Annotated in this window: 64 protein-coding genes and 1 tRNA gene (1 of these 65 running past the window's edge); 43 read left to right on the forward strand and 22 right to left on the reverse strand. The window is 64.1% G+C overall.

The annotated features are described in order from the left end of the window. Positions 1-47: the 5' portion of a hypothetical protein gene (locus CH285_RS03275; RefSeq protein WP_094644494.1), read on the reverse strand. It extends 964 nt beyond the left edge of the window; the window shows 47 of its 1,011 coding nt (coding positions 1-47); it begins with the start codon at positions 45-47; its stop codon lies off the left edge, out of view. A 7-nt stretch (positions 48-54) separates the two neighbouring features. Beyond that, positions 55-573 (reverse strand): hypothetical protein, encoded by a 519-nt coding sequence (locus CH285_RS03280; RefSeq protein ID WP_094644495.1) that lies wholly within the window; start codon positions 571-573, stop codon positions 55-57. 300 nt (positions 574-873) lie between these two features. On the opposite strand from CH285_RS03280, the gene CH285_RS03285 reads away from it, so the two are divergent. From CH285_RS03285 to CH285_RS03325, 9 genes are all read left to right on the forward strand, one after another. Beyond that, on the forward strand, positions 874-2,097 hold the full coding sequence (locus CH285_RS03285) for an acyl-CoA dehydrogenase family protein (RefSeq protein ID WP_094644496.1): 1,224 nt from the start codon (positions 874-876) through the stop codon (positions 2,095-2,097). Between the two features lie 107 nt (positions 2,098-2,204). Continuing rightward, positions 2,205-3,329 (forward strand): dimethylsulfone monooxygenase SfnG, encoded by a 1,125-nt coding sequence (sfnG, locus tag CH285_RS03290; protein WP_027496019.1) that lies wholly within the window; start codon positions 2,205-2,207, stop codon positions 3,327-3,329. A gap of 93 nt (positions 3,330-3,422) precedes the next feature. Further along, a complete protein-coding gene (locus CH285_RS03295; protein ID WP_094644497.1) occupies positions 3,423-4,640 on the forward strand; it encodes a DUF5336 domain-containing protein in 1,218 nt (405 codons plus the stop codon). Between the two features lie 72 nt (positions 4,641-4,712). Beyond that, a complete protein-coding gene (locus CH285_RS03300) occupies positions 4,713-6,182 on the forward strand; it encodes a cell division protein PerM (RefSeq protein WP_176458416.1) in 1,470 nt (489 codons plus the stop codon). A gap of 79 nt (positions 6,183-6,261) precedes the next feature. Beyond that, a complete protein-coding gene (gene purN, locus CH285_RS03305; protein WP_032371247.1) occupies positions 6,262-6,876 on the forward strand; it encodes a phosphoribosylglycinamide formyltransferase in 615 nt (204 codons plus the stop codon). Continuing rightward, positions 6,873-8,429, forward strand: a complete 1,557-nt coding sequence (gene purH / locus CH285_RS03310) for a bifunctional phosphoribosylaminoimidazolecarboxamide formyltransferase/IMP cyclohydrolase (RefSeq protein ID WP_094644499.1) — start codon at positions 6,873-6,875, stop codon at positions 8,427-8,429. The genes purN and purH overlap by 4 nt, the downstream gene beginning before the upstream one ends. Before the next feature lie 148 nt (positions 8,430-8,577). Beyond that, positions 8,578-9,447 (forward strand): endonuclease domain-containing protein, encoded by an 870-nt coding sequence (locus CH285_RS03315; RefSeq protein WP_094644500.1) that lies wholly within the window; start codon positions 8,578-8,580, stop codon positions 9,445-9,447. A 116-nt stretch (positions 9,448-9,563) separates the two neighbouring features. Beyond that, complete coding sequence (locus CH285_RS03320; RefSeq protein ID WP_027496024.1) at positions 9,564-10,949, forward strand: sigma 54-interacting transcriptional regulator; 1,386 nt, start codon at positions 9,564-9,566, stop codon at positions 10,947-10,949. Continuing rightward, a complete protein-coding gene (locus tag CH285_RS03325; protein ID WP_094644501.1) occupies positions 10,949-12,895 on the forward strand; it encodes a vWA domain-containing protein in 1,947 nt (648 codons plus the stop codon). Before CH285_RS03320 ends, CH285_RS03325 begins: the two co-directional genes overlap by 1 nt. Here the strand turns inward: CH285_RS03325 and CH285_RS03330 are convergent, their stop codons facing one another. The 7 genes from CH285_RS03330 to rpmB all read right to left on the reverse strand — a co-directional run bounded on the left by CH285_RS03330 (position 12,896) and on the right by rpmB (position 15,994). Continuing rightward, entirely contained in the window at positions 12,896-13,468 is a 573-nt protein-coding gene (locus CH285_RS03330) for a DUF1707 SHOCT-like domain-containing protein (protein ID WP_032407587.1), read from the reverse strand. It lies immediately after the preceding gene. A 25-nt stretch (positions 13,469-13,493) separates the two neighbouring features. Continuing rightward, positions 13,494-13,958: a hypothetical protein gene (locus CH285_RS03335; protein WP_027496026.1), complete on the reverse strand. Its 465-nt coding sequence runs from the start codon at positions 13,956-13,958 to the stop codon at positions 13,494-13,496. A gap of 46 nt (positions 13,959-14,004) precedes the next feature. Beyond that, entirely contained in the window at positions 14,005-14,931 is a 927-nt protein-coding gene (locus CH285_RS03340; RefSeq protein ID WP_032365917.1) for an AEC family transporter, read from the reverse strand. 81 nt (positions 14,932-15,012) lie between these two features. Next, entirely contained in the window at positions 15,013-15,267 is a 255-nt protein-coding gene (rpsR, locus tag CH285_RS03345; RefSeq protein WP_008719028.1) for a 30S ribosomal protein S18, read from the reverse strand. A 14-nt stretch (positions 15,268-15,281) separates the two neighbouring features. Further along, positions 15,282-15,587 (reverse strand): 30S ribosomal protein S14, encoded by a 306-nt coding sequence (rpsN, locus tag CH285_RS03350; RefSeq protein ID WP_094644502.1) that lies wholly within the window; start codon positions 15,585-15,587, stop codon positions 15,282-15,284. Positions 15,588-15,590: 3 nt separating this feature from the next. Then, the gene (gene rpmG, locus CH285_RS03355; protein ID WP_170944568.1) at positions 15,591-15,761 is read right to left on the reverse strand and encodes a 50S ribosomal protein L33; all 171 of its coding nucleotides are present in this window, start codon (positions 15,759-15,761) and stop codon (positions 15,591-15,593) included. Further along, complete coding sequence (rpmB, locus tag CH285_RS03360) at positions 15,758-15,994, reverse strand: 50S ribosomal protein L28 (protein WP_032365915.1); 237 nt, start codon at positions 15,992-15,994, stop codon at positions 15,758-15,760. The genes rpmG and rpmB overlap by 4 nt, the downstream gene beginning before the upstream one ends. 137 nt (positions 15,995-16,131) lie before the next feature. On the opposite strand from rpmB, the gene mrf reads away from it, so the two are divergent. The 5 genes from mrf to CH285_RS03385 all read left to right on the forward strand — a co-directional run bounded on the left by mrf (position 16,132) and on the right by CH285_RS03385 (position 20,427). Then, positions 16,132-17,364 (forward strand): ribosome hibernation factor-recruiting GTPase MRF, encoded by a 1,233-nt coding sequence (gene mrf / locus CH285_RS03365; protein ID WP_094644610.1) that lies wholly within the window; start codon positions 16,132-16,134, stop codon positions 17,362-17,364. Next, the gene (locus CH285_RS03370; RefSeq protein WP_032365913.1) at positions 17,361-17,621 is read left to right on the forward strand and encodes a type B 50S ribosomal protein L31; all 261 of its coding nucleotides are present in this window, start codon (positions 17,361-17,363) and stop codon (positions 17,619-17,621) included. The genes mrf and CH285_RS03370 overlap by 4 nt, the downstream gene beginning before the upstream one ends. Before the next feature lie 3 nt (positions 17,622-17,624). Next, a complete protein-coding gene (gene rpmF, locus CH285_RS03375; RefSeq protein WP_027496033.1) occupies positions 17,625-17,792 on the forward strand; it encodes a 50S ribosomal protein L32 in 168 nt (55 codons plus the stop codon). A 77-nt stretch (positions 17,793-17,869) separates the two neighbouring features. Next, a complete protein-coding gene (locus tag CH285_RS03380; RefSeq protein ID WP_032371240.1) occupies positions 17,870-18,934 on the forward strand; it encodes a VIT1/CCC1 transporter family protein in 1,065 nt (354 codons plus the stop codon). A 311-nt stretch (positions 18,935-19,245) separates the two neighbouring features. Continuing rightward, positions 19,246-20,427, forward strand: a complete 1,182-nt coding sequence (locus tag CH285_RS03385) for an RtcB family protein (protein WP_032381731.1) — start codon at positions 19,246-19,248, stop codon at positions 20,425-20,427. A gap of 93 nt (positions 20,428-20,520) precedes the next feature. On the opposite strand, the gene CH285_RS03390 is transcribed toward CH285_RS03385, so the two are convergent. After that, on the reverse strand, positions 20,521-20,817 hold the full coding sequence (locus tag CH285_RS03390; RefSeq protein WP_032399837.1) for a hypothetical protein: 297 nt from the start codon (positions 20,815-20,817) through the stop codon (positions 20,521-20,523). A gap of 445 nt (positions 20,818-21,262) precedes the next feature. On the opposite strand from CH285_RS03390, the gene CH285_RS03395 reads away from it, so the two are divergent. Further along, complete coding sequence (locus CH285_RS03395; RefSeq protein WP_094644503.1) at positions 21,263-22,981, forward strand: metallophosphoesterase; 1,719 nt, start codon at positions 21,263-21,265, stop codon at positions 22,979-22,981. Between the two features lie 64 nt (positions 22,982-23,045). Here CH285_RS03395 and CH285_RS03400 read toward each other — a convergent pair whose 3' ends face one another. Next, positions 23,046-24,062, reverse strand: coding sequence for a magnesium and cobalt transport protein CorA (locus tag CH285_RS03400; RefSeq protein WP_094644504.1), 1,017 nt, complete (start codon positions 24,060-24,062; stop codon positions 23,046-23,048). Between the two features lie 78 nt (positions 24,063-24,140). Here CH285_RS03400 and CH285_RS03405 point away from each other — a divergent pair, with 78 nt between their 5' ends. Next, positions 24,141-24,569, forward strand: a complete 429-nt coding sequence (locus CH285_RS03405) for a VOC family protein (RefSeq protein WP_094644505.1) — start codon at positions 24,141-24,143, stop codon at positions 24,567-24,569. Here the strand turns inward: CH285_RS03405 and CH285_RS03410 are convergent. Next, positions 24,566-24,847 (reverse strand): PASTA domain-containing protein, encoded by a 282-nt coding sequence (locus CH285_RS03410; protein ID WP_032371235.1) that lies wholly within the window; start codon positions 24,845-24,847, stop codon positions 24,566-24,568. The genes CH285_RS03405 and CH285_RS03410 overlap by 4 nt on opposite strands. A gap of 114 nt (positions 24,848-24,961) precedes the next feature. On the opposite strand from CH285_RS03410, the gene CH285_RS03415 reads away from it, so the two are divergent. The 7 genes from CH285_RS03415 to CH285_RS03450 all read left to right on the forward strand — a co-directional run bounded on the left by CH285_RS03415 (position 24,962) and on the right by CH285_RS03450 (position 32,133). Next, positions 24,962-25,576: a trimeric intracellular cation channel family protein gene (locus CH285_RS03415; protein ID WP_094644506.1), complete on the forward strand. Its 615-nt coding sequence runs from the start codon at positions 24,962-24,964 to the stop codon at positions 25,574-25,576. A 76-nt stretch (positions 25,577-25,652) separates the two neighbouring features. Next, a complete protein-coding gene (locus CH285_RS03420; protein WP_027496041.1) occupies positions 25,653-26,339 on the forward strand; it encodes a response regulator transcription factor in 687 nt (228 codons plus the stop codon). A gap of 56 nt (positions 26,340-26,395) precedes the next feature. Further along, positions 26,396-27,790 carry a HAMP domain-containing sensor histidine kinase gene (locus tag CH285_RS03425; RefSeq protein ID WP_094666207.1) on the forward strand — a complete coding sequence of 465 codons (1,395 nt, stop codon included), beginning with the start codon at positions 26,396-26,398 and terminating at the stop codon, positions 27,788-27,790. 100 nt (positions 27,791-27,890) lie between these two features. Further along, positions 27,891-29,414 carry a trypsin-like peptidase domain-containing protein gene (locus CH285_RS03430; RefSeq protein ID WP_094644507.1) on the forward strand — a complete coding sequence of 508 codons (1,524 nt, stop codon included), beginning with the start codon at positions 27,891-27,893 and terminating at the stop codon, positions 29,412-29,414. Between the two features lie 89 nt (positions 29,415-29,503). Continuing rightward, on the forward strand, positions 29,504-30,001 hold the full coding sequence (locus CH285_RS03435) for a MogA/MoaB family molybdenum cofactor biosynthesis protein (RefSeq protein ID WP_197077495.1): 498 nt from the start codon (positions 29,504-29,506) through the stop codon (positions 29,999-30,001). 764 nt (positions 30,002-30,765) lie between these two features. Continuing rightward, positions 30,766-31,563 (forward strand): MspA family porin, encoded by a 798-nt coding sequence (locus CH285_RS03445; protein ID WP_094644508.1) that lies wholly within the window; start codon positions 30,766-30,768, stop codon positions 31,561-31,563. A 120-nt stretch (positions 31,564-31,683) separates the two neighbouring features. Beyond that, entirely contained in the window at positions 31,684-32,133 is a 450-nt protein-coding gene (locus CH285_RS03450) for a hypothetical protein (RefSeq protein WP_032385680.1), read from the forward strand. A gap of 109 nt (positions 32,134-32,242) precedes the next feature. Here the strand turns inward: CH285_RS03450 and mscL are convergent, their stop codons facing one another. The 4 genes from mscL to CH285_RS03470 all read right to left on the reverse strand — a co-directional run bounded on the left by mscL (position 32,243) and on the right by CH285_RS03470 (position 34,650). Further along, on the reverse strand, positions 32,243-32,719 hold the full coding sequence (mscL, locus tag CH285_RS03455; RefSeq protein ID WP_094644509.1) for a large conductance mechanosensitive channel protein MscL: 477 nt from the start codon (positions 32,717-32,719) through the stop codon (positions 32,243-32,245). 94 nt (positions 32,720-32,813) lie between these two features. Then, positions 32,814-33,476, reverse strand: coding sequence for an RcpC/CpaB family pilus assembly protein (locus CH285_RS03460; protein ID WP_094644510.1), 663 nt, complete (start codon positions 33,474-33,476; stop codon positions 32,814-32,816). A gap of 89 nt (positions 33,477-33,565) precedes the next feature. Further along, entirely contained in the window at positions 33,566-33,910 is a 345-nt protein-coding gene (locus CH285_RS03465; protein ID WP_032385834.1) for an FmdB family zinc ribbon protein, read from the reverse strand. 143 nt (positions 33,911-34,053) lie between these two features. Beyond that, positions 34,054-34,650: a 5-formyltetrahydrofolate cyclo-ligase gene (locus CH285_RS03470; protein ID WP_052060763.1), complete on the reverse strand. Its 597-nt coding sequence runs from the start codon at positions 34,648-34,650 to the stop codon at positions 34,054-34,056. A 106-nt stretch (positions 34,651-34,756) separates the two neighbouring features. On the opposite strand from CH285_RS03470, the gene CH285_RS03475 reads away from it, so the two are divergent. The 5 genes from CH285_RS03475 to CH285_RS03495 all read left to right on the forward strand — a co-directional run bounded on the left by CH285_RS03475 (position 34,757) and on the right by CH285_RS03495 (position 38,839). Then, positions 34,757-35,710 (forward strand): UTP--glucose-1-phosphate uridylyltransferase, encoded by a 954-nt coding sequence (locus CH285_RS03475; RefSeq protein WP_027496052.1) that lies wholly within the window; start codon positions 34,757-34,759, stop codon positions 35,708-35,710. Positions 35,711-35,743: 33 nt separating this feature from the next. Beyond that, the gene (gene glp, locus CH285_RS03480) at positions 35,744-37,003 is read left to right on the forward strand and encodes a molybdotransferase-like divisome protein Glp (RefSeq protein WP_027496053.1); all 1,260 of its coding nucleotides are present in this window, start codon (positions 35,744-35,746) and stop codon (positions 37,001-37,003) included. A gap of 37 nt (positions 37,004-37,040) precedes the next feature. After that, positions 37,041-37,688, forward strand: a complete 648-nt coding sequence (locus tag CH285_RS03485; RefSeq protein ID WP_032364078.1) for a GNAT family N-acetyltransferase — start codon at positions 37,041-37,043, stop codon at positions 37,686-37,688. Positions 37,689-37,837: 149 nt separating this feature from the next. After that, positions 37,838-38,710 carry a divisome protein SepX/GlpR gene (gene sepX / locus CH285_RS03490; RefSeq protein WP_032371228.1) on the forward strand — a complete coding sequence of 291 codons (873 nt, stop codon included), beginning with the start codon at positions 37,838-37,840 and terminating at the stop codon, positions 38,708-38,710. Between the two features lie 56 nt (positions 38,711-38,766). Continuing rightward, positions 38,767-38,839: transfer RNA gene (locus tag CH285_RS03495), tRNA-Ala, on the forward strand. A gap of 49 nt (positions 38,840-38,888) precedes the next feature. On the opposite strand, the gene CH285_RS03500 is transcribed toward CH285_RS03495, so the two are convergent. Beyond that, positions 38,889-39,437: a hypothetical protein gene (locus CH285_RS03500; protein ID WP_094644511.1), complete on the reverse strand. Its 549-nt coding sequence runs from the start codon at positions 39,435-39,437 to the stop codon at positions 38,889-38,891. An 82-nt stretch (positions 39,438-39,519) separates the two neighbouring features. Here CH285_RS03500 and CH285_RS03505 point away from each other — a divergent pair, with 82 nt between their 5' ends. The 10 genes from CH285_RS03505 to CH285_RS03545 all read left to right on the forward strand — a co-directional run bounded on the left by CH285_RS03505 (position 39,520) and on the right by CH285_RS03545 (position 47,627). Beyond that, positions 39,520-40,653 (forward strand): hypothetical protein, encoded by a 1,134-nt coding sequence (locus CH285_RS03505; protein WP_176458415.1) that lies wholly within the window; start codon positions 39,520-39,522, stop codon positions 40,651-40,653. A 262-nt stretch (positions 40,654-40,915) separates the two neighbouring features. Continuing rightward, the gene (locus tag CH285_RS03510; RefSeq protein ID WP_094644512.1) at positions 40,916-41,758 is read left to right on the forward strand and encodes a glycosyltransferase family 2 protein; all 843 of its coding nucleotides are present in this window, start codon (positions 40,916-40,918) and stop codon (positions 41,756-41,758) included. Between the two features lie 89 nt (positions 41,759-41,847). Beyond that, positions 41,848-42,375, forward strand: coding sequence for an acyltransferase (locus CH285_RS03515; protein ID WP_230591532.1), 528 nt, complete (start codon positions 41,848-41,850; stop codon positions 42,373-42,375). A 167-nt stretch (positions 42,376-42,542) separates the two neighbouring features. After that, positions 42,543-43,427 carry a glycosyltransferase family 2 protein gene (locus tag CH285_RS03520; protein WP_158514243.1) on the forward strand — a complete coding sequence of 295 codons (885 nt, stop codon included), beginning with the start codon at positions 42,543-42,545 and terminating at the stop codon, positions 43,425-43,427. Positions 43,428-43,649: 222 nt separating this feature from the next. Next, complete coding sequence (locus CH285_RS03525) at positions 43,650-44,522, forward strand: SGNH/GDSL hydrolase family protein (protein WP_176458414.1); 873 nt, start codon at positions 43,650-43,652, stop codon at positions 44,520-44,522. A 163-nt stretch (positions 44,523-44,685) separates the two neighbouring features. Then, complete coding sequence (locus tag CH285_RS03530) at positions 44,686-45,138, forward strand: GyrI-like domain-containing protein (protein ID WP_027496057.1); 453 nt, start codon at positions 44,686-44,688, stop codon at positions 45,136-45,138. 116 nt (positions 45,139-45,254) lie between these two features. After that, positions 45,255-45,572, forward strand: a complete 318-nt coding sequence (locus tag CH285_RS03535; RefSeq protein WP_230597453.1) for a GyrI-like domain-containing protein — start codon at positions 45,255-45,257, stop codon at positions 45,570-45,572. 190 nt (positions 45,573-45,762) lie between these two features. Beyond that, on the forward strand, positions 45,763-46,437 hold the full coding sequence (locus tag CH285_RS03540; protein WP_027496059.1) for a ScbR family autoregulator-binding transcription factor: 675 nt from the start codon (positions 45,763-45,765) through the stop codon (positions 46,435-46,437). Positions 46,438-46,494: 57 nt separating this feature from the next. Continuing rightward, positions 46,495-46,650: a hypothetical protein gene (locus CH285_RS27730; protein WP_167329154.1), complete on the forward strand. Its 156-nt coding sequence runs from the start codon at positions 46,495-46,497 to the stop codon at positions 46,648-46,650. 74 nt (positions 46,651-46,724) lie between these two features. Beyond that, positions 46,725-47,627, forward strand: a complete 903-nt coding sequence (locus CH285_RS03545; RefSeq protein ID WP_094644612.1) for an SDR family oxidoreductase — start codon at positions 46,725-46,727, stop codon at positions 47,625-47,627. Here the strand turns inward: CH285_RS03545 and soxR are convergent. Next, on the reverse strand, positions 47,543-48,043 hold the full coding sequence (gene soxR, locus CH285_RS03550; RefSeq protein WP_094644514.1) for a redox-sensitive transcriptional activator SoxR: 501 nt from the start codon (positions 48,041-48,043) through the stop codon (positions 47,543-47,545). The genes CH285_RS03545 and soxR overlap by 85 nt on opposite strands. A gap of 64 nt (positions 48,044-48,107) precedes the next feature. On the opposite strand from soxR, the gene CH285_RS03555 reads away from it, so the two are divergent. Beyond that, a complete protein-coding gene (locus CH285_RS03555; RefSeq protein ID WP_027496061.1) occupies positions 48,108-49,346 on the forward strand; it encodes an arginine deiminase in 1,239 nt (412 codons plus the stop codon). A 13-nt stretch (positions 49,347-49,359) separates the two neighbouring features. Here CH285_RS03555 and arsC read toward each other — a convergent pair whose 3' ends face one another. Beyond that, entirely contained in the window at positions 49,360-49,707 is a 348-nt protein-coding gene (gene arsC, locus CH285_RS03560) for an arsenate reductase (glutaredoxin) (RefSeq protein ID WP_094644515.1), read from the reverse strand. A gap of 63 nt (positions 49,708-49,770) precedes the next feature. Here arsC and CH285_RS03565 point away from each other — a divergent pair, with 63 nt between their 5' ends. From CH285_RS03565 to CH285_RS03575, 3 genes are all read left to right on the forward strand, one after another. Beyond that, positions 49,771-50,439, forward strand: coding sequence for an SDR family oxidoreductase (locus CH285_RS03565; RefSeq protein ID WP_094644516.1), 669 nt, complete (start codon positions 49,771-49,773; stop codon positions 50,437-50,439). Between the two features lie 7 nt (positions 50,440-50,446). Continuing rightward, positions 50,447-50,815: a GntR family transcriptional regulator gene (locus CH285_RS03570; protein ID WP_027496064.1), complete on the forward strand. Its 369-nt coding sequence runs from the start codon at positions 50,447-50,449 to the stop codon at positions 50,813-50,815. A gap of 69 nt (positions 50,816-50,884) precedes the next feature. Continuing rightward, entirely contained in the window at positions 50,885-51,307 is a 423-nt protein-coding gene (locus CH285_RS03575; protein WP_027496065.1) for a DoxX family protein, read from the forward strand. Positions 51,308-51,331: 24 nt separating this feature from the next. Here CH285_RS03575 and CH285_RS03580 read toward each other — a convergent pair whose 3' ends face one another. Further along, a complete protein-coding gene (locus tag CH285_RS03580) occupies positions 51,332-52,843 on the reverse strand; it encodes a dolichyl-phosphate-mannose--protein mannosyltransferase (protein WP_094644613.1) in 1,512 nt (503 codons plus the stop codon). A 107-nt stretch (positions 52,844-52,950) separates the two neighbouring features. On the opposite strand from CH285_RS03580, the gene rsmI reads away from it, so the two are divergent. Next, positions 52,951-53,775 (forward strand): 16S rRNA (cytidine(1402)-2'-O)-methyltransferase, encoded by an 825-nt coding sequence (gene rsmI, locus CH285_RS03585; RefSeq protein ID WP_027496067.1) that lies wholly within the window; start codon positions 52,951-52,953, stop codon positions 53,773-53,775. Positions 53,776-53,778: 3 nt separating this feature from the next. Here the strand turns inward: rsmI and CH285_RS03590 are convergent, their stop codons facing one another. After that, positions 53,779-54,207: an SRPBCC family protein gene (locus CH285_RS03590; RefSeq protein WP_027496068.1), complete on the reverse strand. Its 429-nt coding sequence runs from the start codon at positions 54,205-54,207 to the stop codon at positions 53,779-53,781. A 14-nt stretch (positions 54,208-54,221) separates the two neighbouring features. Continuing rightward, positions 54,222-55,241 carry an alpha/beta hydrolase gene (locus tag CH285_RS03595; RefSeq protein WP_256984105.1) on the reverse strand — a complete coding sequence of 340 codons (1,020 nt, stop codon included), beginning with the start codon at positions 55,239-55,241 and terminating at the stop codon, positions 54,222-54,224. Positions 55,242-55,265 lie beyond the last annotated feature (24 nt).

Here is a 55,265-nt window from a genome sequence, read left to right on the forward strand (position 1 = left end):
ATCAGCGCGGTCAGGACTCCGGCCGCCAATCCCCGATGAAGTGACATGTACAGATCAGGCGACCGAATGCGTGACAACGCCCGTGTACGTACCGGCCACGACGTCGCTGGGCAGTGCGACGGAGACGGTACCGGTCCAGGTGGCGGTGTTCGCTCCGACGACCGCTGTCGCGACCACGACAGGCTTGGTGGAGTCGATGGTCTGAGGAACCAGTACTCCGGCCACCGTCGAGACGCCGGTGCGCGCAGGCAGGAGCGGTGCCGAGTAGGTTACTGCGGTCGCAGGGATGGACGCGGGGTCCGGCGCGGGCTTGTCGAACGCGGTGCTGATCGCCGACGCAGTCCAGCCGTTGATTCCGAGTCGCTGGTCGGACACGGCGACCGGGGTGATTCCTCCGCTCGCTGTATTGCCGGTGACGGTCAGCGCCTGGGATGTCGGGGCTGTGATGGTGAGTGCACCGCCCGCGACAACGAAGGTCACGTTGGTGGGGACGGCGTTGGAGACGGCGGGCGTGATGACGGCAGCGGCGAGGGCACTGGCAACGGCAACGGTGGCGAAGAGGGACTTGCGCATGAGGGGCGTCCTAGGGGAGTGCGAGTGTTGCGACCCGCCGGTTTGTGATGTGTACAACACTAATCGTCAATTGGTGCGACACGTTACAAATCGGCCTTATCTGTCACGGAGATTTTTTGGCGGTCCGTAACAGGGCGGCGGCCTGTCTTATCGGGTGCACGGTTTTCGACTCGGCTGGCATGTTCGACTGGCAATCTTCTTCCTGTGATCGCCGACAGCTGAGAGATACCAGAGTGTTTCTCAGAATCACGCTGAGTCGAACTGTGGTCATCGCTTCGACGCGGGACTTCACTGTGCGTCATGACAACTACCGAAAATCGTGCACTTACCAAGGACTGGCCCGACGCTCCCACCACTGCTGCCGGATGGATTTCCCGCGCAGGTGAAGTAGCGCAGCTGCTCGCTGTCGACGCCGTTGCCCGCGACAAGGGCCGCGAGCTTCCGTCCGCAGAGGTTCAGTTGCTCAAGGACGCCGGGCTCGTCACGCTGCTCGGTCCCGTCGAGCACGGTGGCGGCGGCCAGGATTGGCCCACGGCCTACCAGGTGATTCGCACTGTCTCGAAGGCCGACGGCTCGATCGGTCAGCTGCTGGGCTACCACCTTCTCTGGTTCTGGGCCGCGCGTCTGGTCGGTACCCCCGAGCAGATCGAGGCCGTCGAAGCCGACGCCACGAAGAACAAGTGGTTCTTCGGCGGTGCCGTCAATCCGCGGGATAACGACGTGTCGGTGACCGACGAGGGCGAGACCATCGTGTTCGACGGTTCCAAGACGTTCTCCACCGGCAGCCGTGTCTCGGACGTGACCGTGCTCGAGGGTGCGCTCGAGGGCAGCACCGATCACGTGTTCGCAATCGTGCCGTCGAACATCGAGGGTCTGTCCTTCCACGACGACTGGGACAACATCGGCCAGCGTCAGACCGAAAGTGGCAGCGTCACGATCGACAAGGTTCGCGTCGACTGGGCAAGTGCAGCGGGGTTCGTGGACAAAGTGTTTCAGCCACGCGTCTACAACACCCTCAACGTGCCGACCATTCAGTTGGTGTTCGTCAACTTCTACCTCGGAATCGCGAGGGGTGCTCTCGAGGAAGCCGCGTCGTACACCAAGGACAAGACTCGCGCGTGGCTGCACAGCACGGTGGACAAGGCCGTCGACGAGCCGTACATCATCGACATCTACGGCGATCTGACTGCCAAACTGTGGGCCGTCGAAGCGCTGGCCGACGCAGTGGCGTTGGAAGGCCAGAAGATTCACGACAACGCGTGGAACGTCACCGCCGAGGAGCGCGGTGACCACGAGGTCCGGGTGGCCGCAGTCAAGGCTCGCGCCACCGACGTCTCGCTCGAGATCACCTCGACCGTGTTCGAGGCCCTCGGTGCCCGCGCCACGGCCAGCAAGTACGGGTTCGACCGCTTCTGGCGCAACGTCCGAACCCACACGCTGCACGATCCGGTTGCCTACAAGCGACGCGAAGTCGGCCGCTGGGTGCTCACCGGGGAGCTGCCCGAGCCCACCTGGTACTCGTAGTCCCGACATCTCCGGCCCCGATCCGACCCCCGATTTCCGATGAATGTGCCATCCACGCCATCTGAGTGCGTGGATGGCGCATTCATCCGACAAAGGATGACGCACACATGAGCACCGAAAAGATCGCCGACGCAATCAAGTTCGCGTACTGGGTTCCCAATGTTTCGGGTGGCCTGGTCACCAGCACCATCGAGCAACGGACCAGTTGGGACTACGAGTACAACAAGAAGCTGGCGCAGACCGCCGAGAACAACGGCTTCGAGTACGCGCTCAGTCAGGTCCGTTACGAGGCGAGCTACGGGGCCGAGTTCCAGCACGAGTCGACGAGTTTCTCGCTCGCGTTGCTGTTGGCCACCGAACGTCTGAAAGTCATTGCCGCCGTGCATCCCGGGCTCTGGCAGCCTGCCGTGTTGGCCAAGCTCGGAGCGACGGCAGACCACCTCTCGAACGGCCGTTTTGCGGTCAACGTCGTCAGTGGCTGGTTCAAGGACGAGTTCACCCACCTCGGTGAGCCGTGGCTCGAGCACGACGAAAGATACCGTCGCAGTGCCGAATTCCTGCAGGTACTGCGCAAGATCTGGACCGAGGACGACGTGGACTTCCGGGGCGATTTCTATCGGATCCACGATTTCACGCTGAAGCCCAAGCCGCTCAACACCCCGGAACGGCCCAATCCTGAACTCTTCCAGGGTGGTAACTCCTCCGCCGCGCAGGAGAATGCCGGCCGGTACTCGGATTGGTACTTCAGCAACGGCAAGGATTTCGACGGCGTCACCGAGCAGCTCGACAACCTGCGTCGGGTCGCGCGCGATCACCGACGTGAGGTCAAGTTCGGGCTCAACGGCTTCATCATCGCGCGAGACAGCGAGAAGGAAGCGCGAGATACGTTGCGAGAGATCATCGACAAGGCCAACAAGCCTGCCGTCGAGGGTTTCAGAGGTGCGGTGCAGCAGGCGGGCAATTCGACGGCCGACAAGAAGGGGATGTGGGCCGACTCGACGTTCGAGGACCTCGTTCAGTACAACGACGGGTTCAAGACGCAGTTGATCGGCACCCCGGAGCAGGTTGCCGAACGCATCGTCGCCTACCGACGCCTCGGCGTCGACCTCGTTCTCGGTGGCTTCCTGCACTTTCAGGAGGAAATCGAATACTTCGGAGCGAAGGTGCTGCCGCTGGTGCGGGAGCTCGAAGCGGCCGAATCGAACGACCACGAGTTGGTCACGTCCCACTGACCTGGAGTTCCTCGAGCGGTCGGGTCCGTGCAGTAGCGTGAGATCTCGGACCCGACCGACCTGGGTACGGCACTATCAGGATGAGGAGACGCGATGACCTACTCGCCCGGCAGCCCTGACAACGGGGGCTCCAACTCTGGTGGCTACGGCGGAGGCGGACCGTCCTACGGCCCCCCGTCCACGCCCAATCAGTCCACGCCCAATCAGCCGAATCAGCCGTCGTCCGGTGCCTACCCCCAGTCGGGTCAGAACCAGCCGTTCCACCAGCCGTCGGTATCCAACCCGTTCGGCCCGCCCGTGCCAGGAACCTCCGCACCGAGCGGGTCCGCGCCGGGCACGTCCGGGCGCTCGACGAAGCCGTCCGGTGCCGGGCTGGCAAGTCTGCCGAGGATTCTGACCTTCGTGGTGCTGGGGCTCGGCGTCGTCAACTTCCTGCTCGGCCTGCTCGATTTCGTCACCGCCGAAGTGTCGTCGTCCGAGCAACTGCCCAGCGGCATCCAGACCTCGTTCAGCACCAACTTCTTCGAGTCCGGCGGAAGTGCGGCGTCGATCGCGTTTCTGCTCGCCGCCGGTCTGATCGCAGGTGCGTCGCTGCTGCAGAAGGACGCCCGGAACCAGGCCGTGATCGCGGCACTGGCCATCGCCGGATTCCTGGTGCTCGTCTTCCAATCGTTCAGCCTGCCCAGTGCCGAGGGCAACGAGTTCGCCAGCACCACCAGTTCGCTGGGGATTGGCGCGATCCTGGTGCTTGTGTTGGGCTTCGTGCAGGCGGCTGCCGCTGTGGTTGCGCTGCTGCTCGATGCAGGCATCGTCAAGGCCCCGGCACCCAAGCAGTCCGGCTTCGGGAACCAGAGTCAGCAGTCCGGTTACGGCCAGCAGAATCCGTACAACGCGCCGACGACGTCGTTCGGTGGACCGTCCGGACCGCAGAACTACAGCAACCCGCCGGCCTACGGTCAGGCCCCGTCGAACACAGCGGGCTCGTCGAACTTCGGGCAGGCGCCGAGTGGACAGACGTCCGGCCAGCACTCCTACGGTCCCGGTGCACAGTCGCCGTACGGCAATCAGCCTGCGCCGAACACCGGACCGCAGGGTGGCTATTCGCCGCCGCCCTACACCGGTCCGAGCGGTCCGCCCGCAGGGCAGGCGTACCCGCCGAACCAGTACCCGTACGGTGGTCAGCCGTCCGGTTACGGTCAGCCGTCGAGCACACCCGACGAGTCCGAGTCGGGTTCACAGTCGACGCCGTACGGCGCACCGACTCAGTCGTTCGGTGCGACTCCCGCCGACGACGACAACAAGCGCGACTGATTTCGCACGTCACACTCGACTTCGCGGCGCGCCTGACCGGCGTGCCGCGTCGTTGATGCGAATCTCGTAGTGATGAGCGATCTATTGAACCGAGATACTCGACGCGCGGCCGCACGCAGTTCCCGTGTGAGCACCGGGCCTACGCCCGATCAGTCACGAACGCTCGCTGCAGTGGCCTTCAAGACCTCCGGGTTGGTGGTGGTCATCGCCACGACCCTGGTCCTGATCACCCTCGTCTCGGTCAACAGCGACCTCACCGGAACCCTCGGTGCCATCGCCGGTTCCTGGTTCGCGGTGCACCTGGTGCCACTGAGCATCGGTGGCACGTCGATGGGCGTCGCCCCGATGCTTCCCACCCTCGTCGTCGCCTGGTCCGTCGCACGCACGGTTCACCACGCGGTGGACGAGACCACCGACCGCCGCCTGGTCAGGTGGGTGTTCGCCGCGTCGATGGCCGGACCCCTCGCCGTCACGGCCATCGCTCTGGCCGTCGCCAAGGATGCGTCGACGGTCATCGGACTGTCGAGCCCCAACGCACTCGTCGCTTTCTCGTGGGTGGCGGGAGTGCACGCAGCGGCGTCGGGCACCGGCCTGATCCTCGCTCGCTGGGATTCCCTGGTGATCGATCGACACCTTCCAGATTGGGTACGCGCACTCGTCGCGCCGCTCGTGCGGTCCGTTTCGGTGCTGGCGGCAGGCGGTGCCGCCATCGTGCTGTTGGCACTGCTCGCCTCCTGGGACACCGCCGGTTCACTGCTCGACAACGGACGCACCCTCGTCGGCATGCTGGGACTGACCGTGCTGTCGGTGCTGTACCTGCCGAACATCGTCCTCGGTGCCCTCGCCGTCGCGACGGGGTCCTCGGCGAGCTTCGGAGACGCAACGGTCAGCCTGTTCTCGACGACGGGCGGGCCGCTCCCGCCGCTCCCGATCCTCGCCGTCCTCCCCGAGGGCTCCGCGCAGACGATCTGGATCGTCATGCTCGTCGTTCCCATCGCAGCCGGGTTACTTCTGGGACGCGACTGCGCGATCCGAAGCGTGGACGTCCAGGTCGCGGTCTCCTCGGTGTGGGCCGTCGCTGCAGTCATGGGAGCCCTCGCCGCGGTGTTCGGCTACGCCGCAGGCGGGAACCTGGGCACGTTCGGCACAGTCGAAGTCACCGTGTGGAGCTTCGCACTGCTGACCTTCGCCTGGCTCGGCGTCGTCGGATCCGCCTCGGCGGCCCTCGTCGTGTGGCGTCGAGCAGACCCGGAACTCGACCACGAACCCCACGACCGATCCGGTACCGAGCAGCCCGTGCCGGCGACCGTGCCCGCAGTAGAACTGGCCATTCGAGCGCCTGCGTCGGAGCCGGACGAGGCTGTCGCGAACACCGTCGTCGAGGCCGAGGTCGTCGACGAGAAGCCGGTCGCGACAGTGGAAGCAGACGATCCGATCGCGGCAGACGCCGAATCCGAGGAACCGCTCGAGGCCGAGATCGTCGCTCCGCCCCCGGCCAAGGACGACGCGTCGAGCACTCCGGAGGACGGACCTGCCCGGTAGGGGCGCGGGTCGGAGCGACTAGGCTTTCTGCTGGCTTGAACGATCCCCTCGATACCTCAGGAGTAGTGCGCTGACTGCCTTGCGTGAGACACCCGCGCGGGTCGTCGTCCTCGCGTCGGGGACCGGCTCGCTCCTGCAGTCGCTCGTCGCCGCGACAACTGCCGAGGACTACCCGGCGCGCATCGTGGCCGTCGGAGTCGATCGAGAGTGCGCGGCCGCTCGTCATGCCGACGATGCCGCGATCCCACATTTTCGTATCGGCTTGCGAGACTTCGCCGATCGGGCGGCCTGGGATGAGGCGCTCACCGACGCTGCACTGGGGTTCGAGCCCGATCTGATCGTCACCGCAGGGTTCATGAAGATCCTCGGTCCTCGATTTCTCGACGCGTTCGCCGGCCGGATCGTCAACACGCACCCAGCGCTGTTGCCGTCGTTCCCGGGTGCGCACGCCGTTCGGGACGCGCTGGACCACGGCGTCAAACTGACCGGTTCGACGGTGCATCTGGTCGATTCCGGCGTCGACACCGGGCCGATCCTGGCTCAGGAAGCCGTGCCCGTTCTCGACGGCGACGACGAAGCGGCATTGCACGAACGCATCAAGACTGTGGAACGACGGTTGCTGGTCGACGTGATCGCAGCGGTCGCAGCCAAAGGTGTCACCTCCGATGGACGAAAGGCTCAGATAATCCGATGAGTGAACGTAAAGCGGTGCGCCGCGCACTGGTCAGTGTCTACGACAAGACCGGACTGATCGAACTTGCGACCGGTTTGCATGCCGCGGGCGTCGCTCTGGTGTCCACCGGATCGACGGCGAGCAAGATCGCCGACGCCGGAATCCCGGTCACCAAGGTCGAGGACCTCACCGGATTCCCCGAAACCCTCGAGGGTCGCGTCAAGACGCTGCATCCTCGCGTCCATGCCGGGGTCCTTGCCGACACCCGCAAGCCCGAGCACCTGGCTCAGTTGGACGAGCTGGGCATCGAGGCGTTCGAGCTCGTCGTGGTGAACCTGTACCCGTTCACCGAGACCGTCGCCAGCGGTGCGACGCCCGACGAATGCGTCGAGCAGATCGATATCGGCGGCCCGTCGATGGTGCGCGCCGCGGCCAAGAATCACCCGTCGGTCGCGGTTGTCGTCGACCCGAGCCGGTACGACGACGTACTCACCGCTGTCTCCGGTGGTGGATTCACGCTCGCGGAGCGCACATCTCTTGCCGCGCAGGCATTTCAGCACACCGCGGCGTACGACGTCGCAGTGGCATCGTGGATGTCGAGCGTCCTGACCCCCGACACCGAGACGGTGTTTCCCGAGTGGATCGGCGGCACCTGGGACCGCTCCGCAGTACTTCGGTACGGCGAGAACCCGCACCAGAAGGCTGCCCTGTACGTCGACTCCTCCGCTGCTGCCGGCATCGCTCAGGCCGAGCAGCTGCACGGAAAAGAGATGTCGTACAACAACTTCACCGATTCGGATGCGGCCTGGCGGGCAGCGTTCGATCACTCGGAGCCCACCGTTGCGATCATCAAGCACGCCAACCCGTGCGGCATCGCCGTCGGCACCGACATCGCCGAGGCGCACCGAAAGGCGCATGCGTGCGATCCGGTGAGCGCCTACGGCGGCGTCATCGCGGCCAACCGTGAGGTCACCGTCGAGATGGCCGAGCAGGTCGCCGAGATCTTCACCGAGGTCATCATCGCGCCGTCCTACGCCGACGGTGCACTGGGAGTACTGCAGCGCAAGAAGAACATTCGAGTTCTGCTCGCAGAAGCGCCGCCCACCGCGGGTGTCGAACTCAAGCCGATCTCCGGCGGGGCACTGCTGCAGCAGCGCGACGTCATCGACGCCGACGGCGACGATCCGGCCAACTGGACCCTGGCCGCCGGCGAACCCGCCGATGAGCAGACCCTGAAAGATCTCGAATTTGCTTGGCGCGCAGGACGAGCCGTCAAGTCCAACGCAATTCTGCTCGCCCACGACGGCGCGTCGGTCGGCGTCGGAATGGGCCAGGTCAACCGCGTCGACGCCGCCCACCTCGCAGTCCAGCGTGCCGGGGATCGCGTCGTCGGTTCGGTCGCGTCCTCCGATGCCTTCTTCCCGTTCCCCGACGGCTTGCAGGTCCTCATGACCGCGGGTGTCAAAGCCGTTGTGCAGCCCGGTGGTTCGGTCCGCGACAACGAAGTGATCGCTGCTGCACAGGACGCGGGCGTGACACTGTATCTGACGGGTTCGCGGCACTTCGCCCACTAGCTGTTCCGTCGAGATCGCAGTTGTGCAGCCTTTTACACCATTTCCGCTCGCATAACTGCGATCTCGGCGATCTGTGGATGACCGAATAGTTGTCCACAGATCGCGCTGCCGGCCGTTTCGAGGGGCTCGACCCTGCCAGGGTTGAGCGATGGGGATCGAGTCAGGACCGTTTCGTGGGTCGGTTGCAGTGCAGTCGGGAGCATTGAGTCGTCATCGACTGAGCCGCGACTATGTACGAGTGTTCCGTGACACGTATGTGCCCGCGGGAACCACCCTGGATGCGCGGACCCTGGCTGTGGCGGCATCTGTGTGCGTCGGCAACAGCGCAATTGTCGCGGGTACTTCGGCGGCCGCCATACATGGCGCGCGATGGGTCGACGCCTCGGTGCCGCCCACTGTGCTTGCGCCGAAAAAATTACATCGAATACCAGGGCTGATCATCCGGCGCGATTCGATCGAGCCCGCCGATGTGCTCGTTGTCGGCGGGGTGGCGGTGACCAACCCCGTACGAACCGCGTTCGATATAGGGCGATGGGTTCCGCCACCGCAGTCCGTGATCTTCCTCGATTCACTCATGGCCGCGACCGGCCTCGAGCGGGATGCGGTGAGTGCATTCGCGTCACTGCGTCCGAGGTGTCGGGGTATCCGGGTGCTGCTCGACGCCCTCGGTCGGGTGGATGGAGGCGCGGAATCGCCGCATGAGACGCGCACCCGACTGTTGCTGATCGACGCTGGACTTCCGAAACTCACCACCCAGATCGACATTCGAGATGCGCGTGGTCGATTTGTCGCGCGGATCGACATGGGGTGGGAGAGGTGGCGTGTCGGGGTGGAATACGAGGGGGTGCAGCACTGGCTCGACGAGCGTCAGCGGACCCGCGACATCGAGCGGTACGAGGACTTGCAGCAGTGCGATTGGCATATCGTTCGGGTCAATTCCGAACAACTCCGCCGTCGTCCCGACGAAGTCGTCCGTCGAGTTCGGGCCAAGCTCCGTGAGGCAGGAGCACCGATCTAGCGAGATCGCAGTTGTGCAGGGGATTTGTCCAGTTCGGGTGGCATAAGTGCGAACTCGACGGAACCACAACGGACCACTAGATGGCAGCAATCGTCAAACGCTCGTAGCGTGGAGAAGTGACCTCCACCAAACCTGGCATCTCCACTCTCGGCGAACTCAAGGCATCCGGACATCGGCAGCGGTCGATCAAGGAAGAGCTCCGCGAAAATCTTTTGACGGCGTTGCGTGACGGCGAAGATCCGTGGCCGGGAATCGTCGGCTTCGGGTCGACGGTGCTGCCGCAATTCGAGCGCGCGATTCTGGCCGGTCACGACGTCGTTCTGTTGGGTGAGCGTGGGCAGGGCAAGACGCGTCTGCTGCGTACCCTCAATCTGCTGCTCGACGAGTGGGTGCCGGTGATCGCCGGTGCCGAACTGGGCGAGCATCCGTACGAGCCCATCACCCCTGCGAGCATTCGTAGAGCGAAGGAACTGGGCGACGACCTGCCCATCGAGTGGCGGCACCGCAGCGAGCGGTACGCCGAGAAGCTCGCGACCCCGGATACCTCGGTGGCCGACCTCGTCGGCGATGTCGATCCGGTGAAGGTCGCCGAGGGCCGCAGCTTGGGCGACCCGGAGACCATTCACTTCGGTCTGGTTCCGCGGAGTCATCGCGGCATCGTGGCGATCAACGAACTTCCCGACCTCGCGGAGCGCATCCAGGTGTCGCTGCTCAACGTCATGGAGGAGCGCGACATTCAGGTCCGCGGGTACACCCTGCGGCTCCCGCTCGACGTCATGTTGGTGGCCAGCGCCAACCCCGAGGACTACACCAATCGCGGACGCATCATCACCCCGCTCAAGGACCGCTTCGGTGCCGAGATCAGAACGCACTACCCGCTCGAGCTGGACGACGAGGTAGCCGTCATCGATCAGGAAGCGGACCTGCAGGCCGAGGTCCCGGCATACCTGCTCGAGGTGCTCGCTCGATTCACTCGACTGCTGCGCGAATCGCCGTCGGTCGACCAGCGCTCCGGCGTCTCGGCACGATTCGCGATCGCCGCTGCCGAAACGATCGCTGCCGCAGCGGTTCACCGCGCCGCGATACTCGGCGAAGCGGACGCCGTGGCGCGGCCGGTGGACCTGGGCACGATCATCGAGGTGCTGCGCGGCAAGGTCGAGTTCGAGTCGGGCGAAGAAGGCCGCGAAATCGAGGTCCTCGAACACATGCTTCGACGCGCGACGGCCGATACCGTCCGGGCACACCTGGGCGGCCTGAACCTCGCGGCGTTGGTGACGGCCGTCGAGACCGGCGACCCGATCGTCACCGGCGATCGCATCACCGCAAAAGCTCTGCTCGACGAGCTGCCCGACGTGGCCGTGATCGGGGACATCACCGAGCGGTTGAAGGCAACCTCGGACGGCGAGAAAGCAGCCGCCGTCGAACTGGCACTCGAAGGTCTCTACCTCGCGCGGCGAATCTCCAAGGATCCCGACGACGACGGCCAGACGGTGTACAGCTGATGCGTCGCTCCAGGTACGGGCGCTATCACGAGGGCCCGGGTCCACTGGCTCCTCCCGTCGATCTGCGGGAGGCGCTGGATGCGATCGGCGAGGACGTCCTCGAGGGGGCGTCGCCTCGCCGGGCGTTGCAGGAGATGCTGCGGCGCGGAACGAAGAACATGCGCGGGCTCGACGACCTCGCGGCCCAGGCCGCCAAGCGTCGCCGAGATCTGTTGAAGCAGAACAACCTCGACGGCACGCTGCAGGAAGTGCGTGAGCTGCTGGACAAGGCGGTGCTCGAGGAGCGTAAGGCGTTGGCGCGTGCCCTCGACGACGATGCGCGGTTCCAGGAGATGCAGATCGGCGATCTGTCTCCGTCCACCGCCCAAGCGGTGCAGGAGCTCTCGGATTACGACTGGCGTTCGTCGGAGGGGCGCGAGAACTACGAGAAGATCAAGGATCTGCTCGGCCGCGAGATGCTCGATCAGAGATTCGCCGGCATGAAGCAGGCTCTCGAAGGTGCCACCGAGCAGGATCGTCAGGCCATCAGCGAGATGCTGAAGGACCTCAACGAACTGCTCGACGCCCACAACAAGGGCGAGAACACCGACGAGCAGTTCGACGAGTTCATGAACAAGCACGGTCAGCATTTTCCGGAGAATCCGAAGAATGTCGACGAGCTACTCGATTCACTGGCGGAAAGGGCTGCCGCCGCGCAGCGACTACGCAACTCTCTGACTCCCGAGCAGCGAGCCGAGTTGGATGCGTTGGCGCAGCAGGCCTTCGGTGATTCGAACCTGCTGGATCAGCTCGATCAACTGGATCAGAATCTGCAGCAGGCCCGGCCCGGTGAGGACTGGGACGGTTCGCAGAACTTCCGCGGCGAGAACGGAATGGGCCTCGGTGACGGTACCGGGGCACTGCAGGACATTGCCGATCTCGAGAATCTGGGCAATCAGCTCTCGCAGCAGTACAACGGGGCGGCGCTGGACGATATCGACGCCGATGCCCTGCTGAAACAACTCGGACCGGAGGCTGCGGCCGATGCCCGGATGCTCTCCGAGCTCGAAAAGGCGCTGCAGCAGCAAGGTTTCATGGACAAGGGTGCCGACGGTCAGTGGCGTCTGTCGCCGAAGGCCATGCGCCAATTGGGGCAGTCGGCGCTGAAGGATGTCGCTGGAAAGCTATCTCGACGCGGCGGCGAGCGAGATACTCGTAAGGCCGGCGCGATGGGTGAGCCGACGGGAGCGTCGCGCACCTGGGAATTCGGCGACACCGAACCGTGGGACGTGACGCGCACGGTCAATAACGCCGTCTTGCGTACGGCTGCACAGGGATCGGGCTTTCCGGTGCAGCTACAGGTGACAGATGTGGAGATCAGCGAGACCGAAACCCGAACGCAGGCTGCGGTGGCGTTGTTGGTCGACACGTCGTTCTCGATGGTGATGGACGGCCGCTGGGTACCGATGAAGCGCACCGCACTGGCTCTGAATCATCTGGTGAGCACTCGATTCCGCGGCGACGATCTGCAGCTGATCGGATTCGGCAGGCATGCACAGACTTTGACGGCCTCGGAGCTCGCCGGCCTGGACGGTGCCTACGATCAGGGCACCAATCTGCATCACGCGTTGATGCTCGCAGTGCGGCATCTGCGTCGTCATCCCAATGCGCAGCCGGTGGTCTTGATCGTCACCGACGGTGAACCGACGGCCCACCTGGAGCCGGACGGCCATGCGTATTTCGATTACCCGCCGTCGTCGAAGACGTTGGGTTTGACGGTGCGTGAGCTCGATACCGTCGCGAAACTCGGTGCGCAGGTGACGATTTTCCGTCTCGGCGACGATCCCGGTCTGGCCCGGGTGGTCGACAAGATGGCCGAGCGGGTCGTTGGCAGGGTCATCGCGCCGGACCTGGACGGATTGGGTGCTGCAGTGGTGAGCGACTACCTCAAGCGTCGGCGATCGTAGTTACTTCTCAGCTGCCTTGATGTCCACCGAGACTCCGCCCCAGAAGGCGAGTCCGGTGATCACCACTCGGGGCGCACCGGGGTGAGTGGCGCTGACGTGCTCGAATCCGCCCATGATCCCGGTGCCGCGGACCTCGACGCCGATGCCGGGCGGCACGGTGATCTCGATGCCGCCCATGATCGCGACGCAGTTGATCGTGGTTTCCTGGGCCGAGAACGTCGCTCGACGTAGGTCGAGTTCCACTCCGCCCCAGAAGGCGAGCGCGTCGATGCGTGCGGCGACGGTCCATTCGCCTTTGCGAACCGATCCGCTCATGATCGCGATGGCCCGATCGGTCTGGGGCGCACCGGTCTGCGTCGTCTGCGGAGGTGGGGTGAGGGCCAGATCGTCGGTCAACAGGTCCAAGTCGCCGTAGGTCTTCGCTCGGTACGCCGCGGCCGTCCGCTCGTCGTACTCGGTGACGGTCAGTTGACCGTTGGCGAACGCGTCGCTCAGCAGCTGCGCCACGAGGTTGCGATCGGCATCGGCAGCGCGCACCGTACTTCGATTTCGGTCGGGTAGTTGGTCGCTCACCGGTCGGACATTACCGGCGACCGGGTCAGGCCGCATTCAGGATTGCGCGATGACCCAGCGGCGACGCCAGCGTGATCTGCATGGTGGCGTAGACGGCAACCATGATGCAGGACTTGTCCTCGGCGTCCGGTCTGGTCCCGGTACGCAGTTCGATCGTGACGGCCGTATCGGTCTCGGTCACCGTCGCGTCGGCTCCGTAGCACTCGGGCGTGCCGGTGACGAAGTGCACCGCGATGGTGTTGGGGGAGACCTGGCTCCACGACTCGAACGGAGTGGTCGTCGCGCGGATCAGATCCGGGGTCGACTCGAACATCGTGCCGACGTCGCCGACGGGAACCTCGTGGGGCACGGGCGGCGCGCTGGGTTGCTGGACGAACCCGATGGGGGTGGTGGAGTTCGTTGTCGGTGTCGTCTCGTCGTCGTCACCGGCGGCGGTGCTGCAGCCGGCCAAGAGCAGGCACAGCATGACACCTGCAGCGAGAAACCTCATGAACCCAAAGTAGCGCTGGGAGCTGAGGAGAACCTTTGTGTTCGTCTCATGCCAGCAGCACCGTGACGAGTGCGATGACGGGTATCGAGACCAGGGTCGTGACGAATGCCGTGTCGCGGGCCAGAACGACCCCTCGCTGGTAGCGGCTCGCGAAGACGAAGACGTTCTGCGCCGTGGGCAGTGCCGAGACAACGACGATGGCGAACAGGTCGTGCCCGTCGAGGCCGAAGACGAATCGGGCCATCAGATACCCGAGCAGGGGCTGCAGCGCCATCTTGAACAGGGTCGCCAGAGCCACGTCTCGTCGCGGGCTGATGCCCTTCTGCAGTACCCGCGCGCCGTACAGCGACAGTCCGAACGCGAGCAGTGCACCCGGAACGGACAGGTTGCCGACGAGTTGGAACGGCTGCATGAGCGCCTCGGGGAGCTCGAATCCGGTGATCGACAGTACGAGACCCGCGGCCCCGGCCAGCACGATCGGGTTTCGGAACGGCGTCGTGACCGTCTTGAACAGAGAGACCTCGTCGATTTTGGTGGAGATGTCGAGGACGGTCACCGCGATCGGCGTGTAGATCATGATCTGGAACAGCAGCAGGGGAGCGACGAAGTTGGCGTCGCCCAGAACGAACACGGCGATCGGGATACCGAGGTTCGCGGCATTGACGTAGGAGCTCGCGAGGGCGCCGACGGTCGCGTCGGGCACGGCGCGTTTCAGCGCGAGCTTCGCGATGACGAAGTAGATGGCCCCGACGAGCAGCGCTGTGGAACCGGCGACGGCAAGAACGGGGGACAGGATGACCGACAGGTCCGAATTGGCCAACGTGACGAACAGCAGCGACGGTGTCGCCACGAAGAAGACCAAACGGCTCAGAACGAACTGGCCGTGTTCGCCGAGCACTTTCAGATGGGCGAGCAGGTAGCCCAGTGCGATGACGACGAAGATGACGGTGAAGCCTTCGAGAACGCCGGACATCGTAGAACTGCTCGTTTCTTGCTGGGAACGACAGAAAGGCCACGTAGCCCCAGGGCTACGTGGCCTTTCTCGAAAGCTGATTCAGCGGCTGGTGAACGGCAGCAATGCCATTTCACGAGCGTTCTTCACTGCAACAGCGACCTGGCGCTGCTGCTGCGGGGTGAGCCCGGTGACCCGGCGGCTACGGATCTTGCCGCGGTCGGAAATGAACTGACGAAGAAGGTTGATGTCCTTGTAGTCCACCGTGGTGACCTTGGCGGCATTCAACGGGTTCTTCTTCGGTCGACGACCCGCCTCTGCGCGGACCTTCTTCGACGGTGCTCTCTTGACTGCCATCTCTACCTTTTCCCTTACCAGCTCGACTTGTGGACGCCTGGCAGCTCCCCGCGGTGAGCCATCTCGCGCATCTTCACGCGGGACAGCCCGAATTTCCGTAGGTAACCGCGCGGACGTCCATCCGCAGCGTCACGATTGCGCAATCGTACCGGACTCGAATCGCGTGGCAGACGCTGCAGTGCCGCCTGGGCCTTCGCGCGCTCGGAATCGCTGCTCGAGGGCTTGCGAATGATCTCTTTGAGCTCAGCGCGACGCGTTGCCCAGCGGGCGACGACGACCTTGCGTTGCTCGTTCTTCGCGATCTTCGATTTCTTGGCCACCGGTCAGCGCTCCTCTCGGAAATCGACGTGCTTGCGGACGACCGGGTCGTACTTCTTCATCACGAGTCGGTCGGGATCGTTGCGACGGTTCTTGCGGGTGACGTAGGTGTAGCCGGTACCCGCGGTCGACTTGAGTTTGACGATGGGGCGGACGTCGGTGCTCTTGCCCATCAGATCTTCTCCCCACGTGCGCGGATCTTGGCCACCACGGCGTCGATGCCGTCGCGGTCGATGGTCTTGATGCCCTTGGCCGAGAGCGTGAGGGTGACGCGGCGGCCGAGGCTGGGGGCGTAGTAGGTCTTGCGCTGGATGTTGGGATCCCACCTGCGGCTGGTGCGCACGTGGGAGTGCGAGACCGACTTTCCGAAGCTGGGGGTGCGGCCGGTGACCTGGCAGTGCGCTGACATGAGCACTCCTTTCTTGCCGTTATGACAATCGTTTTCGACAAAGCGTTCAAGCGAATGTAGCGTGCATCCTCAGAGAATGACAATCGTTGTCGAGAAGAAAGGCGCTAGTGAACACATCACCGGACGATCGAATCCCGATGGTCCTCGTCTCCGGCTGGACCGGAGCCATGGACGCTGTCGTGACATCGCTGCTCGCGCCGGGAACTGTCGCAGTCCGCCACGACCTGAGCCGCGTCACCGAGGGCGTCGTACGCCGAACGTTGTTCGTCCTGGGTGAGAACCCGCGCGAGACGATCTTGGAACTGGCGCACGGCTGTGTCTCCTGCACGCTGCGCGAGGACCTGCTGCCGCTGCTACGTGCACTGTCGAGTCGCAGCAGTGTCGATCGCATCGTGCTCGTTCTGGACCCTGCGCTCGAGCCCGAGGCGTTGTGCTGGGCGGTGGACAACGTCATCGTCGCCGACGTGGTGGGGCAGATCGACGGACCGGCCTCGCGGGACGTTCGTATCGAGGCCGTGATCGGCTGCCTCGACGCCGCAACCTGGCTGGCCGACGCCACCGGCGACGACACCTTGGCCGACCGCGGCATCGTCGCCAGCGGTGACGACGATCGAACCGTCGCGCAGTTGGTAGTAGGCCAGGTGGACTACTCCGACGCGCTCGTCGTCACCGCAGGTCCCGATGTCGACGCGTGGGAGCGTGCAAAGCTTGCGGCTGTCCTCGCGCGGTTGGCACCGAACGCACCCGTCGTCTGGGTTCCGCAGGACTCGATGGTCGACGGCCCAGCAGTTCTCGCGTCCGTGCCCTTCGATGCCCGGCGCGGTGAGATCACCGACGCCCACTCGCCGCTGCTGCGCGGCCAGCCGCCCTTGTCCGTCGACTGCGGAGTCGCACTAGTGGAGTTCACTGCAACTCGGCCGTTCCATCCCGAACGACTGCACGAGGCCATCGACGTGTTGCTCGACGGCGTCGTCACCGCTCGCGGACGGGCATGGGTGGCCACGCAACCCGACGAAGCGCTGTGGATCGAATCGGCCGGCGGCGGACTACGGGTGGCGAGCGCCGGAAAGTGGCTTGCGGCAATGACTCCGGTGGAACAGGATCGCGTCGACACCACCAGGCGAGCGATGGCTGCGCTGCGGTGGGACGAGCAATTCGGCGATCGAGACACGTCGTTGGTGATCTTGGTACATCAGGCCGACCCCACCGAGATCGACCGAACTCTGCAGTGGGCGTTGGTGTCCGACGACGAGATGACCGATCCCGCTCAGTGGGCCACGTGGACCGACCCGTTCGGCCAATGGCACGAAGACCCCTGCGAGAGCAGCGAATCCCCGTACGCAGACCAGTCACGAGAGGCAACAGAATGAAGCCAGGCATCCACCCCGATTACCACCCGGTGGTGTTCCAGGACTCGAGCACCGGGAACAAGTTCCTCACTCGATCCACCGTCACGTCCGCCCGCGAGACCGAGTGGGAAGACGGCAACACCTACCCCCTGATCGTCGTCGACGTCTCGTCCGAATCGCACCCCTTCTGGACCGGGGCGACACGCGTCATGGACACCCAGGGACGCGTCGAGAAGTTCGAGAAGCGCTACGGCCGTCGAAGCCGAAAGGAGGCGTGAGACATGGCTGTTCCGAAGAGAAAGATGTCGCGTTCCAACACGCGTAGCCGACGGGCACAGTGGAAGGCCGTCGCCCCAGATCTCGTGACCGTGCGTTTTCAGGGCCGTGAGTTCAGAGTGCCGCGCAGGTTGGTCAAAGCGGTCCAGGCCGGGGTGTACGACCCGAGCTGACCCCCCGCTCGTGCGCGTTGTGCACCCTTCCAGGTACGCACAACGCGCACGAGGGCGGAGCCCGGTACGTTTGCTCGATGGACGGAACGGAACCCTCGTCGAAGGACGTCAAGCGATGGCGGCAGTACCTCGCCGACGAGCGGGCCGAGGCCGCCGTCTATCGCGACCTGGCAGGTAGGCGCAACGGCGAGGAACGCGACATTCTGCTCGAGTTGGCCGACGCGGAAGGTCGCCACGAACAGCATTGGCGCAATCTGCTCGGCGATCGCGTCGGGATGCCACTCAAAGGCGACATTCGTACCCGGATCCTCGGCGTGCTGGCGCGCCGCTTCGGATCGGTGTTCGTGCTCGCCCTCGCGCAACGCGCCGAGACCCGCTCGCCCTACGCGACCGACGCCGACGCAACGGACGCAATGACGGCCGACGAGCAAATTCACGCCGAGGTGATCCGGGCACTGGCTGCCCGTGGCCGAAATCGACTGTCGGGAACCTTCCGCGCCGCGGTGTTCGGTGCCAACGACGGATTGGTCAGCAACCTCGCCCTGGTGCTCGGCATCAGCGGATCCGGGGTGTCCAACCAGATCGTGTTGGTCACCGGACTCGCCGGACTGCTCGCCGGTGCGCTGTCGATGGGAGCAGGCGAATACGTCTCGGTGCGCTCGCAACGCGAGCTGCTCGAGGCCTCGTCGCCCGACAGCGCCGCAAATGAGGCCGTTCAACACCTCGACGTCGACGCCAACGAACTCGCCCTCGTCTACCGCGCTCGCGGAATGACCCACGAGGAAGCCGATGCGAAAGCCGCGGACGTCATCCGACTGCTCCCCGCCGTCGAAGAACCGGCCACCGACATCGACGAGCACGAATCCATCGGAACCGGACTCGGTGCCGCCGCAGCGAGCTTCTGCTTCTTCGCCTCCGGTGCGGTCATCCCGGTGTTGCCGTACCTGTTCGGTCTCGAAGGCTATGTGGCGCTTGCCGTTGCAGCAGTGCTCGTCGGACTGGCGCTGATCTGTACGGGCCTGATCGTCGGACTGCTCAGCGGCGGCCCGCCCGTCAAACGTGCACTGCGACAACTCGCCATCGGATACGGCGCGGCCGGGGCGACGTATCTACTGGGACTCGCATTCGGTGGGGGAGTGTAGGTTCCGCTTCTTGGGCCGGAATGCACAATAGCGACGCACATCGACGGGATCCCGTCCGAGCGGCGCACTTCTGTGCATTCTGTCCCGTCTCCCATCCTCGCCCGGCGAATTAATTAGCTCGCGTCGGAGACTTTCAGCTCGATAGGGTCATCGCCATGCGCGCCACTTGTCTGCCCTGCGCGGCTCTCGACACGAGAGCCGGTCTGAGCATTGTGCTGCGCGCATATTCGCCCGAGCTGTGTGCTGCTCTCACCGGCAAACAGCGACCCATCGAATAGCTCTCTCTCGACGAGGGGGCAGAAAGGAACATCATGCCCCCGAACAAGGTGGGCTTACGGCTGCTCAACTGGGCGTCACAGCTCGAGGACAAGACGCTCGAGCAGGCTCGCGAAACAGCATCGATGCCGTTCGTGCATCCGCACGTCGCGCTGATGCCCGACGCGCACAGTGGAATGGGAAGTGCTGTGGGGACGGTCATTCCGACTCTGGGCGCTGTCATTCCGGCTGCCGTCGGTGTCGACATCGGATGTGGAATGATCGGTGTCCGAACGGAATTCACCTTCAGTGACCTGGGTGGACGGAACCTGAAGGATCTGCGACTCGCCATCGAGGCCAGCATTCCGCTGTCTCCGGGCAACTACAACGTCGGCATCCATGGGTGGGATTTCACCGCGCCGAAATTGTCGGAGCTCGAGGAGCTGGCGGCCCGTGATGACGTTGAGCTGAATCACTCACCTCAGTGGCGGGAGCAGCTCGGTTCGTTAGGCGGCGGCAATCACTTTGCCGAGTTGTGCCTCGACGAGACCGATCGAGTGTGGCTGTTTCTGCACAGTGGGTCGAGGGGCGTGGGGAACAAGATCGCGAAGAAGCACATCGCGATTGCGCAGCGTCTGTGTGCGCAGTGGTGGATCTCGTTGCCCAACAAGGACTTGGCGTACCTGCCCGAGAGCTCTCGTGAATTCGGGCAGTACATCAGAGATCTGAAGTGGGCGCAGCGGTTCGCGTACCTGAACCGGGCCGAGATGATGGACCGGTTCGGCGCGGTGTTCGCCGATTGGATGGGAACTGACAACCACCGCGAGGTCGAGCGGATCAATTGCCACCACAACTACACGGTGAAGGAAACGCACGCGCACAAGGACGTGTGGCTCACCCGTAAAGGTGCAGTGGACGCACACGAGGGTGTGAAGGCGATCATTCCCGGATCAATGGGAACGCGCTCGTACGTGGTGGTCGGAAAGGGTTCCAAGGCCGGCCTGTGCTCGGCGCCCCACGGTGCCGGTCGACAGTTCTCTCGGACCGAGGCCAGGAAGCGGTTCACCCACGAGAACCTGCAGGAGCGGATGAAGGGGATCGAGTTTCGCGACAGTGCCGACTTCATCGACGAGATTCCCGACGCCTACAAGTCCATCGATGTCGTGATGGAGGACGCCCGCGACCTGGTGAGCGTCGAGCACGAGCTACGCCAGATTCTCAACGTCAAGGGGACCTGACGGATCCGGGCCTGAACCTGTTGAACGACGAAGGACGCGCACCGAGATCACTCTCGATGCGCGTCCTGCGTGTCGTTCAGGGGAGGAGAAGACTCACTCCTCTTCGGGGCACGAGAAGGTGATGGTCACGTTGCTGCGGTCGATGGGCGCGAAGTACACCGAGCGTAGGGCCGTTGCTGTGCGATCTGCGAGTGCGCAATCGTTGATGGGGCCGTCGAGCTTGACCAGCATCAGGTTGCCGCTGTCCTTGATGATTGCTCGCGCGGCGGAGATCGACTTGCCCTCGATCTTGTCCTTGAAATCGGGTACATCGGCGGCCTGCGCCAGCGGGGCGAATCCGACCGCACAGGCAATGGACAGTGCAGCTACGGTCAACGACTTCTTCAGCATGACATCTCCTCGGTTTTCAACTGTTGGCTCCCGCTGACTGGCTGCAGCCACAGGGGCGCGTGCAATCACCGGAGGTGTATAACTCACGTCGAACTTCAGCCAACGGGCGCTGACCTCAAGTTTCGTGCTCACAGTAGCAGTGCGTACGGCCGTCGGCGCGCTGGTTGTCCACTGAATGGGCAAGTAAATTGTCGCAATTGTCTATTCGGATAGGTCGAGAGCTCTGGCGGGCGCTCGTGTGCCTGGATATCTATCAATCTTTACCGCAGTGTTCTGTGAGGTTGCGGCCTTTGGGAACCGCCGTTGTCCTTGGTCCGGTGGGGGCCTTCCGTCTCGACGAGATTGTCCTCGTTCGTCCTGTTGTGCCTCGCTGTTCTCCGTCTGTTCACCTGCAATGTGCTCTGCTGTTCAGCGTCCGAGGGGGCTCGGCGGTCACCATCGATTCATGACGCTCAATCCCGCAGGCGAGACCGTCGCGACCGGTATTCCGGGCACGCTCGCCGAGAACATGACGATGGCCGAGCAGCACGACTGGCATCGGTCGTTCCTGCGGCGACACCCGGTGAGTCGACGCAACTTTCTGGTGGGTGCCGCGGCGACGGCAGCCGCGGTGGGCGTCGGTAATTCGGCGTTCACGCGCACCGCCTATGCGCAGGACGCGCCGCTGGCGGTGGCCGGTCGACACATGGGCTTCGGCAACGACCCGGCGACGCAGTTGCGATTCTCCGCTCAGCTTTCCCGTAATCCCGGCATTACCGGTGTCTTTCTCGATCACGGCCCGACGCCTGCACTGGGAGCGACGACCTCCGCCGAGGTGCGCAACCTCGTCAGCCAAGTCCCGCAGACCGATGGCGGCATTCTGTCGGCCGAGCAGTACTACGTGCACGTGCCCGTCGACGATCTGACGCCCAAGCTGCCGCACTATTACCGATGGCGTACCGCAGACGGTTTCGTCAGCGACATTCGCAGTGCATCTCCGGCGCTGCCGACCGGACGCATCGCTCCGTTCCGCTTCACCATGATGGGGGACCAGGGCGTCGACGAAACCCCCTCGCAGCCAGCGGATCTGGTGGCCGGTGACTACGACGACCTGTACTACAAGGCCGACAACGAACCGTCGGTCAAGCACGCGCGCAACATCAATCGCCAGATCGAGGCGTCGCGTCCGGACTTCCACATCCTTGCCGGCGATATCGCCTACGCGGATCCGTCGGGTGCCGGTCTGCCACCGCAGTTCGCCGGCCACGGCAAGACGCCGCCGAAGGGGTTCGACAAGTTCAATCCCTTCGTCTGGGATGGCTACTTCCAAGCGATCGAGGGAAGCGCGTCGACGGCACCGTGGTTGTTCGCCACCGGCAATCACGACATGGAGGCGCTGTACAGCCCCAACGGATACGGCGGCCACGCTGCACGTCTCGATCAGCCCAGCACTGGCCCGAAGGGGTGCCCGTCGGCGTATTCGTTCGTGTACGGCAACACCGCGGTGCTCTCGCTCGACGCCAACGACGTCAGTTACGAGATCAAGGCCAACACCGGCTACAGCGGCGGAGCCCAGAACACCTGGGTGGAGCAGACTCTCGCCAAGTATCGGGCAGACCCGAACATCGACTTCATCGTCTGCTTCTTCCATCACTGCGCCTACTCGACCACGTCGACGCACGCGAGCGACGGCGGCGTACGTGACGCGTGGGTATCGCTGTTCGACAAGTACGAGGTCGACGTGGTGCTCCAGGCGCACAACCACGTGTTCGAGCGCACCGATCCGATTCGCGCCAACCGTGCGACGCGGGTCGCCGGCGACAACGCCACGGTTCGCGGAAAGACCGACGGCACCGTGTATTACACCGTCGGCGGGGGTGGTCGTCCGCGGTACACGTTCCAGGACGGCGAGGGCGTCAGCTACCGGGGCCACGAGTTGCCGGACACGGCTGTTCCGAACAGCTATGTCTGGGCACCCGACGGCAGCAAGTCGGCGGAGTCGATCACGTGGTCGCGCGTGAGATTCCTGAACTACTCGTTCGTCAGAGTCGATGTGGTGCCGGGTATTCCGGGCATCAAGGCCAGCACGATGTCCATCGGAGCGATCGACGAATACGGCAACGAATTCGATCGCCTCACCTTCGAGCGCGACATCCCGGTGGGCCCGATCTTCGGTTCCTCCTGAGTGCCCATGTGAGTGGAACTTCGACCCCTGCTACGAACTTCCACTCACGTGCGGCGCAGCCGCTCTACAGCCACTTCTGACGTTTGAACACCACGTAGAGCGCGCTGGAGCAGATCACCATGGCGATCAGCGCCAGCGGATAACCCAAGTGCCACTTGAGTTCCGGCATGTCCTCGAAGTTCATGCCGTAGATCGCGGCGATGAGCGACGGCGCGAACAGGATTGCACCCCAGGACGAGATTCGTTTGACCTGTTCGTTCTGCTCGAGGCTGACCTGCGTCATGTTCCGCATCTCTTCGTTCTGCTGCTGCGCCACCATGGTGGAGTGCACCGTCATCGCGTTCTGCAGGTTGGATCGAAACGATTCGATGCGGTCGGAGATGCGGATTGCGTGATCCAACACGTCACGAAGGTTTCGCTGCAGTTCGACGTCGACGTGATACTTGTCGGACCCGCGCTTGAGGGATTCGATCATCTCCACCAGAGGCTTTGCAGCACGGTCGAATTCGGACACCTCACGCAGCAGTGAGTAGATGCGCCGCGATACGCTGGGATCGCCGGTGAACAGCTGATCCTCGATTTCGTCGATGTCGGTCTGCAGTCCTTTCACCACGGGGACGTACTCGTCGACCACTTGGTCGAGGATTCCGTACAGAATGGCTTCGGGTCCGAGCGCGAGCAACTCGGGCGATTCCTCCAGCCGGTGGCGGACGAGGCCGAGTTCGGGTGATTCGGCGTGACGGATCGTGACGACGAAATCGGCTCCGAGAAAAATGTGCAATTCACCGAATTCGACCTTTTCGGTCTCGTCGATGTATCGGGCGGGCCGCAGCACGACGAACAGTTGCTCGGCGTAGCGTTCGAGCTTCGGCCGCTGATGTGCCGCGATGGCATCCTCGACGGCGAGTCGGTGAAGCCCGAATTCCGTAGCTACCGCGTTGATTTCGCTGATCTCGGGACGGTACAGGCCGATCCACGCCATGCCGTGGCGGTCACGCATGCACTCGAACGTGATGTCGAGACTCTCCGGATTCGCGGTCCGCTTTCCCTCGACGTAGACGGCATTGTCGACGATCGGCACTTCGGGTCACCTCGGTTCGAGAACTTCGAATGTGCCGGACGGCACCCGATCGAGACTATCGCCTGAAACAATGGGGCGATGCAGCAGCAAGTTCATTTCACCACTCTGGCCACTGCGGATCTCGATGCAGCCCGAACGTTCTACTGCGACGGGCTGGGGTGGACGCCGTTGCTCGACGTTCCTGGCGAAATCCTGTTCTTCCAGATCGGGCCCTGTGCGGTGCTCGGTCTGTACGACGCCACCGCGTTCGACGGGGATCTGGGACGGCCGCCGCGCGAGCACGACCTCGGCTCGGTCACGTTGGCGCACAACGTGGACGACGCGGCAGCCGTCGACGCGATGTTCGCGGCTACTCTCGCGGCGGGCGCGACACCGATCAAGACACCTCAGCGAACATCGTTCGGTGGCTATCACGCCCACATCGCCGACCCCAACGGAGTCATCTGGGAAATCTGCCACAACCCCGGTTGGAGCGTCGACGACGACGGGACGGTTCGGCTGACTTAGCCGGCACCGACTATCAGTAGGAGGGCGGCGTTCTCGCTGACCTTGTCACCGGCTTGAAAGTTGGTTCCGACGACCGTCGCGTCGGGACGGTCGTAGTCGGAGCTGACGTCGGAGAAGCCTGCATCCGACAACGCCTGCACCGCGTCCGATTCGGTCATTCCGGCCACTGCGGGAAGCGTCGCGCGGTCGGGTGCTGCGTCGGCGATAGCGCCGCCGCCGAGGGTCAGTGCCCCAGCCACTGCTAGGGTGGCGATCGTCTTCTTGAATCCGATACCCATGTCTTCGTCCTTACTCGTCGGCGCTCTCTGACAACGCAACCGTGCTCCTGGAGGCTGTGACGGCGTTTCGACGTTGCTGTGAAGCAGCTGTCAGTCGCATGACATGCTCGTTCGGTGCTTCTCGACCTCCTCGGATACATCGGTATCGCAGTCTTCGCGGCGTCGGGTGCACTGGTCGGGGTATATCGACGACTCGACTTGTTCGGGGTCTGCGTCGTCGGAATCACGACGGGCATCGGGGGCGGCATCGTTCGCGATGTGCTGCTCGGTATCCATCCACCGACGTCGCTGGACACCTGGCCGAACGTCACCGTCGGGTTCTTCGCCTCGCTGGTGGTGTTCGTCGCGCATCGGCAGATGGGCAAGGTGCGCCGGGGTGTGCTCGTGCTCGACGCGTTCGGGATGGGCTTGTTCGCCTCGACGGGCGCGACGATCGCCCTGAGTGTCGGCGGTAGTGCCCTGTCCGGAGCGCTCATCGGGACGACGACGGCCGTAGCCGGTGGCGTCATCCGGGACGTCCTCGTCAACGACGTTCCCCTGCTGCTGCACCGCGACCTGTATGCCCTACCTGCGCTGCTCGGTGCGACGGCCGTCGTGGTGGCCGAGGCGCTCACCCTGCCGGAGAACGTGGGGTTGGTCGCGGGGACGGTACTGGCGACCGGCCTGAGATTGCTCGCTCTGTGGCGTAAATGGAATCTGCCGCAGGCTCGGAACCTACCCACGCTGTGAGCTCCGACTGCCGGAGCGCGTACCGACCGACCACCCCTCTCAGCCGTGTCTCAGTCGACCAGGACAAACTGTACCGATGCGGATACTGGTGGTCGACGACGATCGAGCGGTGCGCGAATCGCTGCGCAGATCGCTCACGTTCAACGGGTACACCGTGGACCTGGCGGTCGACGGCCTCGATGCCCTGGAACAGGTAGCTGCGGCGCGTCCCGATGCGTTGGTGCTCGATGTGATGATGCCGCGTCTCGACGGCCTCGAGGTGTGTCGGCGATTGCGCAGCGTGGGCGACGACCTACCGATCCTGGTGCTGACGGCGCGTGATTCGGTGTCCGAGCGCGTAGCCGGTCTCGACGCGGGTGCAGACGACTACCTGCCCAAGCCGTTCGCGCTCGAGGAGCTCCTGGCTCGGCTGCGGGCATTGTTGCGGCGCACAGCGATGGAAGCCGGCATCGACTCGGAGACCATGACGTTCGCGGACCTGTCGTTGGACCCGGTCACCCGTGAGGTCTCGCGCGGCGAGCGTTCGATCAGCCTCACCAGGACCGAGTTCTCGTTGCTCGAGATGCTCATGACCAATCCGCGCCGAGTGCTCACCAGAAGTCGCATTCTCGAAGAGGTCTGGGGCTACGACTTCCCGACTTCCGGCAACGCGCTCGAGGTGTACGTCGGGTATCTGCGGCGCAAGACCGAGGCCGAAGGGGAGTCGCGGCTGATCCATACCGTTCGCGGTGTCGGATACGTCCTGCGCGAGACGCCCCCGTGATAGGCAGTTCGTTCGGGCGCAAGACGCCCGACGGTGTCGCAGTTCCGCCGGCGCCGATGCGGCCACCGACGCCGTTGACGAGATCGGTGTCGTTGCGGTGGCGGGTGACGCTGTTGGCTGCGTCCGTCGTGGCTATCGCGGTGGCAGTCATGGCCATTGCGGCCTACACCGTGGTCTCGCGCGCGCTGTACGGCGACGTGGACACGCAGTTGCGTTCTCGAGCATCGGCATTGGCTGAATCGGACCTGGTGTCCTACGACCCACGGTTCGTGGCCGGTGCCACGCTGTACAGCACCGACGTCAGTGTGGCGTTGATCTACCCCGACATGACCAGCTACAACCCGCCCGGACCCAAGGTGCCCGTCGGCGATTCGGAACTTGCTGTGGTGCGCGGAGAGCAGGCTTCGTCGCTGCGCACACTCGACGATCAGCGGGTGCTCGCACTGCGTACCAAGGACGGCAGCACCCTGATCGTGGCGCAGCGACTGCTGCCCACCGGAGAAGTGCTGGATCGTTTGGCGTGGGTTCTGCTGATCGTGGGAGCCTGTGGTGTCGTGCTGGCGGCGGGTGCAGGCATGGCCGTGGCGCGCACCGGTTTGCGGCCGATTGCACGATTGACCGCCGCCGCAGAGCGGGTGGCGCGTACCGACGATCTGACGCCGATTCCGGTGACGGGCGACGACGAATTGGCCCGGTTGACCGAAAGTTTCAACACGATGCTCCGCGCACTGGCCGAATCTCGGGGCAGGCAGAGCAGATTGGTCGCCGACGCCGGGCACGAACTTCGGACGCCGCTGACGTCGCTGCGCACCAACATGGAACTGTTGATCGCGGCGGGACGTCCGGGTGCACCGTCCATTCCCGACGAGGACATGGCCGAGCTGCGAACCGACGTGGTCGCTCAAATTCAGGAATTGTCCACGCTGGTCGGTGATCTGGTGGATCTTGCACGCGAGGACGCACCCGAGACGGTGTTCGAGCGGGTCGATCTGGCCGATGCGGTCGAGCGCAGCCTCGAACGAGCTCGCAGGCGTCGCAACGAGATCGACTTCGATGCCACGCTCATGCCGTGGTTCGTCTACGGAGATCAGGCGGGCCTGTCGAGGGCAGTGCTCAATGTGCTCGACAACGCGGCCAAGTGGAGCCCCAGCGGCGGAGAAGTCCGAATTGCCATGCGGCAGATCGGTGAAGGCCTGCTCGAGTTGACGGTGGACGACGCGGGCCCCGGCATTCCGGAGGAAGACCGCGAACTCGTCTTCGAGCGTTTCTATCGCTCGACGGCATCGCGTTCCATGCCCGGATCCGGTCTGGGACTTGCCATCGTGCGACAGGTGGTCGTCAAACACGGCGGCACGATTGCCGTCGAGGTGTCCGAGCGGGGTGGAGCGCTCATTCGAATCGTGTTGCCCGGTGAGGGTGCCGCGGACCACGAGACACTCTCGGCAAACTGATAGGCGAGTCTCAGCGCGCTCTCAGTACCGCCCTGCACAGTGAGTAGCAAGAAGGCGGGCGACCTCGAAGCCGAGGTCTCTATCGAAGGAAGCAACAGCGATGAGCGACGACCGTAACGAACCAGAACAGCCCGGACGGGATGCCGGTGCACAGCATCATCCTGCGGACCGGGCTTCACACGGCGGCGAGCACGATCCCTCGACTCAGCACCAGCCCACCCAGCAGCAGCCGGCTCAGCAGAATCCCACGCAGCAGTTCCCGCCCCAGCAGGCGCATCCCCAGCAGAGCTACCCGCAGCAGTACGCGGGCTACGGGCAGAATCAGTACCAGCCCGGCTACGGCCCCTATGGCCAGCACAGCGACTCGCAGGCCGGTCAGCACAACCCGGGTCAGCACAACCCCGGCCAGCATGCGCAGCCCCAACAGGTTGCGTCGCAACCCCATTCGGCATCCGGCACCGTGAAGACTCGCCCGGGTCGGTCTGCTCTGGTGGCTGGAGCGATTGCTCTCGTTCTCGTGGGCGGCGGAATCGGCGGCGCGGTCGGTGCCATCGCGACCAACAACGCCAACGGCAACAACGCCGGTGTCACCAATTCGCTGAACTCACCGATCACCGCCGCTCAGCCGGCCGCCAACTTCCCCGACGGTTCCGTTCAGGCCGTCGCGAACAAGGTGCTGCCGAGTGTCGTGCAGATTCAGGTGAAGGGCTCGCAGCAGGAAGGTGAGGGCTCCGGCGTCATCCTCAGCAGTGACGGCCTGATCCTGACGAACAACCACGTCGCCACCGGCGCAGGAGCCAACGGCAAACTGACCGTCGCGTTCGCCGACGGGTCGGTGGCCGACGCCACCATCGTCGGTGCCGACTCCGTCTCGGACATGGCCGTCATCAAGGCCGAAGGAAAGACGAATCTGACGCCGATCGAGTTGGGCAGCTCGTCCAACCTCGAGGTCGGCCAGCAGGTCGTCGCCATCGGCTCGCCTCTGGGCCTGGCCGGCACCGTCACCACCGGCATCGTTTCCTCGCTCAACCGCCCGGTATCGACGTCCGGTGAGTCCGGCAACCAGAACTCGGTGATCGACGCCATTCAGACCGACGCGGCCATCAACCCCGGTAACTCCGGCGGCGCTCTCGTCAACACCGATGGGCAACTGATCGGCATCAACACCGCCATCGCGACACTCGGCGGCAGTGAGGGCTCCGGCGCTCAGAGCGGATCGATCGGTCTCGGATTCGCAATCCCGGTCGATCAGGCCAAGCGGATCGCCGACGAGCTGACCACCACCGGCAAAGCCACTCAAGCGATGATCGGTGTGCAGGTGCCGTCCAAGGACGATGCCAACGGCGCAACCGTCGTCGAGGTCACCGAGGGTGGCCCGGCTGCGGCGGCCGGCATTCCGAAGGGCGCGGTCATCACCAAGGTCGACGATCGGATCGTCGCCAGCGGTGACGCGCTGATCGCTGCAGTGCGTTCGCACGCACCCGGCGATTCGGTGAAGATCACGTACACGGACGGCGGCAGTGAGAAGACAGTCGACGTGACGCTGGGCACGGCCGAGCCGGCTGCGGCACCCGCTGCGCAGGTTCCTTCACTTCAGATCCCGTCGTTCCCGGGCGGTCGCTGATGCTCAGGGAAGCCGGTAGGCACGGAACCATTGCAACTATTTACGCACAGCGTGAGCCGGGTACGGGCCTTACTACTACGGTGAGCGGTATGGAACTCGACGCACCTTTGGCCGGCCGCGCGTTGGTCGTCATCGTGGACGACCGGACAGCTCACAGCAACGAGAAGGATTCGACGGGTCCGCTGGTGACCGAACTGTTGACCGAGGCCGGTTTCTTGGTCGACGGTGTGGTGGCAGTGACGGCCGACGAAGTGGACGTGCGGAATGCGCTGAATACTGCGGTGATCGGCGGCGTCGACCTGGTGGTGTCCGTCGGCGGCACGGGTGTCTCGCCTCGCGACGTGACTCCCGACGTCACGGCCGAGGTGCTCGATCGCGAGATACCGGGGATCAGTGAGGCGCTGCGCTCTTCCGGCCTGGCAGCGGGATCGTTGGACGCAGGCCTGTCGCGGGGACTGGTCGGAGTATCGGGCAGCACGCTGGTGGTCAACCTTGCGTCGTCCCGTGCGGCCATCCGTGACGGCATGGCGACGCTGACTCCGCTGGCGAGTCAGGTCATTGCCGAGCTGTCGGGATTGGACGCGTAGTCACTGCGATGAACGACGAGCCGATCGAGAATCGACCGGACGATGAAGCGAGCCGGGCCCGAGCAGAACGGGCCCGGCTCGCTCGTATCTTCGGTGACGTGCTGCCGGAGACCACGGGAGACGACCGGGCCGACGGGCCCGATGGCGACTCTTTGTCGGTCGATTGGTTGAAGCAGCAGCGACCACCCCATTACTTTTAGTGTGATCCACAACACATTTTTCCGGCTGGAATGACAGCTCTGTTAGTTAGTCGTTTACCTGTCGTTAGCGACCTACCCGGCGGTAGTGCCGGGCGAAGCCGCCGAAAACGGACACCACAGGCGGGGTGTGGAACGGTCCAATCGTGCAATCCGGACAGGACTCCCGCTGCGTCTTCCCATATCAGGGTCGTTTTACTCCTGATCGGCTCCTGTAACGGTTTCCACTTCTCGGGAGATGCTGTGACGCAGGTTATCGCTAACACGGGTGTGAAAGATGTTCACGCCGACGAAACACATCACGAGATGGCAACGTTTGGGCGTCGATCGTAGGGATTGTCACGGTCAGGCATCTCCTCTAATGTTCCCCTCAGCTTCCAAGGGATCAGGGCGTGGGACCAACCGGTGCCGCGCCCTTCATCTCGGAACTGAACAATCGAGGATGTGGCCGTCAGGCTCCATCCGGCTCGGGCTCGCACACACTGACGCGTGCGATTCAGTTCGAGGGTGAAAGCCACAAGCTTCCCCGTGCGACACCGCGCTGGGACTGAACATGATGAGGAATAAATGACGGAGATCCAGAAGTCGCGGCGCAGCCGGGGACTCAAGTCCATGAGCGTCGCAGTTGCTGCCAGCGCTTCGGTAGTCGGCCTGGTGCTCGGTACCGGAACCGCTTCTGCCGCTGTCGACAGCGCGAAGTCCATCGTCGACGCCGATGGCAACACCGTGACGTTGACGCTGTCCGACTCCTTCGTCAGCGGCGTTGCGCCTCTCGACGGAAACCCGCTCACCCGTGAGTGGTTCTACGACGGCCGCGCATCCTTCGACGTTCAGGGACCCACGGCTGACGACTTCGAGGGCACCCTCACCGCCGGCCTGCAGATCGGCTACCCGCTGAGCCTCGACGGCGGCGTGTCGGTCGAGTGGGCTTCGCCTTCGGCCAACTTCGGCATCGGGTCCAAGAACACGACCACCGGAACGCTCGCGACGACTCCGGGTGACCTGCTTGACCCCGCGGGCGCTCTCGAGGGTCTCGCCGACGTCCCGCTTACGGGTGTTGCAGAGAGCAAGTCCAACCTCGACGTCGGCGTTCAGCTGATCCCGCAGGCAACTGCGACCATCGATCTCGCTCCCGGCGGCGGCGTCGTTCAGTCCGAGAGTGCAATCGCCACCTTCAACGAAGAGGCGAACATCTCCAAGACCGAGGGTGACGCTGCAGGCGCTCAGGGCTCCATCCAGCTCGCCGGCGTCCACGGCACCGCTACGGGCATCCTGGGCAACGTCACGGTTCGTCCGTACGTCACCCTGCTCAGCGCAAAGGGTGACTCGATCACCACGTACGGCCCGGCAACTCGCCTCAACTGATCTCGATCGGTTGATTCTGGTTTCCTAGTTCTTCCGGTTCAGGCCCGCACGGATTCTCCGTGCGGGCCTGAACTATGTTCGGCTCGAACGCAGTTCGACATGTAGAGAGGCGCAGAAGCAGTGACCTACCCGAAAGCCCGTTTCACAGTGTTCGCCGCCGGAGCCGTCGTTGCTCTCGGGTTGCTCACCGGTTGCAGTGGTGGTGACGACTCGGCAGCCACCGGTCAGAACACCGACGTGTGCAACTCTTTCGCAGCCGACCACAATGCGTTCGTCGGTCTGGTGAAGGCGGGCCCGGGGTCGGCAGCCAACATCGAGCAGTGGACTGCGGACAAGCAGGCGGCCGTCGACAAGGTGAAGTCACTGTCCGGCACCGCGTCCGGTGACGTCGCCAGCGCGATGACGACGTTCGCGGACGCCATTCCGGCTGACACGCTCGAACTGTCGGAACCCGACAGCGAGTCGGGCAAGGCGTTCGTCGACAACGGCGCAGCAGTGAAGTCCGCCTGCGAGGCGGATGGCACCTCGATCACGCTGGACGAGCTACCGCTGACCACGTTCACCAACTGATCGCCTGACGGGCCCTCACGGCCTGTCGCACGCCCCACAACGAATGAATGCGCCATTCACGCCGTCAGACGGCGTGAATGGCGCATTCATTCGTTGAAGCAGACCGGTGTCAGTCCTTCGAGTGCTTACCGAGGTCGGGGGAGGAGGAATCGATAGCTTCGCCGCTGCCGCCGGTGGTGTCGGCCGCCGTCGAAAGCTTCTGTCCTGCAGTGGTTCCACCCGCCAGAATGTCGCGGATCTGCACCAGCACGTCGACGTCGCTCAGTTCCTTCTCCGGCTGGCTGACGAAACGCTTCTTCGCGGTGTTCACCGGCAGGATCAGCACGAAATACACGACCGCCGCGATGATGATGAAGTTGATGATGGCGGTGATGACTGCGCCGACGTTGACGAACGATTCGGGGGACGACGTGATGTTGAAGCCGAAGCCGTACTCGTTGGATCCGCCGATGGCCGCAACCAACGGGTTGATGATGTTGGACGTGAACGCGGTGACGATTGCCGTGAATGCTGCGCCGACGACGACCGCGACCGCGAGGTCGACCACGTTGCCTCGCAACAGAAAGTCCTTGAATCCCTTCAGCATGAGCCGCTCTCCGATCTCTTGGTATGTTTCGGTCTCGCCAGACGTTAACCCAGATCGATCGAATTCGGATCCCGTGAATCGCCCGGGCACCGGCTCAATGCAATGTCACCGTCAAAGCGCTCACCAGCGACGCGGCTGCCACCGTCGTCGCATCCTCGGTCGGTAGGGCGAGCAGCACCACCCGATCTCGTTGCCGACCTCCACCGGCCTCGGCGGAGATGAGCACCACCATCGCCCCCGATGCCAGTATCCGAGCAGCAGGTGGGGCGTCGGGATTCTCCTCAGTTTCGACGGTCAGGACGTCCACCCGATCGCCTTCTCTGAGTAGGTCGGTCACGCCCGCATCGGCGAGATGCACCGGTACGACGCGTGCCTCGGCCCCCAGCGCCGCGGTGGCTGTCCGCGAGCCCAACAGCCGGACGTCGGTGAGCAATTCGCCTGCTCGAACCGGTCCGGTCAGTGTCCGTCCGTCCACGTCGGCGGAATCGAGCACTGCGCCGTTGGGCACCGTGGCCGAATCCCATTCGGCGACGGCAACATCGGCCGGCGTCAGTATCGTTCCCGGCGTCAGGTCGCGGCCGGCCGTGACGACGCGGACTCGATCGTCGCCTGCGGCGTCGTCGACGAACAGCAGGACTGCGACGGCCACCAGAATGCCCGCGGCGATGCGTCGAACTTTCACCGATCCCACCCATGCGGGACGCTGAGCGAAGCGGTCGAGCAGCGTCGAGTCCAGTCGGTTCTTGCGGGCAGCCATGACCGGAACGGTAGCGGTGCCGACTGGTCTGAAGAGACCGAAAAGGCCGGCCTGTGGATAGCAGACCGGCCTGTGGATGGATCCGAAAACTACTGGCTGGCAGCAGCTTTCGTGGTGGAGGACGAGGGGGAGCTGCTCGACGAGGACGAATCCGACGACTTCTTCTCGGCCGGCTTCGAGTCGCTCTTGGTCTCCGACTTCGTGGCCGCGGCGTCGGACTTCTTCTCGCTCGCGCCTTCGCTGGCGGTGCCGGAGTTGCCCCGACTGTCGGTGCGGTAGAAGCCGCTGCCCTTGAAGACGATGCCGACCGAATTGAACAACTTGCGAAGCTTGCCGGAGCAGGCCGGGCACACCGTCAACGTGTCGTCGGTGAAGGACTGGACGATGTCGAAGCGGTTGTCGCACTCGGTGCAGGCGTATGAGTAGGTGGGCATCGTGTTTCCTCCGCGCTGGTCACCGAGGAGGTTCGCGCTCTGCTGGCCGAGGCCGAACACCGCCGGTGTCTTGTCTGTTCGTCGAAACTGGGGAGAGCATTAGCACTCTACAGTCAGGAGTGCCAACGAATCGAATCGTAGCGTTATTCCGTACCCAAGCGTACGAGCCCGCCGCCGGGAGTCAGCGCGTGCGTCACGCGGCGGTCGTGCGGTTCGGCCGGTAGCCGGGAGAACAGCTCCTCGTCGCGCACGATGGCGACCAGCATGGCCTCGGGGCTGCACAGGTCGAGAGTCCGGTCGTAGAACCCGGCTCCGCGGCCCAGCCGGACACCGCGGCGATCGACGGCCAGCGCAGGTAGCAGCACCACCGAGCATTGCCCGACGGCGTCGGGCTCGAGTAGTGGACCCGACGGCTCGAGCAGCCCGTACGGTGCCCGCACCAACGCATCGCGACCCTCGTAACGCGCCCACTTCAGCGGCCCCGGCTCATGGGCACTCGGCAGCAGAACCGTGGCTCCGGCCGCGGCCATCGCGTCGAGCATCTCGATCGACCCCGGCTCCCGGCCGATCGGAACGTACGCCGCCACGACCGAGTGTTCGGCCGCCAATTCGCCGACGGCATGGCAGAGTGCGGAGGACTCCATCGCGCGTTGCGCATCGTCGAGCAGTCGGCGTTCGGCGAGGACATGCTCCCGCCACAGATCCTTCGGCGTGTTCTCCGAAAATTCGGGAACGCTCACAACGGTTCACTCTCCCTCTCGTGCTGTCGTTCAACGATATGCACTCGGGGGTCGAACGGGGCACACGCCGAGCCAATCTCCAGAAACCACGGATAGGGTGAGCACCATGACAGAAGCCGCTTCAGCGACGACCGCCGCCACGCCTGTGCACTTCCGCACGGCCATCGTCCCCGCCGCAGGCATGGGTACCCGGTTCCTGCCGGCCACGAAAACCGTTCCGAAGGAACTACTTCCGGTCGTCGACACTCCCGGTATCGAGCTCGTCGCCGGAGAAGCGGCAGATTCCGGTGCACAACGGTTGGTCATCGTCACCTCTCCCGGCAAGGACGGCGTCGTCGCCCACTTCGTCGAGGACCTCGTTCTGGAAAAGAAGCTCGAAGCGAGCGGAAAGCTCGAAATGCTCGAGAAGGTACGCGTCGCCCCCAAGCTTCTGGACGTGCAATCGGTCATTCAGCACGAACCGCTCGGACTCGGCCACGCCGTCGCATGCGCCGAGGAAGCACTCGACGACGACGAGGATTCGGTCGCGGTGCTGCTGCCCGACGATCTGGTGATGCCGCGGGGCGTGCTGGACGTCATGGCCCGGGTGCGCGCCAAGCGCGGCGGCTCGGTGCTGTGCGCCATCGAGGTTCCCGACGACAAGGTCTCGTCCTACGGCGTCTTCTCCGTCGAAATCGTGCCCGATGCCGTCAATCCGAACGTCCTCAAAGTCACCGGCATGGTCGAAAAGCCCAAGAAGGAAGAGGCACCGTCCAACTTGGCTGCCGCGGGCCGCTATCTGCTCGACCGCGCGATCTTCGACGCGTTGCGACGCATCGAGCCCGGTGCCGGCGGCGAATTGCAGCTGACCGACGCCATCGCACTTCTGATCGAGGAGGGCCATCCCGTTCACGTGGTGGTGCATCGTGGATCGAGACACGACCTCGGAAATCCCGGGGGATACCTACGCGCTGCGGTTGACTTTGCTTTGCAGCGCGACGACTACGGTCCCGCGCTGCGTGAATGGCTGAACGAACGCTTGAGCGACAGCTGGGCACCGGAACTGACGACGTACGAATAGCATCGCGGGTCGATGCCATAGAGGAAGGGCCAGATGCGCTCGGTCGAAGATCAACAGACCAGGGTGACCGCAGCGGCGGTGGCTCCACGGCCTGTTCGGGTCGCCATCTCGGAAGCGCAGGGTCTGCTCTGCGCCGAGGAAGTGGTCACCGAGCGTCCCCTTCCCGGCTTCGACCAGGCCGCGATCGACGGTTATGCCGTACGCAGTGTCGACGTCGCCTCCGCGGGTACCGACCTGCGTAACGAGGAAGACGAGCGCATCGACCTGACGCTGCCCGTCGTCGGCGAGGTCTCCGCGGGTTCGCGTCAGCCCATCCGGCTGCAGCCGCGTCAGGCCGTGCGGGTCGATACCGGCGCGCCGCTGCCCACGTTGGCCGACGCAGTCCTGCCGCTGGATCGCACCGACAACGGCCGCGCCCGTGTCAAGGTGTTCCGTCCGGTTCGCTCGGGTGACTACGTGCGCAAGATCGGCGACGACGTTCAACCCGGCGACGTGGCCGTGCGGGCGGGAACGATCATCGGTGCCGCGCAGGTCGGCCTGTTGGCCGCCGTCGGACGCGACAAGGTGCTGGTGCACCCGCGTCCGCGGTTGTCGGTCATCTCGGTGGGCGGGGAGTTGGTCGATACCGATCGGACCCCCGGGCCCGGCCAGGTGTACGACGTCAACTCCTACGCCCTCGCTGCTGCAGCACGCGATGCCGGAGCCGACGTGAACCGCGTCGGCATCGTGAGCACCGACCCCAAGCGACTGCGTGAAGTGGTCGAAGGCCAGCTGATCCGCTCCGAGATCGTCGTCATCGCAGGCGCGGTCGGCGGAGGCGCGTCCGATGGCGTCCGTGAGGCGCTGGGCGAACTCGGGGACATGGAAGTCGAGCGGGTTGCCATGCACCCCGGCTCGGTGCAGGGATTCGGCCAGCTCGGACGCGACGAGGTGCCCACGTTCCTGTTGCCTGCCAACCCCGTCAGCGCGCTCGTGGTGTTCGAGGTGATGGTCCGTCCACTCATTCGCATCGCACTCGGCCGTCGCCAGCCACTGCGCCGGACCGTCACCGCGCGGACCGTCGCACCGATCACATCGATCGAGGACCGCAAGGGATTCCTGCGAGGGCAACTGATGCGCGACGAGGGCACCGGCGAATATCTCGTCCAGGCTCTCGGCGGTGCTCCGGGCTCGTCGTCTCATCTGCTCGCGACACTCGCGGAGGCGAACTGCCTGGTCGTCATCGATCCCGACGTCACCGAGATCCGAACCGGCGAAGAAGTGAAGGTCTCGTTCCTCGCTCAGCGCGGCTGACGCACGCGCTCACGCGCGCAGCGCATACGATCGACTGATGCCGCGAACGTGGTCGAGCCACCCGGGTTGGCCGGCGAAATTGGGTCCAGTGCGAGTGGCCGGGGGAACGGTGACCGTCCGGCCCGTCCGCATGCGCGACGCAGCCTCCTGGAGTCGAATCCGCACCCAGGACCGCGCACACCTCGAGCCGTGGGAGCCGAGCGGTGAGGGCAGTTGGAATTCCCGACACCACATCTCCTCGTGGCCCACACTGTGCTCGGGCCTGAAGTCCGAGGCACGCAAGGGTCACATGCTGCCGATGGTGATCGAGGTCGACGGCGAATTCTGCGGGCAGATCACCACCGGAAACATCGTGCGCGGCGCGCTCCGGTCGGCGTGGATCGGGTACTGGGTGTCCAAGGAAGTCAACGGCAAAGGCGTCGCCACCGCGGCGCTGGCGCTCGGACTCGATCATTGTTTCGGACCGGTCGGGTTGCACCGCGTCGAGGCAACGGTGCGTCCGGAGAACCTCGCCAGCCAGGCCGTGCTGCGTAACGTCGGTTTCCGCGAAGAGGGCCTGCTCTACAAGTACCTCGACGTCGACGGCGAGTGGCGCGACCACAAGCTCGTCGCGATCACCTCGGGAGAGGTGCAGGGATCGGTCGTCGATCGATTGGTCCGCGCGGGCAGGGCTGCGTGGGCATAGCGCTCACTCCACAGTGTTCGGTTGCAGATGTTGTCAAAGTGACAGGAGTGTAATTCGGGTCGGCGCGTCTGCGGGGTTCTCGGACCTGCTCCACATAACCTGAGGGCGTCTCGACTGTCGCCGTCGCCTGAGGGAGGAGAACATCGCCGATGCCGAACTCGATCATCTGGATCGGTCTCGTGGCCGTCTGGCTCTTCGTTCTTCTTCCCATGCTGATGACCAAGCGTCCGCAGATCATGCAGACCACGGACGCAGCACTCGCCACGCGCGTGTTGCATCGGGGTGGCACCAAGCGCAAGCAGCGCGGCCCCGCGACCGGCCACCGCAGTGATCCCGACTGGCGGCCGGAGGACGACCTGCGGGTCTCCGCGCCCGCCAGCGAGATCTTCGGCCCGAAATTCGCGTCGATTCGTTCGGACTCACCCGATCTACCCGGTACCGCGGAGGACCCCATGGACACTCACGCAGAAGAAGAAAACGACCTCGAACGCGACGAACCGGTCCACGACGCACCTCGCGCGAGCTCTCCCGCACACGAGCCGGGAGTCGTCGACGACGACTTCGTGCCTCGCCGACGCGGCCGCGGCGGGTTCGATCCCGAGGCCGACGCCATCGCCCGGGCCGCCCGATACGCCTTCCGTCAGCGCGCGGTTCTCGGCCTGGTGTTCGCCGCCATCACGACCGCGGCACTGGCGTTCATCATCTCCCCGACGGTGTGGTGGCTGTGCGGACTGTCCGTCGCAGTCCTCGTCGGATACCTGTACTACCTGCGCAGGCAGGTGCAGATCGAAGAAGAGATTCGTCGACGACGACTCACACGCATGGGTCGCTCGCGCCTCGGTGTGGAATCGGAGACCGACGAAGAGCTCGAACTCGTGCCGCAGCGTCTGCGTCGACCCGGAGCCGTGGTGCTCGAGATCGACGACGAGGACCCGGAGTTCGAGCATCTCGATCATTACGAGGAGCCGTTCCAGGCACGCCGCGACGATGACGGCGATTTCCGTCGGGCACAGGGCGCGTAACAGCGGTCCCGAGGGGCTTTGCTAGAGTTGCCCAGCCGGTCGAGACGACGGCAAACGGGGCTGTGGCGCAGTTGGTAGCGCGTCTCGTTCGCATCGAGAAGGTCAGGGGTTCGATTCCCCTCAGCTCCACCCCGAAACGAAGCCGCCACTCACCTCGAGTGGCGGCTTTCGTTGTGAATCAAGGCAATACAGAGCTCAGTGCACTCATTGCGATCGTGGTGACGGACAGTCCTCCGGTGCCGAATGCCGCTGCGGCGGTCATGCCGACCAACGCTTCGTCCGCCGTCGGCGTCGGCGGTTCGAGCTTCGTGCGCAAGAACGTGAACGGTAGGCCCCAGAACGCGCTCACTCCGCCGTCGTACTCGCGAGTGAGGTCGCCGAAAGAGTCGTTGCCGTTGTCCCTGTCGCCGCGGATCAGTGCGCTGGACTCGAGATCTTTCGCGGCAAGTACCACTACCCGGTCTCGGTAGGCCAGACGTACTCGATACGAGCGTTTCATTACTCGTGCGGACCCCAGTTGCACCGCAATCGGGTCACCGCCGACCGTCGCGCGAATATCTGTCGACCGTCGGGTGCCCAGGGGAGTTCTTTCCGCGGTCTGCGGTCCGGTGCGGACGAACGTGGCGCGGCTAGATGGCGTCGACAGGTAGTAGCCGGCCACGGAGTCGTCCTGATAGACGAGTTCGACGTCGTCGTACAGGGCCGTCTCGATCCTGACCGTGTGCACACATCCGACCCTACCGACCAGCCGGTTCCGTAAATTGTCGGTGCGGCGTTACGTCGCCGGCGCTTGTGTCACACTTCATACGGTGACCAGCCAGATGACCGTGCATGTCGAGGACACCGAGGCTCATCGAATTGCGGCCCGGATAGTGACGCCTCTCGGCAAAGAGGCTGTGGTGACGACCGCGTCGAATTACGAGTTGGACCATTCGGCGACTCCGTGGCTTCCTCCGATGCTGGTAGCGGGAATGCGAAAGAAGTGGAGTATCGCTTTCGACGGCCCGGTGGATTCGACGGCACTTCGAGGCGCTCCCGAGGCGCAGAGAGTGTTTCTCGACTGGTATCCCAGACGGTTTCATGGGATATCGGTATCGGCTGAACCTTCCGATGCACTGTCCGACGTCCGAGGGGTGGGTTGCTTCTTCAGTGGAGGTGTGGACAGTTTCTATTCGGCAATCACCGAATCCGATCGCATCACCCATTTGATATTCGTTCACGGTTTCGACATCTCCGCCGGGAACGAGGAATTGGCGGGTCGAGCACTGGCCAGTGCCCGAGACGCGGCCGCGGAGCTCGGCAAGCCGCTGATCGAGGTCAAGACCACGTTGAGGTCGGCGTTCGGAGACCGGTTGCCGCTCGATTGGGGATACGACCTTCACGGAGCCGCCTTGGCCCATGTCGGGCTGGCGTTGTCCGGTCACCTGAGCACCGTCTTGATTCCGTCGTCCAACAGTCGCTGGGATCTGCTGCCGTGGGGTTCCCATCCCGATCTCGACCCGCTGTGGTCGAGTGGCAGTGTCACGTTCGATCACCACGAGTTGGAGGTGAATCGGCTCGGCAAGCTCCGGCGGATAGGCCTGGACGAGACGGCGATGAAGCATCTACGGGTGTGCTGGGAGAATCGCGACGGTCGATTCAACTGCGGAGTGTGCTTCAAGTGCATCAGGACGAAGATCGGGTTGGCCGCTGCAGGTGCGGAGAGCGAGGCCCTGCCTGGACCCATCGATCTCCATGCGGTCAGGTCCCTGACGTTGACGAACCGCCAGTGCCACCACCTGCGAAACGGACTTGCTGCCATGGAGGAGGCAGGCGTGACCGACGATGGTGTGGTTGCGGCAGTAGACACGGCGATCCGCCGAAGACACTGGCGACAGGCTGCGTCGTATTTACGACGCGCACGATCGATATCCATCGGCCTCATACGTCGTCGCGTGAGCTGAGGCATTTCCGGCAATATGGCGTATTCGGACAACATTCGATCATTAACAAGAATCGAATTCTTTCGAACGTCTTATGAGCACCATTGACCTGAAACGGTCATTTGGATTGCTTAGCACCCTGTAACCGCGTCACGCTGCAGTTTTCGGTGCTCTGAGCTGGGGCTGCTTCTTCGGCTGACTTTAGTGTTCGCGTGGCTGATGTCGTATCTTTATACGCGTGCCTGCGCGTTCGGTAGGTGTCGAATTCAATCAGGGGATCGAAATGAACACTCTCAGTGTGGTAATTCCGGTGCTCGACGAGGTCGACCACATCGGCGAATGCTTGAATCTGCTGCTCGATCAGGGAAACTACATAGACCGTATCGTCGTGGTGGACAACGGCTCGACCGACGGGACGCTCGATCTGGTCGAGACCCTGCGCGAAGTCAATGACAAGGTCCAGTTGGTGCACGAGCCGAATCGGGGCGTCGTGCATGCCCGGAACACAGGCTTCGATCTCGTGCAGTCGTCCATCATCGGCCGCATAGACGCCGATACGCGCGTCCGGCCCGGGTGGGCCCGCTCCATCATCGAATTCTTCGGAGAGCACTCCACGGTTGCGGCAGCGGGCGGGCGAACCTACTTGTACGAGTCGCCGTGGGCCCGGCCTTTGGCGTGGCAACATGCACGAGCGGAGCAGCGTGACCCGTCGGTGCGCAGCGCCTTGGCGGTATCGGGCAACAATTTCGCGATCCGCGCATCTGCCTGGCACCAGGTTCGGGATGTGGTCAGCGACAAGACCTGCGTGCACGAGGACATCGATCTGTGCTTGTCGTTGGTCGGCAAGAAGTTGCCGCTTGCTCAGAACGGCCGTATGAAGGCTGCGGTATCCGGCCGGCGATCGGCTACCTCTCCGGTGAAGTACGTGAACTACGCGATCGCGGGCTACCGCTCCTACAAGGAGCACGGCCTCGCATCGGCCAAGCTGGCCCGGATCGTTGCGATCGATTGGCTCCTGCACACGCTGCGCTGGCCCATCTCGAGAATGTTCTCGGCGGTGCCCTCGCGCGCACTGCCCGTCGACGACCGTGCGCTCTCCGACGAACGGATGCGAGAGGCCGCGTGAACCTGCGCTCCCTGATCCCAACTTGGGCGAGCGACTCATCGAACGTCAAGTGGGCCCTCTTTCAGATGCGTCAGGCAACCCTCGTGTCGGTGGCGAACCTGCCGTTCGTTCCGGCGGTACTGCGGGCGACCTTGCTGCGGCCGGCGGGAGTCCGGACGGACGGGCCGTGCTTGATATACGGCGGCGCGATGATCCAGGGTCGCGGGTCGGTACGGATGGGCACCGGGGTCTTCGTGAATTTCGGGTGCCACTTCGACACTGTTGCCGACATCGTGATCGGTGACGATGTGTTCCTGGCGGACCACGTTCGGATCATCACCAGTACCCATGACGTCGGACCGTCGTGGCGACGGGCAGGCTTGCTGCGGGGCGAGTCGGTCACCATCGGGCGAGGCACGTGGATCGGGTCCGGTGTGGTGATCATGCCCGGGGTCCGCATCGGTGAGGGATGCATCATCGGGGCGAACTCGTTGGTGACCAAGGATTGCGAACCGGACGCGGTGTACGTCGGCAGTCCAGCCGCTCGTCGCCGGGAGTTGAACGATCTACCCGACGCGCGAGCCATAGCGGGCGCGACGCCTGATTTCGAGAGCAATACTCTGACGAACGATCGATAAAGCGCTTGTCGATATCGACAAAAGGCTATTATCGATCCGAAATTGGACGACTTATTTCGTCTAATTGATGATGTAGCATCATCAGCGTCAGAGGCTCGGCACTCTTTGCATTCGCTTCGGAAATTGTCGAGCTACGCATTGCCAAAAAGGTGTCAGGGGTTGGCGTTGTGAACACTCTTTCTGTTGTTGTGCCCGCATTCGACGAACAGGCGCATTTGGGTGGATGCCTGGACGCTTTATTGGCGCAACGTGAACACATTCACGAAATAATCGTGGTGGACAACAATTCCACCGACGATACCGCCGGCGTGGTAGCGAGCTACAGCCGACGGTTTCCGGAGATAGTTCTGGTCCGGGAGTCGAAGCGAGGCGTCGTTCATGCGCGCAACGCCGGTTTCGATCGGGCCGAAGGATCCGTCATCGGACGTATCGATGCGGACACTCGGGTAGCTCCGGATTGGGCCGAGTCGATTCTGGATTTCTTCGACCGCAGACTGGACTACGCGGCGGTGACCGGGCCGATCTACCTGTACGACTCCCCGTGGGCTGCACCGTACGGCGCGTACGTGGACTACTCCACCAAGCGCAAACCCGACGAGTTACGGGTCTCGGCGGCCTCGGGTAACAACTTCGCCATTCGCCGCTCCGCTTGGGAAGCCGCCCGCGACCGCGTGAGTCTGCGTACCGACCTGCACGAGGATATCGATCTCTCGCTGTGCCTGTACCGCGTCGGTCTACAGATCGCTCTGATCAAAACGATGTGCGTCGAGGTGTCCGGTCGGCGGCTGCTGACTCCGCCCCTCGAATATCGTCATTATGTGCTGAGTTCCTACCGAACATGGGCCCACCACGATTTGGCGAACAAGGCGCTGCGTCGACTGTTGATCGCGGACATGATTCTGCATACCGTGCATTGGCCGTTGACTCGAATTTTGTCCGGATGCGAGTCGCGAATTCTGCCGGTGTCGCATTCGAACGAGGGCGTGACATCGCAACAATATTCGTCACCTGTTCGCGATGGCGAATATGCCACCACGGCGTCGGCCGAGTAAATTCACGGCTGATTCGAGCGGTACGCGACAATTGTCCGATCGGTAGCGCCGATCTACTCCTTGTATCTGCTGCCGCCCCCGGAACCGGTCCCACGGTTCCGATACAGGCCCGCGTGATCGCCGACGCGGTGTTACTGTCTCGTAGTTCTTCGACCCGCGGGCATCCGAGAGTCGAGTCGGGGTGGGCCGGTCGGGCGGCCGTGTAGCAGGCGGGGGCGTGTCGTGCGCTTCGATGTTCGGACGTTCGTCGTCGGTCTTGCCGTGTCTCTGCTGACGGGACAGCTCGTCGGGACAGCGTCGGCGGACGTCGTCGTCGACAACCCCGTCCACTACGTCGCTCTGGGCGACTCCAGGGCTGCCGGGCCCGCGTGGTTGTCCAATGCCGGCGGAGACGGTTGTGGACGATCCGACGCGGCGTATCCGGCCATGATCGCGAGCGCACTGCACCCTGTGTCCTTCGCCAGCGTGGCGTGCAGTGGGGCGACGAGCGCACACGTCGTGTCCACGCCGCAGAGCACGTACACGCCACTGCCTCATCGTGTCCCGGTTCAGATCGATGCGCTGCGGCCTCATACGACGCTGGTGACCCTCTCGATAGGCGGCAACGACCTGAATTGGGCGCAGTTGATCGGGCCGTGCCTGCAACCTGTGCCGCAGGAAGATCCTCGGTGCCGGAACAACCCCGTGGTCCTCCAGGAGATCGATCAGAGGCTCGGGCAGCTGGGGCCGGTGTTGGACGGGGTACTCGACGCCATTACGCAGCGTTCACCACTCGCCGTCGGCGTGCTGGTCGGTCACGGTGGTTACTTCGACCATCAGGGCTGTTTCCCGGACTCGAATCTGCACGGTGCCGACGCGGCGTTCGTGCAGGATTTCTTCGTCCGGTTCGATTCCGTGCTTCGAGACAGTGCCGTCAGGCATGTGGCGACGTTCGTCGATGTGGCGGGGCCGGCCGTCGGCCACGACGCATGCGCACCGATTTCCGAGCGCTGGTTCACGGGCTCGATGACGTTCGGTCCGACACCGTTCTTGCATCCGACCCCGCTGGGCAGCGCTGCGATGGCGGGATTGGTGCTCGACGCAATCGGTCGGTGACGTCGCGTCGTCGGTCACAATGCGCGGGGACAACGCCCGGTGACACATCCTGTTGAACAAACGATCATCTGCGTACCGGTCGGCCCGGTAGATTGACGGGTTATATCGTGAACCGACGATCCGAGCGCTGGATCTGCCCCTGCAACTTCCATACGGAGTGTGAATGTCGTTCGAGATCGTCGACCTCCCCGAAACGTGGGTCGCCGGTCTCCCCGTTCGCAGTCCCAAACGAGCACTCGGGCGGTTGAACGATCCTGCCCTCAACCAGGCGTGGTCCGCCGTGCTCAATCAGGAGACTGCCGGACCGCTTGCGTCGATCTACACGGACTTCGCCCCTGGAATCGGATCGTACAATACACAGATAGTCGGTTACCAGTGCTCGTCGCTCGGGCAGGTGACGCGTGGGCATTTGATCGCAAAAGTGCCGTCTGCAAAATATGCCCGATTCTCCGCGGTGGGTTATTTTCCCGACGTTCTCACTCGATTGTGGAATCAGATCGATCACGCCGAGGAGAACGGGGAGATAGTGCGATCGTTCACCGGTGATTACGAGTGCTACCCGCACGCCTACAAAGTCGACCTGTATTTGGCCATCACGCAGCCCGGCGGTTCGTGATGAGCTTTCGGATCACCGCGCGCAGTGCCGAATTGTTCGGTGGGTTGGTGGCACCGCGGGTGGAGCCCGGTGCCGAGGCCAGTTGCAGCGAATGGATGGGATTCCTCCGAGATCGCGTGCGCGAGAAGAACATCGATGCCACGGAGGTGGCCACCGTGTATGTCCCCGATGCGCACGGCACCGTCAATGCACTCGTCGGTGTCCCGCTGGACTCGCCGAGTGACGTCGCTGTGGGAGATGTGTTCGTATCCATACCGACTGGTGTGTTTGCAGTGTTCGTGCCCAGTGGTGGTCTCGCGGATCCGATCGAAGACGTCTGGGCGCAAGTCGACGAGTGCGTTCGATCCGGGACGCTATTCCGTGCTTACGCCGAGGAAGTAGAAGTCGTTACGAATGCTGGAGAAGTGGAACTTTTCGTTTCGATCGTTTTGTAAACGAGGTCTTCTTCATGTATTTGTCACTTTCGAATCACAAAATCGCCGACGAACCGGTTACTATTGGCGAGCGCTGACAAGCCCGTATAGGGAACGTGAATTCGAGTTCGTGGGTTCAGCACCCGGGAGCCAGCGCGGACCACAAGGTGTCGATGTCATCGCAGGATCGACTGAGCAGGGGTGTAGCAACATGGTGAGACAACTCAGGGCCGAAGCCACTCGCGCGGCGGCGCTGCGCGCTGCAGCAGATCTCTTCCTCGACGTCGGGCATGCCAATGCCACGCTGAGTCAGGTGTCGGCGCAGTCCGGCGTGACCAAGGGCGCGCTGTACTTCCATTTCGCGTCCAAGGAAGAACTCGCTCGCGCCATCGTCGACGAAGGTCACGAGCGCGTGTCCACGGCCTGCGCGGGGCTGGTGGACAGCCGCAGCCCAGCCCTCGAGTCCGTCATCGGAATCTCGTACTCGGTTCTCGAACTGGCAGCGTCGGATCCGCTCGTTCGTGTGATGTACAGGTTGCAGATGGAGATCGACGGGTCCGACACCGCTCGCGGAAGCGTGTTCGGCACCTGGGGCAACATCTTCGAGCATCTTTTCGAGCGGGCCATCGAGCACGGCGACGTCGCCGACCACCTGGACGCAGGCAACGCGGCGCTGCTGGTGTGCGAAATGTTGGCCGGAGTTCTGATGGTGTCCGAGGCGCAGTCGCGTCTGGAGGATGCGCCGTCGCGTATGGAGAAGGTGTGGAACACCGTGCTGCCGTCGTTGGTGCCTGCCGACAAGCTGGCCTACTTCCGCGAATTCGCAGCTCGCAGCCTCTCGAGCTTCGTGCGCGAGAACATCGATTCGAGCTCGGTCACCGTCTGACGTTCTCGTCGCCCGGGGTGCTTGCTGCACGCCGACGTGAGGCGCACACTGTGTGACATGGAACACAGGATGTCGGACAACGAGCTCCGGAAAGCGATCGGCACTCTGCAGCACCGCGCGGACGATGCGCGGAAACGAGGTGCCGACGACGAGGCGACGCGTATCGAGAACACCGTCGCCGATTACCGAGACGAGATGTCGCAGAGATTGTGACGGCCCTGTCGGTCGTCACCGCGTAGGGTCGGAATCGACCTGACACGTGGCAACCGGTGGGGGAACAAGCTTCGATGGCTACATACGATCTGCGCGGCAAGAAGACGTTGATCACGGGAGCGGGCAGCGGAATCGGCCGGGCGACGGCCATCGCGGCTGCGGCTGTGGGAGCTGAACTGTTTCTGACCGACATCAATGCCTCCGGGCTTGCCGAGACCGTGGACCTGGTCGGTCGAGCGGGCGGCACGGTCAGTCACTCCTTGCCCTTCGACGTCTCCGATTTCGATGCGGTCGCCGCCTTCGCGGACGATATTCACGCCGAGTTCGGCAGCCTCGACGTCGTGATGAACGTCGCGGGCATCTCGGCGTGGGGCACCGTCGAGAATCTGGATCATCGGCATTGGAAGTCCATGGTCGATGTCAATCTCATGGGTCCCATCCATGTCATCGAGAAATTCCTCCCGCCGATGATCGAGGCGGGCCGCGGTGGGCATCTGGTCAACGTCTCGTCCGCGGCAGGATTGATTCCTCTGCCCTGGCACGCTGCGTACAGCGCCAGCAAGTACGGCCTTCGTGGTGTGTCCGAAGTTCTTCGATACGACCTCAAACGTCACGGAATCGGCGTCAGCCTCGTTGTGCCCGGTGGGGTCAAGACCGGCCTGGTGCAGACACTGCAGATCGCCGGTGTCGATCGTGACGATCCTCGGGTGCAGAAGCTGCAGCACCGGTTCGAGAAGCGTGCTGTCGAACCGTCGGTCGTGGCCGATGCGATTCTCGCCGGTATCGCCAAACGAAAGTACCTCGTGTACTCGTCCAACGACATTCGCTTCGGTTACTGGATCTCGCGAAAGTTCGCGCCACCGTACGAGTTCGTGCTGCAACGAGCGAACGATCAGTTCTCCAAGCTGCTCGAGCCTCGTGGCACCGACGGGGCGTCGAAGTCGACGTCCAGTGTGCGAGCACCGGGGCCGGAGTAGGAGAGCCGGTCGTGCGGGTTGGCCAGAGCGCAGCCGGCCAACGACAGACAACCACAGCCGATGCACCCGGTCAGATCGTCCCGTAAGCGAACCAACTGCTCGATACGCGAGTCCAGTTCGCGATGCCACCGCGTCGACAGCCTGGCCCAGTCCTCGCGGGTGGGCGTTCGCTCGTCCGGAAGTTCGCTCAACGCCTGACGGATGGTCGCGAGAGGGATTCCCACCTTCTGCGAGATACGAATGAACGCCACTCTGCGCAAAGTCTCGCGGTGAAACCTGCGCTGGTTGCCCGATGTTCGTCGACTGCTGATCAAGCCCTGCTTCTCGTAGAAATGCAACGCGGACACGGCGACGCCGCTGCGCTCCGACAGCTGGCCTGGAGTCAGTTCACGGACGTTCCACTCGGGCATCGGCACGACCTCGACATTACTTCAGGTCCGGATGCCAGCGCTGAACGACGAATGGGTTTACCGTTCGTTCATGAGCGTCGACTCCGCTGCGGGCCCGTTGGGAGCCAATTCCGAGGTAGGTGTGCTCCGCACTGTGATGCTGCACCGCCCGGGCGACGAGCTGCGGCGCCTGACTCCGAGAAACAACGACCAACTGCTGTTCGACGGATTGCCGTGGGTGGACCGGGCACAGGACGAGCACGATGCGTTCGCGGAGCTGCTGCGCAGCCGCGGCGTGACGGTGCTGCTGCTGGGCGAACTCCTCACCGAAGCGATGACGGTCAGCGGTGCCGCTCGGATGCAGGGCATCTCGGCTGCCGTCGACGCTCGGCGGCTCGGACGGGCGCTCGCCGAGGATCTCGCGCAGTACCTGCGCGGTATCCCGGCAGCCGAACTGGCCCAGATCCTGATGGCGGGCATGACGTTCGACGAGTTGCTCGAAGCCGAGTCGGGTGAGGCCGAGCCCAGTGGTGCCTCGCTGGTTCGCCGCATGCATCACGGGGGCGACTTCGTCATCGATCCGCTGCCCAACCTGTTGTTCACCCGTGACTCGTCGTTCTGGATCGACAACCGAGTGGCGATCACCTCCCTCGCCTTGCCTGCGCGAGTACGGGAAACGTCGCTGACCGACTTGATCTACGCATTCCATCCCATGTTCAAAGGCGTGCGACGTGCGTACGAATCCCGTACCGCTCCGGTCGAAGGCGGTGACGTGTTGCTGCTCGCTCCTGGAGTGGTCGCGGTGGGTGTGGGGGAGCGCACCACCCCTGCGGGCGCAGAAGCGTTGGCACGCAGTCTCTTCGAGGACGATCTGGCGCACAGCGTGTTGGTGGTGCCGATCGCGCAGGAGCGTGCGTCCATGCATCTGGACACCGTCTGCACCATGGTCGACACCGACGCGGTCGTGATGTATCCGGCTATTCAGGACACGTTGTCCGCGTTCACGATTCACCGCGAGGATGCGGGCGTCAGTATTCGCGGTGCCGACCCGTTCCTCGAAGCCGCCGCCGATGCGATGGGAATCGGCAAACTCCGGTTGATCGACACCGGACTCGATCATGTGACCGCCGAACGCGAGCAATGGGACGACGGCAACAACACCCTCGCCATCTCCCCGGGGGTGGTCGTCGCCTATGAGCGCAACGTCGAGACCAATGCGCGGCTCGAGGCGTCGGGCATCGAGGTGTTGCGAATCTCCGGGTCCGAGTTGGGCTCGGGCCGGGGTGGCCCTCGGTGTATGTCGTGCCCGGTGTCGCGCGAAAGGCTCTGACGGACAGGCGTTTCTACAGGACGGCGAGGACCTTGTCGGAGGGGCGAGCCAGCACGGTTCCCTTGTCGGTGACCACGATCGGGCGTTCGATCAGAATGGGGTGCGCCGCCATCGCCGCGATCAAGGTCTCGTCGTCGGCCACCGCCAGTTCGAGTTCCTTGTAGATGCTCTCGCGGGTGCGAACAGCCTGACGTGGTTCGAGTCCCGCGTCGGCGAGCAGCGTGCGGAGTTCGTCTTCGGTCGGCGGCGTCTCGAGGTACTTGACGACCTGGGGGACGATGCCCGCATCCTCGATCGTCTTCAGAACGGTGCGGGAGGTGTTGCAGCGTGGGTTGTGATAGATGGTTGCGGCCCGGGTCATGTTTGCAATCCTGTCACGCGGGTAGCCAACGCGACAGATCACGTCAGGAACGGGAGTAGTCGCATGACCGACAAGCGCATTGTCATTGCAGGTGGGCACGGCCAGATCGCCCAACATCTCACGCAGGTTCTCACGGCGCACGGTGACCGCGCTGTGTCGCTCATTCGCAACAGCGATCACGTCGATGCCGTCACGGCCCTCGGTGCGCTGCCGGAGGTCATCGATCTGGAGTCTGCGTCCGTCGACGAGTTGGCCGACGTTCTCTCCGGTGCCGACGCAGTGGTGTTCGCGGCCGGTGCAGGTCCCAACAGCGGTCCCGAGCGCAAGGACACCGTCGACCGGGCCGGTGCGGTGTTGTTGGCCGATGCCGCCGAGAAGGCCGGCGTTCGCCGCTACGTGCTGATCAGTTCCTTCGGGGCCGGTGAGCCGGTCGCGGACGACCTCGACGAGGGATGGAAAGCATACATCCGGGCCAAAACTGCTGCGGAAGAAGATGTTTCGTCCCGCGCGGGCTTGGACTGGACCGTTCTTCGCCCCGGCAAGCTGACCGACGAGGATGCGACGGACTCGGTTTCGCTCACCGAGCCTCCACTCGACCCGGGCGAGGTGACCCGTGCCGACGTGGCAGCGGTCGTCGCCCGTCTGATCGACACCGGCAGTGCCATCGGCAAAACGCTGATGCTCACGTCCGGATCGACGTCCATCGCCGACGCTGTCGACGCGGTTCGATGAGGCGATCGTGCGCGTAAGCATCGATCCGTCGAACACGACCCCGGTGTTCGAGCAATTGCGGATGCAGATTCTGGGATTGGTGCGGTCCGGGGATCTCATCGCCGGAACAAAGATCCCCACGGTACGTGGGCTTGCCGAAGAGCTGAAGATCGCGCCGAACACGGTGGCGAAGACCTACCGGGAGCTCGAACAGCAGGGAATCATCGAGACGCGGGGTAGGTCCGGATCGTTCGTGGCGTCCGGCGGTGACCCGTCACGAGATATTGCAGCCAGGGCCGCAACGGAATTCGTCCGGGCCGTCAGATCTATCGGCCTCGACGACGACCAGGCGCGAACGTTTCTCGAAGCTGCTCTGAAAGGGGCAGGCGGCCGGTAAGTTGACGCTTCAACCTCCTTCTGTCAGGGTGGTGCTGCCCATTCAGCCGCGCCAGAAGGATGCCTATCAATGAACTCAACACTCGTCCGTGACGCCGTCGCCCTCGTAGCCCGTATCGGCCTGGGAGTCGTCTTCATCGCCCACGGGTGGCAGAAGCTCAACACCTTCGGCCTCGACGGCACTGCTGCCAGCTTCGAGGCGATGAACATTCCGGTACCCACGGCGTCTGCCTACTTCGCAACGTTCGTCGAGCTCATCGGCGGCGGCGCATTGGTTCTCGGCATCTTCACTCCGATCGCCGGTCTGCTGCTGTTCGCCGATATGTTGGGAGCTGCATTCCTCGTCCACTTCGAGAACGGGGTGTTCGCCACCGAAAACGGCTACGAGCTCGTCGTCGCTCTCGGCGTCGGCGCACTGATGCTCGCGGCGTTCGGTGCCGGTCGCATCAGCATCGACGGAATCACCAAGGGCAAGACCGCAATTCTGCAGTAGTCGGTAGCGAGCCGAGTGGGGCGCTCAGCGCCAACTCGGTAACCACAATTGTTCCTGCCACATCTGCTTGGTGATCGGCATCGCGGTGAGGATCGGCCACAGCCACACGAAGTTGGCGATCACCACCGCGATGTACAGGCACACCAGAAGCAGTCCGGTGCCGCGTCTCTCGGCCGAGGCGCTCGCTTTTCCGATGATGTCGCCCAGTACCAGCGCGAAGCCCATCACCATGAACGGCGCGAGCGCCACCGCATAGAAGTAGTACATCTGCCGGTCGAGGGTTGCGAACCAGGGCAACAGTGCGGCACCGTAACCGACGAGAACCGTGGCGTAGCGCCAATCTCGTCGTACGAGAACGGACCACAGCGTCCAGGCGAGCATCGGCAAGGCCAACCACCACATCGCGGGCGTGCCGATCAGCATGATCGCCTTCACGCACGACGACGCCGAGCACCCCGAGACGCTCTCGCCGTCGGCGAAGTAGTACAGCATGGGGCGTAGGCCCATCGGCCACGTCCACGGCTTGGATTCCCACGGGTGCCGATTGCCTGCCGAATTGGTCAGTCCCTCATGGAAATCGAGCACACTGCCGCTGTAGTACCAGAGCGACCGCAGGGCACCGGGAACGAAGGAGAACGGCCCGCCGAATCCGATTCCGTTGCCCACCTCGTGTCGGTCGACACCGGTCTCGGAGGTGAACCACGCCCAGTACGTCATCAGGTACACGGCGATCGGAACGATCACCAGCGCGTACAGCGCGGGTCCGATGTCGCGCACCGCAGTTCCCCGCCACGGTCGGCGAACCCCGTACGAGCGACGAGCAGCCAGGTCGAACGCCACGCTCAGCAAGCCGAAGAACGCGATGAAATACAGACCCGACCACTTGGTGCCACATGCGAGACCCAGCATGACGCCGGCCCCGAAACGCCACCACCGCACACCCATTCGAGGGCCGAGATCGCTGACGTCCATGCGGCCCTCGGCTCGCACCGTCCACAGTCGCTTTCGCACGTCGTCGCGGTCGACGACCAGGCAACCCAGAGCAGCGGTGACGAACAACGCCAGAAAGATGTCCAGCATGCCGATGCGGCTGCTGACGAACGTCACACCGTCGACGATGAGCAGAATGCCTGCGATCGCACCGATGAGCGTCGAGTGGGTGAGGCGTCGGACGATGCGAATCACCAGCAGTACCAACAGCGTTCCGGCGACCGCGGACGAAAAACGCCATCCCCAACCGTTGTAGCCGAACAACGCCTCGCCGACGGCGATCAGCTGTTTGCCGACCGGCGGGTGCACCACCAGTCCGTAGGCCGGATTGTCCTCGAGCCCGCCGCCGGTGAGCACCTGATAGCCCTGCGGTGCGTAGTGCTTCTCGTCGAACACCGGCGTTCCGGCGTCGGTGGGGTACCGCAACATCGTGAAGCGGGTGATCGCACAGATGGCGGTGACGACGAGGGTGACGATCCAGCCGCGTCGTACATCGGTGTCGTGGAACCAGTCGCGCGCGGCAACGGTGGGCCCGGGACTGACCATCGACCGGTCGCCGGAGCGCTCAGAGGTCAGCAAGGTCACGTACCGATCGTAGGCGGTGTTCCGGAGTGGGCGGCAGGCCGCTGCACCGCATGGGAGACACTGGAGACATGCTCATCCTTGCTGCCACCCCGATGGGCGACGTCGGAGATGCCTCGCAGCGCCTGCGTGATGCCCTCGGTAGTGCCGATGTCGTGGCCGCCGAAGACACCCGACGCACCAAACAACTGGCGTCCTCCCTCGGCGTGACGATCGGGGGCAGGGTCGTCAGTTTCTACGACCAGGTCGAAACGGCGCGGCTACCCGCACTGGTCGAGGCCGTCGCCGAGGGAAAGACCGTACTGCTGGTGACCGACGCGGGCATGCCGTCGGTGAGCGATCCGGGCTACCGGTTGGTCGCGGCCTGCGTCGACGCCGACCTGCCGGTGACCTGCCTGCCCGGACCGTCGGCCGTCACGACCGCCCTCGCACTGTCGGGGCTGCCGGTGGAGCGCTTCTGCTTCGACGGATTCGCCCCGCGCAAGCAGGGACAGCGGCGCACGTATTTCCAGTCGGTGCTCGCCGAACCGCGTGCCATCGTTTTCTTCGAGGCCCCGCATCGGCTCGTCGCATGTCTCGAGGACGCGGTGCACGTTCTCGGCCCAGACCGCCGCGCTGCGGTGTGCCGAGAGCTCACCAAGACCTACGAAGAGGTCCGCCGCGGCGGATTGGGGGAGCTGCTCGACTGGGCACGTGACGGAGTCCGCGGTGAGATCACCGTCGTACTCGAAGGAGCGGTCGCCGTCGCCGAGGAACCCGAGGATCTCGTGGCCGAGGTGGAATCGCTCGTGGCGTCGGGCATGCGATTGAAGGACGCCTGCGCTCAGGTGGCCGTCGCAGGCGTGTCCAAGCGCGAGGTGTACGAGGCCGTTCTCGCCGCCCGCAAGGATCAGTGACGCTCAGCCCACCACGTGCTGGCGTAGCCCTTCGGTCGCTGCCTCGAGAATGGTCTTGGTGCCCTTCTTGACCAGGAAGCCGGGCAGGGGAGCCTTCGGGTCGACGGTCAGCTCGAATTCGACGTGCGTCCCGTTACCCTTGGGCGTCAACGTGTATCGGCCTTCCTGGGCCTTCTGCTGGGTGCTCTCCACCAAGCTCCACGACACCTCGTTCTCGCTCCAGGTGTACTGGACCAGCTGCTCGTCGTTGATACCGATGATCGAGACCTTCATCTTGACGTGGTTCGGCCGACCGTCGTCGAAGCGGTCGACCACCTCGCACTTCTTGTGCACGGGAGACCACGAGGGGATGCCTTCGACATCGGCGAGGACGTCGAGAATTGTCGCTGCGTCCGCCTCGATGTCGACGGACTTGTTCACTGTGACTGCCATGGGGAGAAGGTATCTCAGCTTTCTGTACGGGGGCTGACGTTACGGGCGAACTCGCCGATGGCGCGTAGTGCGCGACGCGCTTCGGGGACGAAATCGGCGGCCTGGAACACGTGCACCTGATCCTCGAAGACCTGTAGTTCGCAGTCGACTCCGGCGACGGCAAGGCGCTCCGCCATGAGTTCGGCGTCGGCATAGACCATTTCGGTCGATCCGACCTGGATCAGCACCGGCGGCAGGCCGGCGAGATCACCGTCGACCGGTGAGACCCGAGGGCCGCGTTCACCTTCGATGACGATCCGTGCGTCGACCCGATCGGCGAGGGCGGTCAGTGCGGGAACGGCGTTGGACGGAAACACCGAACACTTCTTGGCGTTCTCGTGAGTCAGCTTGCCGGTGGGATCCATGTCGGTCAGCGGCGACATCGTGAAGATGCCGGCAGGTGCCGGAAGGCCGACGGTACGCAGAGCCAAGGTGACCATGAAAGCGAGATATCCGCCCGCCGAATCCCCGCCCATGATGATCTGGTCCGGGCGATAGCCGGAATCGAGGAGGAAGCGGTAGGCGTCGACCCCGTCCTCGACGGCGTTTGCGATCGGGTTACGCGGCATCATGCGGTAATTCACCGACAGGACTGCGCCGTCGACGCTCTTGGAGACGCGAGACGTCATCCGCCGATGAGTCCGCAATCCACAGCACACGAAGGCACCGCCGTGCATGTACAGAACGACACGATCGGTTCCGCTGCCCTCGGCCCGAATCCATTCGGCCTCGCATTCGGAGAGCATGACGCGACTGCGGGTGGTGCCGCTGATCTGGGGGACGAGCAGACCCGCGTAATCGACCAAACCCATCGGCCACGGCAGTGACGGTGCCTGCGCCCACACCGTCAGGAACGGGCGCACGGTGAACTGCAGGTATTTGGACAGGATCTGCGACTGCAGGCTTGCTCCGCGGATATCGCGGCGGCGCGCAGTGGCTGCCGCGTCGGACGTTTTCACTACGGTGAGCGCCGGATTCATAGCCGTCGCCTCCATCCCCGTTGGCTGTTGCAGGGCGCG

The organism is Rhodococcus sp. 05-2256-B1, from assembly GCF_002258465.1.
GTDB lineage: Bacteria > Actinomycetota > Actinomycetes > Mycobacteriales > Mycobacteriaceae > Rhodococcoides > Rhodococcoides fascians.

Bases quoted from the DNA above. Each gene is read 5' to 3' on its own strand.
- CH285_RS03285 (WP_094644496.1), top strand. From the start codon at position 874: ATGACAACTACCGAAAATCGTGCACTTACCAAGGACTGGCCCGACGCT.
- CH285_RS03340 (WP_032365917.1), bottom strand. From the start codon at position 14,931: ATGTCCGGCGTTCTCGAAGGCTTCACCGTCATCTTCGTCGTCATCGCA.
- CH285_RS03335 (WP_027496026.1), bottom strand. From the start codon at position 13,958: ATGAGGTTTCTCGCTGCAGGTGTCATGCTGTGCCTGCTCTTGGCCGGC.
- CH285_RS03595 (WP_256984105.1), bottom strand. From the start codon at position 55,241: ATGGAGGCGACGGCTATGAATCCGGCGCTCACCGTAGTGAAAACGTCC.
- CH285_RS03580 (WP_094644613.1), bottom strand. From the start codon at position 52,843: ATGGTCAGTCCCGGGCCCACCGTTGCCGCGCGCGACTGGTTCCACGAC.
- CH285_RS03325 (WP_094644501.1), top strand. From the start codon at position 10,949: ATGCGTCGCTCCAGGTACGGGCGCTATCACGAGGGCCCGGGTCCACTG.
- CH285_RS03465 (WP_032385834.1), bottom strand. From the start codon at position 33,910: ATGCCCACCTACTCATACGCCTGCACCGAGTGCGACAACCGCTTCGAC.
- CH285_RS03540 (WP_027496059.1), top strand. From the start codon at position 45,763: ATGGTGAGACAACTCAGGGCCGAAGCCACTCGCGCGGCGGCGCTGCGC.
- CH285_RS03315 (WP_094644500.1), top strand. From the start codon at position 8,578: ATGGGGATCGAGTCAGGACCGTTTCGTGGGTCGGTTGCAGTGCAGTCG.
- CH285_RS03420 (WP_027496041.1), top strand. From the start codon at position 25,653: ATGCGGATACTGGTGGTCGACGACGATCGAGCGGTGCGCGAATCGCTG.
- CH285_RS03395 (WP_094644503.1), top strand. From the start codon at position 21,263: ATGACGCTCAATCCCGCAGGCGAGACCGTCGCGACCGGTATTCCGGGC.
- mrf (WP_094644610.1), top strand. From the start codon at position 16,132: ATGGTCCTCGTCTCCGGCTGGACCGGAGCCATGGACGCTGTCGTGACA.
- CH285_RS03475 (WP_027496052.1), top strand. From the start codon at position 34,757: ATGACAGAAGCCGCTTCAGCGACGACCGCCGCCACGCCTGTGCACTTC.
- CH285_RS03590 (WP_027496068.1), bottom strand. From the start codon at position 54,207: ATGGCAGTCACAGTGAACAAGTCCGTCGACATCGAGGCGGACGCAGCG.
- CH285_RS03555 (WP_027496061.1), top strand. From the start codon at position 48,108: ATGAGCGTCGACTCCGCTGCGGGCCCGTTGGGAGCCAATTCCGAGGTA.
- CH285_RS03385 (WP_032381731.1), top strand. From the start codon at position 19,246: ATGCCCCCGAACAAGGTGGGCTTACGGCTGCTCAACTGGGCGTCACAG.
- CH285_RS03280 (WP_094644495.1), bottom strand. From the start codon at position 573: ATGCGCAAGTCCCTCTTCGCCACCGTTGCCGTTGCCAGTGCCCTCGCC.
- CH285_RS03390 (WP_032399837.1), bottom strand. From the start codon at position 20,817: ATGCTGAAGAAGTCGTTGACCGTAGCTGCACTGTCCATTGCCTGTGCG.
- CH285_RS03485 (WP_032364078.1), top strand. From the start codon at position 37,041: ATGCCGCGAACGTGGTCGAGCCACCCGGGTTGGCCGGCGAAATTGGGT.
- CH285_RS03565 (WP_094644516.1), top strand. From the start codon at position 49,771: ATGACCGACAAGCGCATTGTCATTGCAGGTGGGCACGGCCAGATCGCC.
- rsmI (WP_027496067.1), top strand. From the start codon at position 52,951: ATGCTCATCCTTGCTGCCACCCCGATGGGCGACGTCGGAGATGCCTCG.
- CH285_RS27730 (WP_167329154.1), top strand. From the start codon at position 46,495: ATGGAACACAGGATGTCGGACAACGAGCTCCGGAAAGCGATCGGCACT.
- mscL (WP_094644509.1), bottom strand. From the start codon at position 32,719: ATGCTGAAGGGATTCAAGGACTTTCTGTTGCGAGGCAACGTGGTCGAC.
- purH (WP_094644499.1), top strand. From the start codon at position 6,873: ATGAGTGAACGTAAAGCGGTGCGCCGCGCACTGGTCAGTGTCTACGAC.
- CH285_RS03380 (WP_032371240.1), top strand. From the start codon at position 17,870: ATGGACGGAACGGAACCCTCGTCGAAGGACGTCAAGCGATGGCGGCAG.
- CH285_RS03295 (WP_094644497.1), top strand. From the start codon at position 3,423: ATGACCTACTCGCCCGGCAGCCCTGACAACGGGGGCTCCAACTCTGGT.
- CH285_RS03445 (WP_094644508.1), top strand. From the start codon at position 30,766: ATGACGGAGATCCAGAAGTCGCGGCGCAGCCGGGGACTCAAGTCCATG.
- CH285_RS03430 (WP_094644507.1), top strand. From the start codon at position 27,891: ATGAGCGACGACCGTAACGAACCAGAACAGCCCGGACGGGATGCCGGT.
- CH285_RS03435 (WP_197077495.1), top strand. From the start codon at position 29,504: ATGGAACTCGACGCACCTTTGGCCGGCCGCGCGTTGGTCGTCATCGTG.
- sfnG (WP_027496019.1), top strand. From the start codon at position 2,205: ATGAGCACCGAAAAGATCGCCGACGCAATCAAGTTCGCGTACTGGGTT.
- CH285_RS03300 (WP_176458416.1), top strand. From the start codon at position 4,713: ATGAGCGATCTATTGAACCGAGATACTCGACGCGCGGCCGCACGCAGT.
- CH285_RS03410 (WP_032371235.1), bottom strand. From the start codon at position 24,847: ATGGGTATCGGATTCAAGAAGACGATCGCCACCCTAGCAGTGGCTGGG.
- rpmB (WP_032365915.1), bottom strand. From the start codon at position 15,994: ATGTCAGCGCACTGCCAGGTCACCGGCCGCACCCCCAGCTTCGGAAAG.
- CH285_RS03545 (WP_094644612.1), top strand. From the start codon at position 46,725: ATGGCTACATACGATCTGCGCGGCAAGAAGACGTTGATCACGGGAGCG.
- CH285_RS03575 (WP_027496065.1), top strand. From the start codon at position 50,885: ATGAACTCAACACTCGTCCGTGACGCCGTCGCCCTCGTAGCCCGTATC.
- rpmF (WP_027496033.1), top strand. From the start codon at position 17,625: ATGGCTGTTCCGAAGAGAAAGATGTCGCGTTCCAACACGCGTAGCCGA.
- CH285_RS03510 (WP_094644512.1), top strand. From the start codon at position 40,916: ATGAACACTCTCAGTGTGGTAATTCCGGTGCTCGACGAGGTCGACCAC.
- CH285_RS03425 (WP_094666207.1), top strand. From the start codon at position 26,396: ATGCGGCCACCGACGCCGTTGACGAGATCGGTGTCGTTGCGGTGGCGG.
- rpsR (WP_008719028.1), bottom strand. From the start codon at position 15,267: ATGGCAGTCAAGAGAGCACCGTCGAAGAAGGTCCGCGCAGAGGCGGGT.
- sepX (WP_032371228.1), top strand. From the start codon at position 37,838: ATGCCGAACTCGATCATCTGGATCGGTCTCGTGGCCGTCTGGCTCTTC.
- arsC (WP_094644515.1), bottom strand. From the start codon at position 49,707: ATGACCCGGGCCGCAACCATCTATCACAACCCACGCTGCAACACCTCC.
- CH285_RS03460 (WP_094644510.1), bottom strand. From the start codon at position 33,476: ATGGCTGCCCGCAAGAACCGACTGGACTCGACGCTGCTCGACCGCTTC.
- CH285_RS03530 (WP_027496057.1), top strand. From the start codon at position 44,686: ATGTCGTTCGAGATCGTCGACCTCCCCGAAACGTGGGTCGCCGGTCTC.
- CH285_RS03370 (WP_032365913.1), top strand. From the start codon at position 17,361: ATGAAGCCAGGCATCCACCCCGATTACCACCCGGTGGTGTTCCAGGAC.
- CH285_RS03405 (WP_094644505.1), top strand. From the start codon at position 24,141: ATGCAGCAGCAAGTTCATTTCACCACTCTGGCCACTGCGGATCTCGAT.
- glp (WP_027496053.1), top strand. From the start codon at position 35,744: ATGCGCTCGGTCGAAGATCAACAGACCAGGGTGACCGCAGCGGCGGTG.